At 67.9% G+C, this 41,513-nt stretch carries 45 protein-coding genes (1 of these 45 cut by a window edge); 24 read left to right on the top strand and 21 right to left on the bottom strand.

The genetic code is table 11. The features are described from left to right. The 9 genes from tsaE to A5760_RS19415 form a co-directional block, all read left to right on the top strand. A protein-coding gene (gene tsaE / locus A5760_RS19375; protein WP_155764385.1) for a tRNA (adenosine(37)-N6)-threonylcarbamoyltransferase complex ATPase subunit type 1 TsaE crosses the window boundary here: on the top strand, positions 1-436 show its 3' portion. It extends 65 nt beyond the left edge of the window; the window shows 436 of its 501 coding nt (coding positions 66-501); the start codon falls outside the window, past its left edge; the stop codon is at positions 434-436. Further along, positions 433-1,065, top strand: a complete 633-nt coding sequence (tsaB, locus tag A5760_RS19380; RefSeq protein ID WP_155764380.1) for a tRNA (adenosine(37)-N6)-threonylcarbamoyltransferase complex dimerization subunit type 1 TsaB — start codon at positions 433-435, stop codon at positions 1,063-1,065. The genes tsaE and tsaB overlap by 4 nt, the downstream gene beginning before the upstream one ends. Then, positions 1,062-1,529, top strand: coding sequence for a ribosomal protein S18-alanine N-acetyltransferase (gene rimI / locus A5760_RS19385; RefSeq protein ID WP_064883716.1), 468 nt, complete (start codon positions 1,062-1,064; stop codon positions 1,527-1,529). Before tsaB ends, rimI begins: the two co-directional genes overlap by 4 nt. After that, positions 1,526-2,551 (top strand): tRNA (adenosine(37)-N6)-threonylcarbamoyltransferase complex transferase subunit TsaD, encoded by a 1,026-nt coding sequence (gene tsaD / locus A5760_RS19390; protein WP_064883718.1) that lies wholly within the window; start codon positions 1,526-1,528, stop codon positions 2,549-2,551. Before rimI ends, tsaD begins: the two co-directional genes overlap by 4 nt. 249 nt (positions 2,552-2,800) lie before the next feature. Continuing rightward, positions 2,801-3,103: a co-chaperone GroES gene (groES, locus tag A5760_RS19395; protein WP_007773431.1), complete on the top strand. Its 303-nt coding sequence runs from the start codon at positions 2,801-2,803 to the stop codon at positions 3,101-3,103. An 80-nt stretch (positions 3,104-3,183) separates the two neighbouring features. Then, positions 3,184-4,803: a chaperonin GroEL gene (gene groL / locus A5760_RS19400; RefSeq protein WP_064883720.1), complete on the top strand. Its 1,620-nt coding sequence runs from the start codon at positions 3,184-3,186 to the stop codon at positions 4,801-4,803. A 224-nt stretch (positions 4,804-5,027) separates the two neighbouring features. After that, entirely contained in the window at positions 5,028-5,819 is a 792-nt protein-coding gene (locus A5760_RS19405; RefSeq protein ID WP_064883722.1) for an SDR family NAD(P)-dependent oxidoreductase, read from the top strand. Positions 5,820-5,923: 104 nt separating this feature from the next. Next, positions 5,924-7,441: an adenylate/guanylate cyclase domain-containing protein gene (locus A5760_RS19410; protein WP_064883724.1), complete on the top strand. Its 1,518-nt coding sequence runs from the start codon at positions 5,924-5,926 to the stop codon at positions 7,439-7,441. Between the two features lie 107 nt (positions 7,442-7,548). Beyond that, a complete protein-coding gene (locus A5760_RS19415) occupies positions 7,549-8,757 on the top strand; it encodes an FAD-dependent oxidoreductase (protein WP_082279539.1) in 1,209 nt (402 codons plus the stop codon). 7 nt (positions 8,758-8,764) lie between these two features. Here the strand turns inward: A5760_RS19415 and A5760_RS19420 are convergent, their stop codons facing one another. Further along, complete coding sequence (locus A5760_RS19420) at positions 8,765-9,166, bottom strand: hypothetical protein (protein WP_064883728.1); 402 nt, start codon at positions 9,164-9,166, stop codon at positions 8,765-8,767. Positions 9,167-9,256: 90 nt separating this feature from the next. On the opposite strand from A5760_RS19420, the gene A5760_RS19425 reads away from it, so the two are divergent. Continuing rightward, positions 9,257-9,667, top strand: coding sequence for a Rid family hydrolase (locus A5760_RS19425; protein ID WP_064883806.1), 411 nt, complete (start codon positions 9,257-9,259; stop codon positions 9,665-9,667). A 7-nt stretch (positions 9,668-9,674) separates the two neighbouring features. Here A5760_RS19425 and A5760_RS19430 read toward each other — a convergent pair whose 3' ends face one another. Together A5760_RS19430 and A5760_RS19435 are read right to left on the bottom strand one after the other, a co-directional pair. Continuing rightward, positions 9,675-10,205, bottom strand: a complete 531-nt coding sequence (locus A5760_RS19430; RefSeq protein ID WP_064883730.1) for a DUF302 domain-containing protein — start codon at positions 10,203-10,205, stop codon at positions 9,675-9,677. Between the two features lie 53 nt (positions 10,206-10,258). Continuing rightward, on the bottom strand, positions 10,259-10,687 hold the full coding sequence (locus tag A5760_RS19435) for a tautomerase family protein (RefSeq protein ID WP_064883732.1): 429 nt from the start codon (positions 10,685-10,687) through the stop codon (positions 10,259-10,261). 159 nt (positions 10,688-10,846) lie between these two features. Here A5760_RS19435 and A5760_RS19440 point away from each other — a divergent pair, with 159 nt between their 5' ends. Continuing rightward, positions 10,847-11,389 (top strand): TetR/AcrR family transcriptional regulator, encoded by a 543-nt coding sequence (locus A5760_RS19440; protein ID WP_231122680.1) that lies wholly within the window; start codon positions 10,847-10,849, stop codon positions 11,387-11,389. A gap of 64 nt (positions 11,390-11,453) precedes the next feature. On the opposite strand, the gene A5760_RS19445 is transcribed toward A5760_RS19440, so the two are convergent. From A5760_RS19445 to A5760_RS19465, 5 genes are all read right to left on the bottom strand, one after another. Then, the gene (locus A5760_RS19445) at positions 11,454-12,212 is read right to left on the bottom strand and encodes a superoxide dismutase family protein (protein ID WP_064883734.1); all 759 of its coding nucleotides are present in this window, start codon (positions 12,210-12,212) and stop codon (positions 11,454-11,456) included. A 41-nt stretch (positions 12,213-12,253) separates the two neighbouring features. Further along, on the bottom strand, positions 12,254-12,439 hold the full coding sequence (locus A5760_RS19450) for a hypothetical protein (RefSeq protein ID WP_064883736.1): 186 nt from the start codon (positions 12,437-12,439) through the stop codon (positions 12,254-12,256). 100 nt (positions 12,440-12,539) lie between these two features. Beyond that, positions 12,540-13,025: a hemerythrin domain-containing protein gene (locus A5760_RS19455; RefSeq protein ID WP_064883738.1), complete on the bottom strand. Its 486-nt coding sequence runs from the start codon at positions 13,023-13,025 to the stop codon at positions 12,540-12,542. Next, complete coding sequence (locus tag A5760_RS19460) at positions 13,022-13,813, bottom strand: Rieske 2Fe-2S domain-containing protein (RefSeq protein ID WP_082279541.1); 792 nt, start codon at positions 13,811-13,813, stop codon at positions 13,022-13,024. Before A5760_RS19460 ends, A5760_RS19455 begins: the two co-directional genes overlap by 4 nt. 278 nt (positions 13,814-14,091) lie before the next feature. Next, positions 14,092-14,400: a WhiB family transcriptional regulator gene (locus A5760_RS19465; protein ID WP_064883744.1), complete on the bottom strand. Its 309-nt coding sequence runs from the start codon at positions 14,398-14,400 to the stop codon at positions 14,092-14,094. A gap of 360 nt (positions 14,401-14,760) precedes the next feature. On the opposite strand from A5760_RS19465, the gene A5760_RS19470 reads away from it, so the two are divergent. From A5760_RS19470 to A5760_RS19480, 3 genes are all read left to right on the top strand, one after another. Continuing rightward, positions 14,761-15,585 (top strand): hypothetical protein, encoded by an 825-nt coding sequence (locus tag A5760_RS19470; protein ID WP_064883746.1) that lies wholly within the window; start codon positions 14,761-14,763, stop codon positions 15,583-15,585. Positions 15,586-15,675: 90 nt separating this feature from the next. After that, positions 15,676-16,254 carry a sigma-70 family RNA polymerase sigma factor gene (locus A5760_RS19475; protein ID WP_040630965.1) on the top strand — a complete coding sequence of 193 codons (579 nt, stop codon included), beginning with the start codon at positions 15,676-15,678 and terminating at the stop codon, positions 16,252-16,254. Beyond that, on the top strand, positions 16,241-17,014 hold the full coding sequence (locus tag A5760_RS19480; RefSeq protein ID WP_196772137.1) for an anti-sigma-D factor RsdA: 774 nt from the start codon (positions 16,241-16,243) through the stop codon (positions 17,012-17,014). The genes A5760_RS19475 and A5760_RS19480 overlap by 14 nt, the downstream gene beginning before the upstream one ends. 6 nt (positions 17,015-17,020) lie before the next feature. On the opposite strand, the gene A5760_RS19485 is transcribed toward A5760_RS19480, so the two are convergent. Beyond that, the gene (locus A5760_RS19485; RefSeq protein ID WP_007773416.1) at positions 17,021-17,434 is read right to left on the bottom strand and encodes a DUF5319 domain-containing protein; all 414 of its coding nucleotides are present in this window, start codon (positions 17,432-17,434) and stop codon (positions 17,021-17,023) included. A 160-nt stretch (positions 17,435-17,594) separates the two neighbouring features. Here A5760_RS19485 and guaB point away from each other — a divergent pair, with 160 nt between their 5' ends. From guaB to A5760_RS19500, 3 genes are read left to right on the top strand one after another with little or no spacing between them, the layout of a single operon-like run. Then, complete coding sequence (gene guaB, locus A5760_RS19490; RefSeq protein ID WP_064883750.1) at positions 17,595-19,190, top strand: IMP dehydrogenase; 1,596 nt, start codon at positions 17,595-17,597, stop codon at positions 19,188-19,190. 7 nt (positions 19,191-19,197) lie between these two features. After that, positions 19,198-20,325, top strand: a complete 1,128-nt coding sequence (locus A5760_RS19495; protein WP_064883752.1) for a GuaB3 family IMP dehydrogenase-related protein — start codon at positions 19,198-19,200, stop codon at positions 20,323-20,325. A 48-nt stretch (positions 20,326-20,373) separates the two neighbouring features. Next, positions 20,374-22,110, top strand: a complete 1,737-nt coding sequence (locus A5760_RS19500) for a GMC family oxidoreductase N-terminal domain-containing protein (RefSeq protein WP_064883754.1) — start codon at positions 20,374-20,376, stop codon at positions 22,108-22,110. On the opposite strand, the gene A5760_RS19505 is transcribed toward A5760_RS19500, so the two are convergent. After that, on the bottom strand, positions 22,107-23,009 hold the full coding sequence (locus A5760_RS19505; protein ID WP_064883756.1) for a TauD/TfdA dioxygenase family protein: 903 nt from the start codon (positions 23,007-23,009) through the stop codon (positions 22,107-22,109). The two genes, A5760_RS19500 and A5760_RS19505, sit on opposite strands and share 4 nt — an antisense overlap. 61 nt (positions 23,010-23,070) lie before the next feature. Between A5760_RS19505 and A5760_RS19510 the strand changes: the two genes are divergently transcribed. Then, a complete protein-coding gene (locus tag A5760_RS19510) occupies positions 23,071-23,646 on the top strand; it encodes a TetR/AcrR family transcriptional regulator (RefSeq protein WP_064883758.1) in 576 nt (191 codons plus the stop codon). Here A5760_RS19510 and A5760_RS19515 read toward each other — a convergent pair. Genes A5760_RS19515 through A5760_RS19545 form a run of 7 tightly spaced genes read right to left on the bottom strand, consistent with a single transcriptional unit; the run spans position 23,640 to position 31,972 of the window. Continuing rightward, positions 23,640-26,021: a glycoside hydrolase family 65 protein gene (locus A5760_RS19515; protein ID WP_064883760.1), complete on the bottom strand. Its 2,382-nt coding sequence runs from the start codon at positions 26,019-26,021 to the stop codon at positions 23,640-23,642. The genes A5760_RS19510 and A5760_RS19515 overlap by 7 nt on opposite strands. After that, positions 26,018-26,806, bottom strand: coding sequence for a beta-phosphoglucomutase family hydrolase (locus tag A5760_RS19520; RefSeq protein ID WP_064883762.1), 789 nt, complete (start codon positions 26,804-26,806; stop codon positions 26,018-26,020). The genes A5760_RS19515 and A5760_RS19520 overlap by 4 nt, the downstream gene beginning before the upstream one ends. 23 nt (positions 26,807-26,829) lie before the next feature. Beyond that, a complete protein-coding gene (locus tag A5760_RS19525; protein ID WP_064883764.1) occupies positions 26,830-27,711 on the bottom strand; it encodes an alpha/beta fold hydrolase in 882 nt (293 codons plus the stop codon). A 4-nt stretch (positions 27,712-27,715) separates the two neighbouring features. Further along, positions 27,716-28,522 carry a class I SAM-dependent methyltransferase gene (locus tag A5760_RS19530; protein WP_064883766.1) on the bottom strand — a complete coding sequence of 269 codons (807 nt, stop codon included), beginning with the start codon at positions 28,520-28,522 and terminating at the stop codon, positions 27,716-27,718. After that, complete coding sequence (locus A5760_RS19535) at positions 28,519-29,361, bottom strand: class I SAM-dependent methyltransferase (RefSeq protein ID WP_064883768.1); 843 nt, start codon at positions 29,359-29,361, stop codon at positions 28,519-28,521. The genes A5760_RS19530 and A5760_RS19535 overlap by 4 nt, the downstream gene beginning before the upstream one ends. Beyond that, on the bottom strand, positions 29,361-30,446 hold the full coding sequence (locus A5760_RS19540) for an NmrA family NAD(P)-binding protein (protein WP_064883771.1): 1,086 nt from the start codon (positions 30,444-30,446) through the stop codon (positions 29,361-29,363). The genes A5760_RS19535 and A5760_RS19540 overlap by 1 nt, the downstream gene beginning before the upstream one ends. Beyond that, positions 30,443-31,972, bottom strand: a complete 1,530-nt coding sequence (locus tag A5760_RS19545) for an MFS transporter (protein ID WP_064883773.1) — start codon at positions 31,970-31,972, stop codon at positions 30,443-30,445. Before A5760_RS19545 ends, A5760_RS19540 begins: the two co-directional genes overlap by 4 nt. 77 nt (positions 31,973-32,049) lie before the next feature. Here A5760_RS19545 and A5760_RS19550 point away from each other — a divergent pair, with 77 nt between their 5' ends. Together A5760_RS19550 and guaA are read left to right on the top strand one after the other, a co-directional pair. Beyond that, a complete protein-coding gene (locus tag A5760_RS19550) occupies positions 32,050-32,694 on the top strand; it encodes a winged helix-turn-helix transcriptional regulator (RefSeq protein ID WP_064883775.1) in 645 nt (214 codons plus the stop codon). Positions 32,695-32,739: 45 nt separating this feature from the next. Further along, complete coding sequence (gene guaA, locus A5760_RS19555; protein WP_196772138.1) at positions 32,740-34,332, top strand: glutamine-hydrolyzing GMP synthase; 1,593 nt, start codon at positions 32,740-32,742, stop codon at positions 34,330-34,332. A 15-nt stretch (positions 34,333-34,347) separates the two neighbouring features. On the opposite strand, the gene A5760_RS19560 is transcribed toward guaA, so the two are convergent. Further along, entirely contained in the window at positions 34,348-34,713 is a 366-nt protein-coding gene (locus A5760_RS19560; protein WP_064883779.1) for an alcohol dehydrogenase catalytic domain-containing protein, read from the bottom strand. Positions 34,714-34,927: 214 nt separating this feature from the next. Here A5760_RS19560 and A5760_RS19565 point away from each other — a divergent pair, with 214 nt between their 5' ends. Together A5760_RS19565 and A5760_RS19570 are read left to right on the top strand one after the other, a co-directional pair. Continuing rightward, positions 34,928-35,398, top strand: coding sequence for a pyridoxamine 5'-phosphate oxidase family protein (locus A5760_RS19565; RefSeq protein WP_064883781.1), 471 nt, complete (start codon positions 34,928-34,930; stop codon positions 35,396-35,398). A gap of 39 nt (positions 35,399-35,437) precedes the next feature. Further along, complete coding sequence (locus A5760_RS19570) at positions 35,438-36,595, top strand: FAD-dependent oxidoreductase (protein ID WP_064883783.1); 1,158 nt, start codon at positions 35,438-35,440, stop codon at positions 36,593-36,595. Here the strand turns inward: A5760_RS19570 and A5760_RS19575 are convergent. Further along, the gene (locus A5760_RS19575; protein WP_231122681.1) at positions 36,592-37,719 is read right to left on the bottom strand and encodes a questin oxidase family protein; all 1,128 of its coding nucleotides are present in this window, start codon (positions 37,717-37,719) and stop codon (positions 36,592-36,594) included. The genes A5760_RS19570 and A5760_RS19575 overlap by 4 nt on opposite strands. A 253-nt stretch (positions 37,720-37,972) precedes the next feature. On the opposite strand from A5760_RS19575, the gene A5760_RS19580 reads away from it, so the two are divergent. Then, positions 37,973-38,641: a hypothetical protein gene (locus tag A5760_RS19580; RefSeq protein WP_064883785.1), complete on the top strand. Its 669-nt coding sequence runs from the start codon at positions 37,973-37,975 to the stop codon at positions 38,639-38,641. Positions 38,642-38,686: 45 nt separating this feature from the next. Continuing rightward, the gene (locus tag A5760_RS19585; RefSeq protein WP_064883787.1) at positions 38,687-40,228 is read left to right on the top strand and encodes a DNA polymerase Y family protein; all 1,542 of its coding nucleotides are present in this window, start codon (positions 38,687-38,689) and stop codon (positions 40,226-40,228) included. Here the strand turns inward: A5760_RS19585 and A5760_RS19590 are convergent. Both A5760_RS19590 and A5760_RS27425 read right to left on the bottom strand, forming a co-directional pair. Continuing rightward, positions 40,219-41,397 carry an alpha-hydroxy-acid oxidizing protein gene (locus tag A5760_RS19590; RefSeq protein ID WP_064883789.1) on the bottom strand — a complete coding sequence of 393 codons (1,179 nt, stop codon included), beginning with the start codon at positions 41,395-41,397 and terminating at the stop codon, positions 40,219-40,221. The genes A5760_RS19585 and A5760_RS19590 overlap by 10 nt on opposite strands. A gap of 40 nt (positions 41,398-41,437) precedes the next feature. Continuing rightward, positions 41,438-41,513: hypothetical protein (locus A5760_RS27425; protein ID WP_231122602.1), on the bottom strand; the 76-nt coding region annotated here is incomplete at its 5' end.

The raw sequence follows: 41,513 nt of genomic DNA on the forward strand, positions 1-41,513 counted from the left end.
GTCGCGGCTGGGGCAACACCTGCGGGCGGGCGACGTGGTGGTGCTCTCCGGCCCGCTCGGTGCCGGAAAGACCGTGCTGGCCAAGGGAATTGCTGCGGCAATGGATGTCGACGGGCCGGTCACCTCACCGTCCTACGTGTTGGCGCGGGTGCATCCGCCGCGACGCCCCGGCGCCCCGACGATGATTCACGTGGACATGTACCGGCTGCTCGACCACACGGACAACCAGGGCGCCGACCTACTCGGTGAACTCGATTCACTGGACTTGGACAGCGATCTCGACGACGCTGTGGTCGTGGTGGAATGGGGCGAGGGCCTGGTCGAGCGGCTCGCCGAGCGTCATCTGGACATCCGGCTGGAGCGCGTCACCGGATCCGACGTCCGGATCGCGACGTGGCAATGGGCCGACAACGCCGACACCGAGGGCCATTCATGAGCCGCATGAGCATCGTCCTTGCCCTGGACACCTCCACCCCGGCGGTGACGGCCGGCCTGGTGCGCCGTGACGACCTGTGCGTGCTGGCCGAGCGGGTCACCGTCGACCGGCGGGCCCACGCCGAACGGCTCACCCCGAATGTCGTTGCGGCCCTTGCCGACGCTGAGCTGACGATGGCCGACCTGGAGGCCGTCGTGGTGGGCTGCGGCCCGGGTCCGTTCACCGGTCTGCGGGCCGGGATGGCCACCGCCGCCGCCTACGGGCATGCGCTGGGCATCCCGGTGCGCGGCGTGTGCAGCCTGGACGCCATCGGCGTGCGAACCACCGGGGACGCCCTGGTGGTCACCGACGCCCGCCGCCGCGAGGTCTACTGGGCCCGCTACCGCGACGGTGTGCGCACGCACGGCCCGGCGGTCAGCGCCCCGGCCGACGTTGACCCGGGTACCGCCGCGGCCGTCGCCGGCTCACCCGAACACGCCGGCCTGTTCGGCCTGCCGGTGTGCGAGCCCAGCTGCCCGACGCCGGCCGGATTGGTTGCGGCGGTGGCCGATTGGTCCGCCGACCCCGAACCGCTGGTGGCCTTGTATCTGCGTCGGCCCGATGCCAAACCGTTGGCGGCACGCCCATGACCGCCCACAGCGAGGCCGTCTCCGTCGGCGGCCTGAACCGGGCCGACGCGCAGCGCTGCGCCGAGCTGGAGGCGCAGCTCTTCGACGGCGACGACCCCTGGCCCGCGGCGGCTTTCCACCGCGAATTGGCCAGCGCGCACAACCATTACGTGGGCGCACGGGTCGGCGAGACGCTGGTCGGCTACGCAGGTATCTCGCGGCTGGGCCGCAGACCGCCCTACGAGTACGAGGTGCACACCATCGGCGTGGATCCCGCATACCAGGGCCGGGGCATCGGCCGTCGGCTGCTCGACGAGCTGCTGACCTTCGCCGACGGCGGTGCGGTGTACCTGGAGGTCCGCACCGACAACGAGGCGGCCATCGGGCTGTATACCAGCGTCGGCTTCGAGCAGGTCGGCCTGCGCCGCCGCTATTACCGGGTCAGCGGTGCCGACGCGTACACGATGCGGCGGGAGGCCCTGTGAGAACCATCCTCGCGATCGAAACCTCCTGCGACGAAACGGGAGTCGGCATCGCACGACTGGACGCCGACGGCACCGTGACGCTGCTGGCCGACGAGGTGGCGTCCAGCGTCGACGAACACGTGCGGTTCGGCGGCGTGGTACCCGAGATCGCCTCCCGCGCCCACCTGGAGGCGTTAGGCCCCGCCATGCGCCGCGCGCTGTCGACCGCCGGCCTGGACAGGCCCGACGTCGTCGCGGCCACCATCGGGCCCGGGCTGGCCGGCGCCCTGCTGGTGGGAATCGCTGCGGCCAAAGCCTATTCGGCCGCCTGGGACGTGCCCTTCTACGCGGTGAACCACCTGGGCGGGCACCTTGCCGCCGACGTCTACGAGCACGGGCCGCTGCCCGAGTGCGTGGCGCTGCTGGTCTCCGGCGGCCACACCCACCTGTTGCACGTGCGCTCGCTCGGCGAGCCAATTATCGAGCTGGGCAGCACCGTCGACGACGCCGCCGGCGAGGCCTACGACAAGGTGGCGCGGCTGCTGGGCCTGGGCTACCCGGGCGGCAGGGTGCTCGATGAGCTGGCCCGCACCGGAGACCCCGACGCCATCGCCTTCCCGCGCGGCATGACCGGGCCGCGAGACGACCCGTACGCGTTCAGCTTCTCCGGGCTCAAGACGGCCGTCGCGCGCTATCTGGAAAGCCACCCGGACGCGGTGAACGCCGACATCGCGGCCGGGTTCCAGGAGGCCGTCGCCGACGTATTGACTCACAAGGCGGTGCGCGCCGCCACCGCGCTCGGCGTGCAGACCCTGCTGATCGCCGGGGGAGTGGCCGCGAATTCGCGGTTGCGCGAGCTGGCGGAGCAGCGCTGCGCGACGGCCGGGCTGACGCTGCGGATCCCCAGGCCGCGGCTGTGCACCGACAACGGGGCGATGATCGCGTCCTTCGCCGCGCACCTGGTGGCCGCCGGGGCGCCGCCCTCGCCGCTGGACGCGCCCAGCGACCCGGGCCTGCCGGTGGTAAAGGCCCAGGTGAGCTGACGTTCGCTGAGCGCGGACACGCCAACCCGGAAGAAGCAGCAGGGTGCCCTTGAGTGCTAGCACTCGCATGTATAGAGTGCTAGGTGGCAATCGGCCAAGCCCTGTGTCGGCACCCGCGACGACGGCGCTCGGGCACGGACGGATGCCGAACACCTGATAACTCGGAAGGTTCGGGGTCAACCCGTACCGGCCGTCAACACCGGTCCGGGGATGTCCCGGACCCGACCCAAACACTGGAGGGCTCCAATCGTGGCGAAGGTGAAGATCAAGCCACTCGAGGACAAGATTCTCGTGCAGGCCAACGAGGCCGAGACCACGACCGCGTCTGGTCTGGTCATTCCTGACACCGCCAAGGAGAAGCCGCAGGAAGGCACCGTCGTCGCAGTCGGCCCCGGCCGATGGGACGAAGACGGCGCGAAGCGCATCCCGCTGGACGTCTCGGAAGGCGACACCGTCATCTACAGCAAGTACGGCGGCACCGAGATCAAGTACGGCGGCGAGGAGTACCTGATCCTGTCGGCACGCGACGTGCTGGCTGTGGTCTCCAAGTAATAACCGTGTTCCGCCCCGGCGATCCCCGCGCTTTGCGCGGGTGATTTCCGGGGCGGCATGCGTTTGGCTGAAGGAGCCTGATGAGCAAGATCATTGAGTACGACGAGACAGCACGCCGCGCCATCGAGGCGGGCGTGAACGCGCTCGCCGATGCGGTACGGGTGACGCTCGGGCCGCGCGGCCGGCATGTGGTGCTGGCCAAGGCATTCGGTGGCCCGACGGTCACCAACGACGGTGTGACCGTCGCACGTGAGATCGACCTGGAAGACCCGTTCGAGAACCTGGGCGCCCAGCTGGTGAAGTCGGTGGCGACCAAGACCAACGACGTCGCCGGCGACGGCACCACGACGGCGACGGTGCTGGCGCAGGCACTGGTCAAGGGCGGCCTGCGCCTGGTCGCGGCCGGCGCCAACCCCATCGAACTCGGTGCGGGGATCAGCAAGGCCGCCGACGCGGTGTCCGAGGCGCTGCTGAAGGCGGCCACCCCGGTCGCCGGCACGGACGCGATCGCCCAGGTGGCGACGGTGTCGTCGCGCGATGAGCTCCTGGGCAAGCTGGTCGGCGAGGCGATGACGAAAGTCGGCACCGACGGCGTGGTCAGCGTCGAAGAATCCTCCACGCTGAGCACCGAGCTCGAGTTCACCGAGGGTGTCGGTTTCGACAAGGGCTTCCTGTCGGCGTATTTCGTCACCGACTTCGACGCCCAGCAGGCCGTGCTTGACGACCCGGTGATCCTGTTGCACCAGGACAAGATCAGCTCGCTGCCCGACCTGCTGCCCATGCTGGAGAAGGTCGCCGAATCGGGCAAGCCGCTGCTGATCATCGCCGAGGACATCGAGGGCGAGCCACTGGCGACCCTGGTCGTCAACTCCATCCGCAAGACGCTCAAGGCCGTTGCGGTCAAGGCGCCGTTCTTCGGCGACCGACGTAAGGCGTTCCTCGAGGACCTGGCGGTGGTGACCGGCGGCCAGGTGATCAACCCCGACGCGGGCCTGCTGCTGCGCGAGGTCGGCACGGACGTGCTGGGCTCGGCCCGACGCGTGGTGGTCAGCAAGGACGACACCGTCATCGTCGACGGCGGCGGCCCCAAGGACGCGGTGGCCAACCGCATCAAGCAGCTGCGCGCCGAGATCGAGGCGAGCGACTCCGACTGGGACCGGGAGAAGCTGCAGGAGCGGCTGGCCAAGCTGGCCGGCGGCGTGGCCGTGATCCAGGTGGGTGCGGCCACCGAGACCGCGCTCAAGGAGCGCAAGGAAAGCGTCGAGGATGCCGTCGCGGCCGCGAAAGCGGCTGTTGAGGAAGGCATCGTCGCGGGCGGCGGTTCGGCGCTGCTGCAGACCCGCAAGGCGCTGGACAAGCTTGGCAAGTCGCTCAGCGGCGATCAGGCGCTGGGCGTCAGCGTCTTCTCCGAGGCGTTGGCGGCGCCGCTGTACTGGATCGCCACCAATGCCGGGCTCGACGGCGCGGTCGCGGTGCACAAGGTGATTGAGCTGCCCTACGGGCACGGGCTGAACGCGGACAAGCTGACCTATGGCGACTTGATCGCCGACGGCGTCATCGACCCGGCCAAGGTCACCCGCTCGGCGGTGCTCAACGCGGCATCGGTGGCCAGGATGGTCCTGACCACCGAGACGGCGATTGTCGAGAAACCGGCCGAGGAGGCCGACGACCACGGCCACGGTCATCACCACCATCACTGAGTGAACAATGACGAGCGCCCCCGGCTCACAAGGCCGGGGGCGCTTGTTTGTTTGCTGAGCAGCGCTGTCCGACTGTGGGGCTTCGGGACGAAGTCCGAAGGATTTCCGTGCATAACCCCGAGAGTCGGCGGCCTGGCGATGGTACGCCTCCGTCCGCGCTGTCCGGCATCTGCGTGCTCAGAATTTTCGCATCGCCTGGCCACTGAAGTGCCTAAGCTCAGCGCATGGACATGGACGGGAAGCGAGTGCTGATCACGGGCGCGTCGCGAGGCATCGGCGAGGCGTTTGCGCACGCCTTCGCGGAGGCGGGGGCCACCGTCGCGCTGGTCGCACGCAGCAAGGACGCGATTCAGGCACTCGCGGCTGAGCTTGGCGGCACCGCCCATCCCGCCGACCTCTCAGATCCGGCGCAGGTCGACGGCCTCTTCAGTCACATCGAGGATGAAGCTGGTCCGATCGACATTCTGGTGAACAATGCTGGCATCGGACCTCCGGCTGCGTTCACCGACGAGGCCGACCACCTGCGTCAAATCACCCAAGTCAACTACCTTGCCCCGGCCGAATTGTGCCGTCAGGCCATACCTCGGATGCTCGGGAACGGCGGTGGCCACATCGTCAACATGTCTTCGATTGCAGGCGTCGGTGTGTTCCCGGGCCTGGTCAGCTACTGCGTGTCCAAGGCGGCGCTGTCCCACTTCACCGCGGGACTGCGGGCCGAGCTCCGGGGATTGCCGATCGGTACCACCCTTGTGGAACTCGGCCCGATACCCACCGAGATGCGCACCGGATTCTATGATTACGAGCCGACAGCGCAGTCGTTCCGGCGCTTCTACCAAACGCGTCTCATGGTGGACGTCCCGCGCGCGAAGGTTGCCAATAAGGTTGTCAAGGCCGTCTATAAACGCCGTAGGCACGTGCGGATTCCTAAGCGAACAGCCCTCTTCCTGATGTTGTCTGAAGGGCCTCGGCGAGTCACCGAACTGATGCTCATCGGCGTCCCGCATCGCGTCGATTAGCGCTACGCCGGTGCACCCGCCCCGGACACGGGCAGGGCACCACCGCACTAGGTAGTGCCGAAGAAACACCCCCGGCGCATCGCCGGGGGTGTTTCGTTACTGGCATGGATCGCATTTGGCAGTGGGCGTGGGATCGGTTCGCGTCGAGGTACTCGTGGGCGGGCTGGGTGCTCACGCTCCCCCTGGCACTCCCGGTTTATCTCGCCTGGTCGTTGGGCATTGTCGCCTTCGAGAGGTCCGATCGCTACGCAGAGGCCGCCGCAGTGACAGTGGTCGCCGTGCTCGCATACCTGTATGTACTGATAGTTCCCGGCGGAAGTGATCCCCGCCTCATTGAGCGGTGGGTCGCCGGCGACGGCGTCGATCGAGAGAGCGCACTGCGCGCCACCTACAGCTATGGCCGGAAACTGATTGCGAGGGGGGTGGTCGTCACCTTTGTTTGGATCGCGGCCCTGTTCGTTGGCATCGGGATGATTGCCGGGGCGAGCGGGTCACGGCTCATCCAGTACGCGATTCTGGGCGCCGTCGCCGGAACGGCCGGCCAGCTGATCACTGTGCACAGCTACGTCGAATCAATCTTGCGGCCCGCCAGGGCTGCGATCGCCTCGGATACGGGGATCGGCGATTCCCTGCCTCGCTCTCGCCCGGCGTTCGCCACGTGGACCAGCGTGGCCATGCTCGCAGTGGGGTGGGCGTTTGCCGTCGCGGGCGCGATTCTGGGAGCTGTGTTAGACGTGACCAGGCACGGCCCTGCCCTCGCCATGGCGATCGGTGGTGTACTGGTGCTCGGCATCGGGCCGTCGCTCTGGGCCGCGTACTCGCCACTCCTGCAACCCATTCGCGATCTCGCCGCAGGAACTGAGCGCGTTGCGGCCGGTGATTTCAGCCAACGGCTACCGGTGGTGCAAGACGACGACCTCGGCGCGCTGGCGGCGTCGTTCAACCGCATGCAGGCGGGACTGACTGAGCGGCAACGACTTCAGGCCGCGTTCGGAACCTACGTCGACCCGGCCTTGGCGGCGCGGCTGCTCGCGCAGGGCGACGACGTCTTCACCGGCGAGCGCCGTGAGGTGACCGTGATGTTCGTCGACATCCGCGACTTCACCCCGTTCGCGGAGGCCAACAGCGCCGAGGACACCGTCGCCCGACTCAACGCCGTTTTCCAAATCGTCGTGCCCGCCGTTGTGGACGCCGGTGGGCACGTCAACAAGTTCCTCGGTGACGGCGCACTGGCGGTGTTCGGGGCCCCCAACGACCTCGCGGATCATGCCGACGCGGCGGTGAATACCGCTGTGCTGATTCACCGCCGCGTGGCCGAACGATTCGGCGGTGAGCTACGCATCGGCATCGGGATCAACACCGGCAAGGTGATCGCCGGAACCATCGGCGGCGGAGGCAAACTCGAATTCACGCTCATCGGTGACGCCGTCAACGTCGCTGCCCGCGTCGAGCAGCTCACCAAGACCACCGGGGACGCGATCCTTGTGACCCACCTGACCGTCGAAGCGCTGCGTTCCCAACCAATCGGATTGACGGACAGAGGATTTCACGCCCTGAAGGGCAAGTCGGCCGAGGTACAGGTCTTCGGCATCGGCCCCGCGCTCCCGCATCGCCTAACCTGAAGCCACGTCGCGACGGCACGCACGAACGCGTCGGCGACGACGTCGCAAAGGTGTCGATTAGGTAGTCTGCACTCGTATGCCGTACTCCACGAGGAGTGTCATAAACGATGACGCAAGTGATGGGAACCCAGGTGTGTGTCGTCGGCGGTGGTCCCGCCGGCGTGGTTCACGCCCTGCTGCTGGCGCGGGCCGGAATCCGGGTTGTCGTCCTGGAGAAGCACAATGACTTTCTGCGCGACTTCCGCGGCGACACCGTGCACCCGACCACCCTGCGAATCATGGACGAGCTGGGGTTCATCGACGAGTTCCTGCGGCTACCGCACACCAAGATCGACCGCGTCGCCTTCGACACCGACGGCTCGATTCGCACCTTCGGCAACTTCAAAGTGCTCAAGCGGCTCGGTTTCAGACAGCCATATATCGCCATGATGCCGCAGTGGGATTTCCTCGACTTCATCGCCGAAAAGGCTTCTGCCTACCCGGAATTCACCCTGGTCCGCAACGCGGAGGTCACCGGCCTGGTGTTCGACGGCGACCGGGTGATCGGGGTGCGTACGCCGGATCTGGAGGTGCGCGCCGAGCTGGTGATAGCCGCGGACGGACGCAAGTCCGCGGTGCGCGCGGCGGCAGGACTGCCGATCGCGCAGGCGCACTCCCCGATGGACGTGCTGTGGTTCCGGCTGAAATGGCGCCCCGGCGACCCACAGGAATTGTTCGCGGTGCTGCGTAAGGGTCTGATGATGGCGATGATCTACCGGGGCGATTACTGGCAGATCGCCTATCTGATGCCGAAGGGATCGAACCCCAGGGACGGATCCCTGGAGGAGTTCAAGGAGCGGATCGTCACCGCGCAACCGCGCCTGCGTGAGCACGTCAACGACCTGAATTCGTGGGACGACACCAGTGAGCTCGATGTGCGGGTGGACCGGCTCGAGACGTGGTGGCGTACCGGGTTGCTGTGCATCGGTGATGCCGCGCATGCCATGTCGCCTGCGGGGGGCGTCGGCATCAACCTCGCCGTCGCCGATGCGGTGGCCGCGGCCAACATCTTGTGCGCCCCGCTTCGCGATGGTCGGCTGACCGACAGAGATCTCGCTAAGGTACAGGGGCGCCGCGAACTGCCCACCCGGATCGTCCAGGCTTTCCAGGTGCTGATGCAAGACAATGCGATCGCGCCCAACTTGAGTGGTGACCTGTCACCGATCCGGGTGCCGAAGATCGTGGGTTTTGGTCCGCTGCAAGCGATTCCGCCGATTTTGGTCGGGCGCGGTTTCCGTCCCGAGCATGTCCGCACGCCCGACGTACATGCGCTGTAGCGCGTCGTCAAAGCCCGGCGATGACGATCCCGACGCCCACCACGATGCACGGCGTCAGGGACACCAGCAGGAAGCTGACGATCCGCTCCTTTCCCACCGAGGCCGCGTGGTCGCCGGTCGCGATCGGCGCGAGTCTGCGGCCGGCACCCCATGCCGCCGCGAGCAGCGTCGCCAACCAGTTCGCGTAGGCGGCGTAGACGATCAGCGCGACGGCCGCGATGCCCCAGGCGTCGGGCAGGTGGAGGTGCGGCCAGAGCAGGCCCAGCAACACGAGGAACATGCCGTTGAGGACCCCTTCGAGGTGACTCGATAGCGCCATGCGCGGGTTTTTCAATACGGGAAGGGGTAACCCGGTGAGCAGCCCGAGCAAGAACAAGACAAGCCCGAGCGTGAACAGCAGCGTCTGCATGTCAGCACACTAGGGGCGTCCGGCGGCGCGCGCGGTGGATTGCCTGCCAAGCGAGTACCTGTGACGCGGTCGGCGACGAAGATGGCACGCATGGGTAAGCCGATATTTTCTGTCACTCCCGGCTATGGCGACCATCAGCTCCGGGAGTTCCACTACGCACAGGTTGTTCGGCACGGGGACCGGGTGGAGACGGCCGGTCAAGGAGGGTGGGACGAGGACTGGCGCTATCCCGAGTCAGTGCGCGACGAGATCATTCAGGCCTTCGACAACGTCGAACGGACGTTGGCGACGGCCGGAGCCTCCTGGCGCGACGTGGTGCACGTGCACTCGTACCACCTGCCCGACGCAGCTGGCCAGATCGGGCCCGAGCAGCTGGACACCATGGTCGAACAGTTCCGCTGGCGCATGGGCGACCACGCACCCTTGTGGACGTGCATCGGCGTCGCCGCATTGGCGGGTCCGAAGATGCGCGTCGAGATTCAGGTCACCGCCATCGTATGAGCCGTGACTAGTGCGGTGCGGTGAGCCCGGCCGGCACGGAGGCGCCGAGGTGCTCCAGTAACGCGGCCAGCTTGTGATCCAATTCGATTCCTACCGTGGTGATTTGGGGTGTGCTGAAGCTGCTGAACCGGGTGCTGGGTTGGTCGACGGTAAACCACGTGGCATCGTCGGCGTCCTCCACAATGGCGGTGCGTAACGGCGCATAGAGCAGAATGGCGGGGTTGTAGCGGTACATCTTCTGCGCGATGGTGTGATTGCCCATCAGGTACTCGACGCAACGGCCGCGGTCCCCGGCCAGCCGCATCAGCGACGTGAAGTCGTGCGACCAGTAGAGAATGAAGTCGTGTGGTGCGTTCGCCGCGGTGGCCTCTAGAACGGTCTGCCAGTCGACATCGCGTTCGATGAGGGAGTCGAATCGTTCGCTCTGGAACACGGGCACCGCTTGCTCATAGCGATCCCTGAACCCGTCGAACGTGTCATCGATCCGGACCGTCAACCGGTCGACCTGGTGCGAGACCGTCTCAAGTGTTTGAGTCATGGTATCTCCTCGTTGCAGTTGGTTTATCGAAATGCCTTGGAAGGCAGCGCTTGTCAGGACGCGATTCCCAATTCGGCCAGCCTGGTCCGGTTCTCCTCGAACCACTCCTGCTCGTGGCCGGGCCCCGGAATGAACAACCCGGCATCCATGACATTCGTGTAATCGATCTCGCTCACCGAGATCCACAGGTCGGCTTCCGGCTGGCCTGAATTACGCGTCCAGATCTGTGCGAGCTCACGCACCATTGCCTGACGCGTTTCGAGGTCACGTCCGTGACGGGTGATGCCCAGAATCAACGACTGCGTTGCCGGTTTGCCGGCCGCGAAGCACTCGCCCTCGGGCAACTCGTGGAACAGGACTTTGACCCATGCCGCCGGCGCCCCGGTGGCGTCGCAGTACATGGTGGTCATTTCCTCGGCGATCTTGGCCTTCGCCGCCCGGGTCAACAGACCCCTCGCGCTGTAGCACTGGTAGACGGGCATGTTGTTCCTTCCGTAATCCGGAGCCGGGGCTCCGGCGACGTCCATACTATGTCGGGCGTCATACTTATGACTAATGCCCACGCTACTGCGAACTTCGATCAAGTGCAAGAACTATGTATGATGGACGACATGCCAAGGAAGACCGATAGCAAGGAACGAATGACTGCCGCCGCGCGCCGCTTGTTCCGCGAACACGGCTATCTCGGCACTGCCCTGTCCGATGTCGTCACCGAGAGCGCCGCCCCGCGCGGTTCGATCTACTTTCATTTCCCCGGTGGAAAGGAAGAGCTCGCCACGGAGGTCGCAATCCTGCACGCGGCCGACCGCATCGCGGACATCAACCGCGCGGCGGCCACCACCCGCACCCCGACGGAACTGATCGCGGCCTTCATCGGCCGCGAACGCGACGAACTGGTCTCAAGCAACTACCGCGAGGGGTGCGCGGTCGCGCCCATCGTCATCGAGTCGACGCCCGCCTCCGATCAACTCAGCGATGTGACGCGGCGCGCCTTCCAGGATCTGATCACCACGCTGGCCGCCCGGCTCACCGAAAAAGGCCTGAGCCACGACAGGGCCGTTCAGCTGGCAACGAGCGTGTGGACCAACGTGGAGGGGGCGCTCATCCTCGGCCGCGCCCTGCGTAGCCCCGAGCCGTTCGACACGGCCATCGCCCAACTGACCGCAGTCGCCGATGCCGACTAGGCGACGCGAAACACCCCCGGTCCCTTGCGGATCGGGGGTGTTCCCTTTCATGGTGGCTTGCGCGTCAGCGCCCCGGCGGATAGTAGGGCGGGGTCGTCACGGTCGTGGTCGGTGCGGACGTCGTGGTCGGGGTGCTGGTGACCGTCACGGTGCTGGTGCTCGTGCTCGTCGACGCCGGCGGCACCACGGTGGTGGTGGTGCTGGTCGTGACGCTGGTGGTTGACGAGGTCGTCGACGAGGACGCCGCGATCACACCGCACGCCAACCGTTTGCCGGAATCAGCCGTGGGGGCGGTGCTGCCCAGATTGTCCGCGGTCTGGTGGAGGATCAGCGCGGTGCCCGAGCTGTTCCTCAGGTCCGCGGAGGTGAACGCGTTACTGGTGGTGACCAGTTTCGCCGAGCCGTCGGAGCGCACCTGCAAGGCGGTGAGGTCGCCGCTGGCGGGATAACTCGTGTGATCGGGCGCCTGGTAGACGCTTCCGGCGGAGTCGAAGTCTCCGGTCGAGCCTCCGTTCGGGGCAGACGAATTGGGCTCGCACTTGCCCACCGCGTGGATCTGCAGCCCGTGGAACCCGGGGCTCAGCACCTGATTCGGGCCGGCCTCCACGGTCACCGTCGCGTAGCCGTTGGCGAATTCGAAGGTGGCGTTGGCCACCGGGCTGCCGTCGGCGGTCTTGAGCTGGGTGGTCAGCCGCTCCGCACCGGGCGTCGAGCTGGTCAGCGGCGAGGTGTTGGGCTGGCTGCCTTGCTGGTTCGAGCATGCGACGAGCGGAGCGATGGTCGCGGTCAGCGCCGCGACCGCGAAGCATGCGGCCTTGTTCATTTGCGGTGCCTACCCACATTGACCCGCACCGAAACGGCGACCTACTTCGCGGGCTTGCGCACCTCGCTCGCCAGGTCGCGGTAGTCCCAGACCAGGTCCACCACCTCGTGCGCGGCACGCCCCGCCGCGCCGACGATCAGGCCCACGATGCGGCCGAAATGCGTCGCCGTCGTGTTCACCGCCTCAAAGACGTTGTTAATAGCGCGATCTGACACTTTGTCGGCCATCCGAGTTCCCCTCCGATTGTGTGCCCACGTTCGCTGAACACCTAGCTACAGTAATCCTCGAACGAACGCGGACAGAACCGAAAGCCGGGTACATTCACCACTACGCCCTGAGGGAGGTCAGCATGGCCTTGCGACTGCGGACGCGGAACTTGTTGATGGGGGATTGACGTAACCGGGCAATGCGCCCTGCCATCCGGTTTCCCAGCGCATCGAGCATCGCGTCGCTGAGATCTATTGGGGCCGGGCATAAGTCGCGTTCCTCCTCGCTGGCGTGGGCGTCCAGCACGGTCACGAACGAGTGCCATTCGTCGGCGTAGTCCGGCGCCGCCGGCGGCGTGCGAAGGAGCACCGCCAGCTGATCCCACACCTGCCGGTGTTCAGCATGCGCGATGGCGACCAGGCTGCTGGCCGCCGCGACCGCCGGATAGAACAGATCGTCCTCGATGCGCATGTGGATGTCGAGTTCGATCAGCAGTTCATCGAGCGCGTCTTGCCGCTCGTAGGTATTCGCGGGTATGTCGGTGATCTTCCTGCACAGACCGCGCAAGACGTCATGGTGCTCGAAAAGGACCTCGTAGGCATTCATTTCATCATTCCGTGTACTTCGATGCGCCCGTCGCGAATCCGCACGGGGTAATGCGGCAGCGCCGCGGTCGCCGGTCCGCGCAGCACCTCGCCCGATTGGCACGCGAACCTGGAACCATGCCAGGGGCAGACGATGCGACCGCGGTCGATCCACCCGTCACTCATCGGCGCGCCGAGGTGCGGGCAATGCTCACCGACCGCGACGACCTGGCCGTCGTTGCGATAAAGAACCATGCCGACACCGTCGACCGCGACCCGCTGTGGTTGGCCATCGAGCGCGGCGGCCGGCAGCACCGGCGTCCAGCGGTCGCCACCCAGCCGCGCGCCGGAGCGGTCCACACCTATGCCCGATCCGAACACCAACGCCCCGCCGAGGTAGCCGCTACCCAGGGTCAGGCCATAGCCCAGCGCGCTGCTCGCCATCGCGCGCCGATCACGGCCGCGGCGCCGATCCCACCACGACGCCGCATACAGCCCGGTTGCGATGGCGTTGACCGCGCCATGGACGAGGCCGATCCGACGCGATTGCTCATGTGTGTGCTGCCAGTCGGTCACCCCGGTGGCGGCGGCGCCGACGCTTCCCGCGAGCGCGACACCCAACGCGAACCTGGACCCCTCACGCAGCCGGGCGGCGCCCCCTGAAAGCACGCTGGCCGCATCCATCACGAGCGTCGTCGCCACCGCGCCGGTCGGCACCGACGTCAGAGCCGGGTGCAGCGGATGACCGAGCCAGGTGCCATGCAACGCGTTGCTGACTCGATCGCGGTGCCGCCCCATCGCCGCGAACAGGAAGGTCAGCGCGTGCTCGAGCCGATAACTCGGCCGGTCCAGCCACGCCTGTCGTCCCAGGGCCGTGCGCACGGCTAAGCCGGTACTGCGGATCCGATCTTCGAAATGCTGCCATCGATTCACCACGGCGTCCCTCCGGTATGCCAGAGCCGGCGTGACGCAACGGGCTCGACGCCGCGTCGACTAGGACAGCGGCCAACCGGCCGGGTCCATGACTAGGACACGGATTGGCACCGCGGAGTGTTCAACCGCGACGAGTGGCCAGGGCGTTGGTGGGTCTAGGCCGAGCGGCGGATGGTGCGACCGCGCCCGATGTCGCCCTTGAGCAACAGGTCGCGCTCGGACTCCGACAGACCGCCCCAAACCCCGTAGGGCTCACCGACTTCGAGGGCGTGCGAGCGGCACTCCTGGATCACCGGGCACTGCCGGCACATTTCCTTCGCGCGCTGCTCGCGTTGCATGCGGGCCCGGCCACGCTCACCGTCGGGGTGGAAGAACATCGATGAGTCAACGCCGCGGCACAAGCCCTGCAGTTGCCAATTCCAGATGTCGGCGTTGGGTCCGGGTAGCTGTTCCGGCTGTGGCATTGGTTCTGTCCCTCTCTGCACCGCTCGCTCGAGGTCAGGTTCGTGAAAGCGGTTGGGTGCAACTTAAATTAAGTGGAGTGGGGGTCACCGATGACTACCCGTCATGCGTAGACGTTAGGGGGGACGGTGAATTTCCGTCAATAGCCACTTAGCCCGGCAAAATATGTGCCGGTTGGAGCAGAATTAACTTTACGTTCACCTCGAATGAAATTGCGAAACCCATGCCGTGCTACCAGGCCGTTGGCCGAAACGAGATTTCCCAGCTCAGCGCGCGGTAGAGGGATAAGGCGAATTTATCCATGGGCTATAGTGCTTAACGGTTCGGTAACATGAAGACCACAAACTGTTTACTACATCATTGTGATTGAAACTCGTCACACTTCCTTGATTGGACGGCGGTTGGCCGACGCCGCCTTTGGCGATCGGCCCGGCAGCTGGCCGCTGCCGTCGGCGACTACGCCGACCCAACTGTGGCTGCGCGCCGTGGCGGCCGGGGGACAGGGTCGCTACGGCGCCGCCTTCCGCGACCTCGCGGTGCTGCGGCGTAGCGCGCCCGCCGGGCGGCTCGTGTCGTTGGGCTACAGCACGCATGGGTCGTTCCTGCGCCAACTCGGTTGGCACACCGTGGCCCGGGGCTGGGACGGGCGCGCCCTGGCGCTGGCCGACGGCGACCCCGAGGCGGGCGCCGACGCGCTCATCGGGCTGGCCGCCGACGCGTTGGGCGTCGGGCGCTTCGCGGCCGCGGCGGCGCTGCTGGCGCGCGCCGACCCGCTGCTGGCGTCGCCCAAATCCGCGCTGCCCGACCGGCTGCCGGTGCGCCGCCGCTGGGTGGCCGCCGAGCTCGCGATGGCCCGCGGCGACGGCGACGCCGCCGTCCGGCACGCCGGCGAAGGCGTCGACCTGGCTGCGGCCATGACCGCCCCGTCGCCGCGGCACCGGGTCAAAAGCGAAGTCGTGCTGGCCGCCGCGCTGTGCTGCGCGGGCAACCTCGAGCGCGCCCGTACGGTCGCCGACGCCGCGCTGGCGACCACCGGCCAATTAGGGCTGCTACCACTTCGTTGGGCGCTGGCCTGCTTGCTGATCGATATCGAAAGTGTCACGTTTCCAGCACATCAGCTGCACGAAATCCGAGATGTCTGCGCAGGCCAGGTGCGGCGCGCCGGTGGAACGTGGCGTTCCGCTTGAAACGGCCCTTCGCCCGTTATTGTCATTTCGTTAGTTAGCCCAGTTGGCCCGCGATGTGTCCGCTTCGTAACGTTGGAGATATCACCGTCGATGACAATTCCAGCAGGGGAACGTCTCGACGCTGTGGTTGCCCAGGCCGTCACCGGAGACCACAACGCATTGAGGGAGGTGCTGGAGACCATCCGTCCGATCGTCGTGAGATATTGCCGAGCGCGTGTCGGCACCGTCGATCGGGGTGGCCTGTCAGCGGACGACGTGGCACAGGAGGTGTGCTTGGCGACTATCACGGCATTGCCGCGTTATCGCGATCGCGGGCGTCCCTTCCTGGCGTTCCTGTACGGCATCGCGGCCCATAAGGTCGCCGACGCCCACCGGGCCGCCGGGCGCGACCTCGCCTATCCCACCGAAACGATTCCCGACCGTTGGTCGAACGACGCGGGACCCGAACAGCTTGCGATTGAAGCCGATTCGGTGAGCAGGATGAGCGAACTGCTCGAGATCCTGCCCGCCAAGCAGCGCGAGATCCTGATCCTGCGCGTCGTCGTCGGGCTGTCCGCCGAGGAGACCGCGGCCGCGGTCGGCAGTACCACCGGGGCGGTCCGAGTCGCCCAGCACCGCGCGCTGTCGCGGCTGAAGTCCGAAATGATTGCGGCAGGTGACTGTGCCTGAATCCCTGGACGAATTCGCCCGCACCGACCTGCTGCTCGATGCGCTCGCCCAGCGCCGGCCGGTGGACGTCGAGGACCCCGACGCCGATGTGCTGACCGGCCTGCTGGAGGACTGGCGCGACAACTTGAGATGGCCGCCTGCCAGCGCGCTGGTGACGCCCGAAGAGGCCGTCAACGCGTTGCGCACCGGATTGGCCGAGCGCCGGCGCGGCAGCCATCGTGGCCTGGCCGTCGTCGGCTCGGTCGCCGCGGCGCTGATGGCGCTCAGTGGATTCGGCGCCATGGTGGTCGAGGCCCGGCCCGGCGGCAGCCTGTACGGGTTGCACGCGATGTTCTTCGACCAGCCCCAGGTGCACGGAAGCCAGGAGATGCTGGCCGCCAAGGCCGACCTGGCCAAGGTCCAGGAATCGATCGACCGGGGTCAGTGGGACCAGGCCAGGAATCAGCTGACCGAGGTGAGCAGCCTGGTGCAGTCGATCGACGACCCGGCCAGCAAACAAGACCTGATGAATCAGCTGAAGCTGTTGAACGCCAAGGTCGATGCGCGCGACCCGAACGCCACGTTGCCGGTCGCTTCGCCACCGGCGGCCCCACCCGGGCCGGCCACCGCGATTCCGGCGGCGCCGCCCGCCGCGTCGGTCGCGCCGTCGAAGGACGCGACACCGGCGCCGCTCAGCCCGCCGCCGAGTCCATCAGTGGGCAAGCATCACCATCACGGCCAGACGCCACCCCCGGTGGCGCCGTTAGCTCCGAATCAGTGAGCCGAATCAGTGCCGGCGGTGGAAACCGTCGGCGTCTGACGTCGCTTCGTTGAGCGAGGCGTCGGCGTAGCCCCGGCAGTAATCCCACGTGACGTAGGCATCCGGCTCGGGGTCGTAGGCGGGCTCGTGCGGACGCACGGTGCCGTCGATGAGCAGCTGCAGCAGGTTGGCGCGCAGCATGTCCCAGTCGTGGTAGTGATCCTGCTGACATTCGTCGCAGCACACCACGAGTCCGCGAATACCCTTGTGCGCCAGCAGCGCTTCGTACACGGCCAGATCGGCAAGGTCGGCCTCGACGGCCATCCGCTCTTGCTGATCCAGGGGCTGGCCCGGCTCGACGGCTTCCAGTGCCGCCGACGGATCACAGGGGTCGTCGGCGAATGGGTCGGGCGGCAAACCCGGTGGGAGGTGGTCGCGCACGTCCACTAGCCTACGCAGCCCGCCCGGGATAACGCCAGCAGGGAGCCGTCCGCCATGCCGCGCCGTTTATGAGCGCGGCGCGCCCGAGCAAGCGAACGACAGCGGGAGGCGAGCCGATAGGATGGGTCTCTCACGCCGCATCGTATGGAGGGCCCCACTGATGACCCGTGGCACGTCCCACCTGGAAGACAGCTCTGACCTCGTCGGCAGTGCGTATGTGCGGGTGGGTGGCCTGGTCGACGACCCGGTGCCCACCGGAGGTGACAACCCGCACAAGATTGCCATGCTCGGGCTGACGTTCGACGACGTGTTGTTGCTGCCCGCGGCCTCCGACGTCGTCCCCGCAACCGCGGACACTTCCAGCCAGCTCACCAAGAAGATCAGGCTCAAAGTACCGCTGGTGAGTTCGGCGATGGACACGGTCACTGAGTCGCGGATGGCAATCGCGATGGCCCGGGCCGGCGGCATGGGCGTGCTGCACCGCAACCTGCCCGTCGCCGAACAGGCCGGCCAGGTCGAGACGGTCAAGCGCTCCGAAGCCGGCATGGTCACCGACCCCGTCACCTGCCGCCCGGACAACACCCTGGCCCAGGTCGACGCGATGTGCGCGCGGTTCCGGATCTCCGGCCTGCCGGTGGTCGACGAATCGGGCTCGCTGGTCGGCATCATCACCAACCGCGATATGCGGTTCGAGGTCGACCAGACCCGCAAGGTCGCCGAGGTGATGACCAAGGGCCCGCTGATCACCGCGCAGGAGGGCGTGTCAGCCGACGCGGCGCTGGGCCTGTTGCGGCGCCACAAGATCGAGAAGCTGCCCATCGTCGACGGCCACGGCCGGCTGACCGGTCTGATCACCGTCAAGGATTTCGTCAAGACCGAACAACACCCGCTGGCCACCAAGGACAGCGACGGCAGGCTGCTGGTCGGCGCCGCCGTCGGCGTCGGCGGTGACGCCTGGGTACGCGCGATGATGCTGGTCGACGCCGGGGTGGACGTGCTGATCGTGGACACCGCGCACGCGCACAACCGGCTGGTGCTCGACATGGTCGGCAAGCTCAAGGCCGAAGTGGGCGAGAAGGTCGAGGTGATCGGCGGCAACGTCGCCACCCGCTCGGCGGCCACGGCCCTGGTCGCCGCCGGCGCCGACGCGGTGAAGGTGGGCGTCGGGCCCGGCTCGATCTGCACCACCCGGGTGGTGGCCGGCGTCGGCGCGCCACAGATCACGGCGATTCTGGAGGCGGTCGCGGCCTGCGGCCCCGCGGGCGTGCCGGTGATCGCCGACGGCGGCCTGCAGTACTCCGGCGACATCGCCAAGGCGCTGGCCGCCGGCGCGTCGACGGCCATGCTGGGCTCGCTGCTGGCGGGCACCGCCGAGGCCCCCGGCGAGCTGATCTTCGTCAACGGCAAGCAGTTCAAGAGCTACCGAGGGATGGGGTCGTTGGGAGCCATGGCCGGCCGGGGTTCGGGCAGCGGAAAGTCGTACTCCAAGGACCGCTACTTCGCCGACGACGCGCTCTCGGAGGACAAGTTGGTGCCGGAGGGCATCGAGGGCCGGGTGCCCTTCCGCGGCCCGCTGTCCTCGGTGATCCACCAGCTGACCGGCGGCCTGCGCGCGGCGATGGGCTACACCGGTTCGCCGAGCATCGAGGCGCTGCAACAGGCGCAGTTCGTCCGGATCACGGCGGCGGGCTTGCGGGAAAGCCACCCGCACGACGTCGCCATGACGGTCGAAGCCCCCAACTACTACGCACGCTGAGGCCCAGATGGTCGAGATCGGGATGGGCCGCGTCGCCCGTCGCAGCTATGAACTGAGCGAAGTCAGCATCGTGGCCTCCCGCCGCACCCGCTCGTCGCAGGACGTGTCGACCGCCTGGCAGCTAGACGCCTACCGGTTCGAGATCCCGGTGCTGGCGCATCCGACCGACGCGCTGGTGTCGCCGGAGTTCGCGATCGAGCTCGGCAAGCTCGGCGGCCTGGGCGTGCTCAACGGCGAGGGGCTGATCGGGCGGCACGCCGACGTCGAGTCCAAGATCGCGCAGCTGGTCGAGGCCGCCAGCAAGGAACCCGAGCCGTCGGCGGCGATCCGGCTGCTGCAGGAGTTCCACGCGGCCCCGCTCAACCCGGACCTGCTGGGCTCCGCGGTGGCCCGGATCCGGGAGGCCGGGGTCACCACCGCGGTGCGGGTCAGCCCGCAGAACGCCCAGGCGCTGACGCCGGTGCTGGTGCAGGCCGGCATCGACCTGCTGGTCATTCAGGGCACCATCGTCTCGGCCGAGCGGGTGGCCAGCGACGGGGAACCGCTGAACCTCAAGACCTTCATCTCCGAGCTAGACGTGCCGGTGGTCGCCGGCGGCGTGCAAGACCACCGCACCGCGCTGCACCTGATGCGCACCGGCGCCGCCGGCGTCATCGTCGGCTACGGCGCGACGAGGGGAGTGACCACCAGCGACGAGGTGCTGGGCATCAGCGTGCCGATGGCCACGGCGATCGCCGACGCCGCCGCCGCGCGGCGCGAGTACCTCGACGAGACCGGCGGCCGCTACGTGCACGTGCTGGCCGACGGCGACATCCACACCTCGGGCGAGCTGGCGAAGGCGATCGCCTGCGGCGCCGACGCGGTGGTGCTGGGCACGCCGCTCGCCGAGTCCGCCGAGGCGCTGGGCGAGGGCTGGTTCTGGCCGGCCGCCGCGGCGCACCCGTCGCTGCCGCGCGGTGCGCTGCTGCAGATCGCCGTCGGCGAGCGCCCGCCGCTGCACCAGGTGCTCAACGGCCCGTCCGACGACCCGTTCGGCAGCCTCAACCTGGTCGGCGGGCTGCGCCGGTCGATGGCCAAGGCCGGCTATTGTGACCTCAAGGAGTTCCAGAAGGTCGGCCTGACCGTCGGTAGCTAACCCGGAGGCCGTTGGCTCGTTACCCGCCGGTAAGGCCATACTGGTGCGATGAAGCCGGATTACGACGTACTGATCATCGGTTCGGGTTTCGGGGGAAGCGTCAGCGCGCTGCGGCTGACCGAAAAGGGCTACAGCGTCGGCGTATTGGAGGCCGGGCGGCGGTACGCCGACGAGGATTTCGCCGAGACGTCCTGGGATCTGCGTAAGTTTTTGTGGGCACCGAAGCTGGGTTGCTACGGGATTCAGCGCATCCACCCGCTGAAGAACGTGTTGATTTTGGCCGGCGCCGGGGTGGGCGGCGGCTCGCTGAACTACGCCAACACGCTGTACGTGCCGCCCGATCCGTTCTTCAACGACCCGCAATGGAAGCACATCACCGACTGGCGCGACGAGCTGATGCCGCACTACGACCAGGCGCGACGGATGCTCGGTGTGGTGGAGAACCCGACCTTCACCGACGCCGACCGCGTGGTCAAACAGGTCGCCGACGAGATGGGCTGCGGCGACACGTTCGTGCCGACCCCGGTCGGGGTGTTCTTCGGTCCCGACGGCACCAAGGCACCGGGCAAGACGGTGCCGGACCCGTACTTCGGCGGCGTCGGACCGGAGCGCACCGGCTGTCTGGAGTGCGGGGCCTGTATGACGGGCTGCCGCTACGGCGCCAAGAACACCCTGCTGAAGAACTACCTCGCCCTCGCGGAATCGTCTGGCGCACGGGTGATTCCGATGACCACGGTGAAGCGCTTCGAGCAGCGTCCCGACGGCGTGTGGGAGGTTCGCACGGTGCGCACCGGCAGCTGGCTGCGCCGCGACCGGCGTACGTACACCGCCAAGCACCTGGTCCTGGCCGCGGGAACCTGGGGAACCCAGCACCTGCTGTTCAAGATGCGCGACCAGGGCCGGCTGCCCCGGCTGTCCAAGCGCCTCGGCGTGCTGACCCGCACCAACTCCGAGTCCATCGTCGGCGCCGGGCGGCTGGAGGTCTCCTCGGATCTGGACCTGACCCACGGCGTGGCGATCACGTCATCGATTCACCCGACGCCGGACACGCACATCGAGCCGGTCCGCTACGGCAAGGGCTCCAACGCGATGGGGCTGCTGCAGACGTTGATGACCGACGGCCACGGCCCGGAAGGCACCGACGTGCCCCGCTGGAAGCAGCTGATCGAGGCCGCGCGCGAGGACCCGCGCGGCACGCTGCGACTGCTCAATCCCCGTCAGTGGAGCGAGCGCACCATGATCGCGCTGGTGATGCAGCACCTGGACAACTCGATCACCACCTTCACCAAACGCGGCAAGCTGGGCATCCGCTGGTACACCAGCAAACAGGGCCACGGCGAGCCCAACCCGACGTGGATTCCGGTCGGCAACGAGGTCACCCGCCGCATCGCCGCAAAGATCGACGGCGTCGCCGGTGGCACCTGGGGCGAGCTGTTCAACATCCCGCTGACCGCGCACTTCCTCGGCGGCGCGGTGATCGGCGACAACGCCGACCACGGGGTGATCGACCCGTACCACCGGGTCTACGGCTACCCGACGCTGTTCGTGGTGGACGGCGCGGCCATCTCGGCGAACCTGGGCGTCAACCCCTCGCTGTCGATTACCGCCCAGGCCGAGCGGGCCGCGTCGCTGTGGCCGAACAGCGGCGAGAACGACCAGCGCCCGATGCAGGGCGAGCCGTATCGCCGGCTGGAACCGATCGCGCCCAAGGCGCCCGTGGTGCCGGCCGAGGCGCCGGGCGCGCTGCGCTGGCTGCCGATCAATCCGGTCAGCTCCGCCAGCTAGCTGGCAAGTACTTGGAGCGGTGCGCCGGCGACCACCCGGCTGCGCTCACCGCGCACGTTGACCGGCACATCGCCCATCAGGGTGATGCGGTGCATCAGCCTGGGCTGGTCGTCGTAGTCGTCGATCGCCCGGTGCTGGGTCGCCCGGTTGTCCCAGATCGCGACATCACCGTGTGCCCAGTTCCAGCAAATAGTGTTCTCCGGCAAGGTGATTCGGCGCTGCAGCAGTTCCAGCAGAGCGCTGGACTCGTGACTGTCCAGGCCGACGAACCCGCGCACGAAGTCACCCGCCAGCAGGGTGCGCTCACCGGTCTCCGGGTGTACCCGCACCACGGGATGCTCGGTGCGAAAGTCCGGCTTTTCGAACGCCTGGCGAAACGACCGCTGCGTGTCGCTCATTGACAGGGCCGCCTCGGCGGTCACGTAGTCGTAGCGGTTGGTGTGTAGGGCCCAGAGATTTTCCACCAGAGGCTTGAGCGGCTCGGGCAGGTGCTGATAGGCCGCTACGGTCGACGCCCACAGCGTCGAGCCGCCGTAGCTCGGCAGCTTGACGGCGCGCAGGATCGATGCTGCCGGATAGTTGGCGGCGAAGGTCACGTCGGTGTGCCAGCGGTTCGCCTTGCCGTATTCGGAGTCGATCGGGGTGATCACCGGGACGTGCCTGGCGGCCAGGGCGCCGGCGGCCGGGTGGCCGATGGGCGTGCCCAGCAGCTTGGCGAACGCGAGCTGCTGCTCGTCGTCGAGGTGGTGCTGGTGACGGAAGAAGATGACCTTGTGGGCCAACAGCGCCCGGCGGATCTTCTCGACCGTGTCTTCGTCGAGGTCGCCGTCGAGGCGAACCCCGTCCACCCGGGCGCCGATCCGGCTGCCCAGTTTGGTGACGGTTATCTGACATGTCATTTTCGTCGTCCTTGGCTCAAACCGCGTGTAGTCAAGTGACTACATTTGGTAGTGTAGTCAGATGACTACAACTTCCGCAACAGACCGCGGGAAAACGCCCAGCGGGCGTGCGGAAGTGGCCGCGGCGATCCTGGAGGCCGCCACCGACCTGTTCGCCGAGCGCGGTCCGGCCGCGACGTCCATCCGCGACATCGCCGCGCGATCCAACGTCAACCACGGACTGGTGTTCCGCCACTTCGGCACCAAGGAGCAATTGGTCGGCGCCGTGCTCGACCACCTGGGCGCCAACCTGAGCGCCCTGCTGGGCACGGATGCGCCCGCGGCCGTGCTGCAGAGTTCGCTGGACCGGCAGATGCGGGTGATGGCCCGTACCGTCCTCGACGGCTATCCGGCCGGCCAGCTACAGAAACGCTTTCCCAACATCGCGACCCTGCTCGACGGGGTGCGGCCGCTGTACGACGACGACGTCAAGGCCCGGCTCGCCGTCGCCAATGCCCTTGCCCTGCAATTCGGTTGGCGGCTGTTCGCGCCAATCCTGCGCTCTGCCACCGGGATCGAAGACCTGACGGACGACGAGATCCGCGAGGCGGCCGGGGCCGAGGTGCAGCGGATTCTGGGGCCCGCCGACCCTCAGTGACCCGCGGACAGGTTGGCCCGGGACAGCGCCCGTCGGTGCAGGGGTTCGCGGCCGGGCGGTTGGTGCGGCGGCGGCAGCAGGGGCTTGCGGGGACGCACCGCGACCGTCGTCGCTGATTCGGTGCTCAGCTCGAGCTCTTCGCCGGAGTGCCGGATCCTCAGCTCGCCGCCGGGACCGTCGCGCAGCGTGTAGGTGACATCGGCGTGGTTGACGTCGACGGTGACCCGAAAGTCCCGCCACCGCAGCCGGAACCGTAGCCGCGAAATGCCATCGGGCAGTTGAGGATCCAGCGACAGGATGCCCTCGTCGTCGCGCAGGCCGCCGAACCCGGACACCAGCGCCGTCCAGGCACCGGCCAACGAGGCCATGTGTAGGCCGTCGCGGGTGTTGTGGTGCAGGTCGCGCAGATCGATCAGGGCGGCCTCATAGGCGTAGTCGTGGGCCAGCTCCAGATGCCCGACCTCGGCGCACATCACCGCCTGCGTGCAGGCCGACAGCGACGAGTCGCGCACCATGCGCGGCTCGTAGTAGTCGACGTTGCGCGCCTTCTGCTCGAGTGTGAACGCGTGGCTCTGCCAATGCATCGCCAGCACCAGGTCGGCCTGTTTGATCACCTGCGCGGGGTACAGGCGCACGTATGGGTCGTGCAGCAGCAACGGGTAGGAGTGATTCTCCCGGAAGTCCCACTCCGCAAGGGTGGTGAACCCCTCACACTGCTGATGGACTTCCAGCCCGTCGTCGTACGGGATGTTGGCGGCCTCGGCCGCATCGCGCCAGGCCGCCGCCTCCTCCGTGGTGACCCCCAGCGCCTTGGCCACATCGGGGTGGCGGTTGCAGGCGTCGGCGGCGACATGCAGGTTGTTGGCGGCCATCAGGTTGGTGAAGGCGTTGTCGCGCACGACCGCCGTGTATTCGTCGGGGCCGGTGACACCGTCGAGGTGCCAGACGCCGTGCCGGTCGTGATGGCCGAGCGAGAGCCAGAGCCGGGCGGTCTCGACCAGCACCTGTAGGCCGCAATCGGCTTCCAGGTCGTGGTCCCCGGTGACGACGCGGTAGCGCTCGAAGGCCATCGCGATGTCGGCGTTGATGTGCCAGGCCGCCGTTCCGGCCGGCCAGTAGGCCGAGCACTCCTGCCCGCGAATGGTCCGCCACGGGAACGCGGCGCCCTCCAGGCCCAGTTCGGCCGCCCGCTCCTTGGCCAGGTCCAGGGTCGAGGCCCGCCACCGCAGCGCATCGGCCACCGTGTGCGGCGCGGTATAGCTGAGCACCGGCAGCACGTACCCCTCGGTGTCCCAAAAGGCGTGGCCGTCATAGCCGGTTCCGGTGAGCCCCTTGGCGGCGATCGCGCGGCGTTCGGCGCGGGCGCTGGCCTGCAGCAGGTGGAAGAGCCCGAACCGCACGGCCTGCTGGGATTCGGGGTCGCCCTCGACCTCGACGTCCGCGCAATCCCAGAAGTTGTCCAGATACTTCCGTTGCGATTCCAGCAGCCCCTGCCAGCCGGTGTAGCGGGCGCTGTGCAGCGCGGCGGCGACCTGGTCGCGCAGCGCCGGACGCGAGCGCATGCTGGACCAGCCGTACGCCAGGTACTTGACGATGCGTAACTTCTGTCCCTCGCGCAGCCCGCAGATCACGGTGGTCCGTGCCAAATCGGCGCGCGCATCGGTGCTGATCTCGACGCGCCCGGGAACCTCGACCTCATGATCCATGCCGGCGGCCATCATCAGCGCGCTGCTGCGCGTGCGGTGCATGAGAACCGCTCCGGTGTCGGTGTTTTCGTGGTCGACCTCTTCGAGCGGGTTCTCCAGGATGGCCGCTACCCGGGGGTCGCCGGAGGTCTGCGGCTGGTCCTCGTTGGTGACCAGTTCGGACTGCACCGTCACCCGGACGAAATCCCCGACCGCTTCCACCACGTACTCGATGGCGGCGACGCCGCGCTGGGCCAGGGACACCAGCCGGGTGGAGACCACCTTGACCTGCTTGCCCGCGGGCGAACACCAGTGCGCCCTGCGGGTCAACGTTCCGGCGCGCAGGTCCAGATTCCGCTCGTGCGAGAGCACTTCGCCGTACCGGACGTCGAACGGCTCGTCCTCGACGAGCAGCCGGATGATCTTGCCGTTGGTGACGTCGACCAGCGTCTGGCCCGCCTCCGGGTATCCGTAGCCGGCTTCGGCGTAGGGCAGCGGCCGTATTTCGTAGAAGGAGTTCAGGTAGGTGCCCGGCAGGCCGTACGGCTCGCCCTCGTCGAGGTTGCCGCGCAGCCCGATGTGCCCGTTGGACAAGGTGAACAAGGATTCCGACTGGGCCAGCAGATTGAGATCAAGCTGGGTCTCGCGCACGTGCCAAGGGTCAACGGGAAACGATTCGTCGGTGATCATGAGCCCAGCAGCTCGGCGAGGTCGGTGACCACCACGTCGGCGCCGTTGCGGCGTAAGTCCTCGGCTTGGCCCACCCGATCGACGCCTACCACGAAACCGAAGTTACCGGCCCGGCCGGCCGCCACCCCGGACAGGGCGTCTTCGAACACGGCCGCTGCGTCGGCGGGGACGTCGAGCAGTTGCGCCCCGCGCAGGTAGGAGTCGGGGGCCGGCTTGCCGGCGATGTGTTCGTCACGCAGGGTGATGCCGTCCACCCGCTTCTGCACGAACCGGTCCAGGCCGGTGACCTCGAGGACGTCGCGGGTGTTGGCGCTCGACGACACCACCGCGATACCCAGACCCGCGGCCGACGCCGCCTGCAGGTAGCGCCGCGACCCGTCGAACACCTTGACGCCGTCCTCCTTCAAGACCTTCTGGAACATGTCGTTCTTGCGGTTGCCCAGGCCGTACACGGTCTCGGCCCCGTCGGGATCGTCGGGGCTGCCGTCGGGCAGGTGGATGTCGCGGCTCTCCAAGAACGAGCGGACGCCGTCCTCGCGCTTCTTGCCGTCGACGTATCTGCGGTAGTCGGCGGCCTCGTCGAAGGGAACGAACTTATCGCCGGTGCGCTTGGCCCGGTCCGACAAATAGGCGTCGAACATGGCCTTCCAGGCTTTGGTGTGCACACTGGCGGTGTCGGTGAGCACGCCGTCGAGGTCGAACAGGCAGGCACGCACATTCTCGGGCAGACCCAGCACGGGTACTCGCTCTCTGGTGTCGGGGTCGGGCGGTATCCACTCCACCATGCTCGCCTCCGCGCCGCCAGCGATCACCGCCCATTGCTGCGCCGGATGACGCGGACCATCTCGGTTGGGCGCTCGAGGGCCGAGAAGTGACCCGCGCCGGGAATCGTGAGGGCGTCGACAGCGAGTTGGCGGGCGACGTGATCGCGGTCGGGCGGACGCGACCAATCGTGCTCGCTGTAAACCAGCGTGACGGGCACCTCGATCCGGGCATAGCGGCTTCGTGCGTCGACGAAGCCGTTGAGGCTGCGCACGATGGCCCGGTTCACCGTGGGGTAACCGCGCCGGCGGCCGCTGCGACGCAACTCTGTGAGGAAGTCCTTGGGTAGCGCGCCCCGGTCGGCGAAGCCGCCGGCCAGCACGCCTTTGAGGATGGGGCGGCTTTCCAGCCGGGCGAAGATCGGCCCGGAGCCGGGCAACCGCATACCCGTTCCGATCAGACGGGCGAACCAGTTGCCGCGTTCCAGCCCGCTCGGATAGTCGTAGGGGTTGAAGGCGATCACCCTGCGCAGGTTGCCGGCAAGTTCGATGGAAGCGTGCAGCGCAATCGCGGCCCCCATCGATTCGCCCACCAACGTGACGTCGCGCAGCCCGAGCGCGTTGATGAATTCGAATACGGCCCCGCGCAGTTCGGGCTCGCCGTAGCGCGCGCCCCCGACGATGTCGGACCATCCCATCCCGGGCAGATCGAGGGCGTAGACGGTGAACTCGTCCCAGAGTGCGGGAACCACCCGCTGGAAATAGTCAAGCTGGGTGCGCACGGTGTGGAGCAGGACGAGCGGTGGTCCGGTGCCCGCCGTGAAATAGCGCAGCCGCGAGCCGTCGAACCGGCGGAAACATTTGACGTCACCGCGGCCGCCGCTCCATGTCATCGTGTAGTGCCGGTCTGGAAATTCGTTGCGCAACATGGTATTAGCCTCGGCTTACGACGGCCTGGATCGCTCGAAGTCGACCATCGGCCAGCGCCCGGGTGAGGTTCTCGGCCTTCCGTTCGAAGTCGGTGACGAACGCGTGCAGTCCGAGTGGATTGGCGGGCTGTGCCAGCAGCGCTTCCATCAACACGGCCGCCTCGTCGGTGAGGTCATTCCAGTGCCGCACCGCGAACCCGGCGGATGTGACCAGAGCGCGCAGCTCGCCGGGGAACACGAGGTGGCTGTTGGCGGGTGTGTCTGCCCAGGGCAGCGGGAAGTTGAGCGTGCGACCGCTGCCAATTGTGAGGTCCCACAGCGCAAGCCGTCCGCCATCTTTCAATACCCGGCGCGCTTCGGAGTACAGCCGGACCTTGTCGGCCACGTTCATCTGCACGTGCTGACTGACCACCACGTCGACGGAGCCGTGGGGGAGCGGTAATGCGGTGACGTCGCCCTGCTGGACGGTGATCGAATCGCCCAGCCCGACAAGTCGATTGAGCCAGCGGTGCGTGTCGCAGTACTCGGCGGTGAGATCGACGGCGGCGACCGCGCAGCCGTAGTGATCGGCGAGGTAGCGAGCGGTGCCGCCGATCCCGCTACCCGCGTCGAGAACCCGGCTTTCGCCGGTGATTCCGGCCAACTCCAGCAACTGGGCGGTGGCGAAGCGGCCCATGGTGTGGAAGTCCTCCAGCGGGGCCAGGTCGGCGGGTTGAAGGTGGTCGAGGTCTTTCCCGGCGGCGACCAGCGCCCGCTCGATGTTTCGCCGCGACAGGCCGGTCGAGTACTGGGTTTGGATCGTGTCGTTCATTTCTGCACCTGAGCCCATGCGGTGATGATGGGAGGCATCGCGATGAGGGCGTTGACCGCCTGCGCCTCCCGACGGAATCGCGGCACGAACTCGTCGATGTCGGCGAGCTCGTCGATGGCGAAGCCCCCTTGTTCGGCGATGGGGGACACCAGCCGCCAGACTTCCGCGAGGTAGGCCAGGACGTCGGTGTCGGCGGCCGTGCCGATCGGCGTGCCGAGGGTCAGCCGTGGCGCGCCCAGGCCGGCGTCGGTGAAGATCGTGTGCAGCGTGGTGCCGAACCGCGGGCTGAGCCCCATGGCCTCGAAGGCGCGAACGATCCCCCCCGTCACCCGCCGGAACAGCGGCGAGTCCGGAACGCCGTGCGCACCGGTGATGTCGTTCTCGGAGAATGCGAGGATGCCGCCGGGGCTCACGAACGAGCTGAGGTGGCGCAGCGTGGCCGCGGGGTCGGGCAGGTGCATCAGGATCAGCCGGCCGATGACGGCGTCCACGGGTTCGTCCAGCGTGATCGCGTCGATAGCGGAGTGCATGAAATGCACGCCGGTCAAGCCCATTTCGTCAGCGCGGGCGCGGGCCAGCTCGATCATTTCGGGCGCGGCGTCCACCCCCAGCACGCTTCCCGACGGGCCGACCAGGCGGGCGGCGACGAACGACACGTCACCGGGACCGCTGCCGATGTCGAGCACCCGCATGCCCGGGCGTAGCCCGGCGAGCCGCAGCGCGTGCTCGGTGTAGTCGTCATACAGCCTGGCCTGTAGGAGCAGCCGCTGCACTTCCGCGTCGGCGTGACCGAGGAGATAGGTGCTACCGCTCGAGGCGGAAGATGGTGTCGTGTTCATCACGCTGTCGCCCTTTCCGGTTGGGCCGCCGCGGTGTGCGCATTTCGCCACACCGGGGACTGGGCAGAGAACCTGGGATTTGCCGGCTGCGGATGCTGTTGGAGGCGGTCGAACTTGTCCAGTCGGTGCATCGGCACGAGTCCGGTGAGCAGGAAGTCCCACGTTGCGCGGATGAAATTGGCGGGGGTCCGGCGTGCTTGCGGGCCCGTGACATAGCGGCGCGCGATCGTCACGAAGTCCTCAGGGTCGACGCCTGCGACGTCACGAACGTGCGTCGTGGGGCCGCCCACCTCCCAAGCGCCCAGCGCGTACTCCGGCAGGTAATGACGCAGGCTGGATTGGAAGAAGAGGTCGGCGCCGAGGCGTTTGGCGTTGACTCGCACGGCGCGCATGAACATCCATGGCGGAATGTCGATGTGGCGCACGCGCCGGCCCAGCGCCTCGCCGACCGCGTCGGCGATCTCGCTGCCGGACAACATCTTTGGTCCGGTCGGACGGTAGGCGCGACCGTCGTGACGATGCGGGTCGAGCAGCGCGCCGACGGCAACCCGCGCGATGTCTTCGTTGGAGGGCGGCGCGTTTCGGCCCGCCCCGGTCGGCGTCGGCAACACTCCCAGCTGGGCGGCCAGGGGGACCAGCTGCAGGTAGTTGTCGGCGAAGTAGCCCGGATCGACGGCCACATGCGCCGTGTCGGGCAGCAGCTCAAACAACTTGTCGGTCAGCCAGGCCTGCCTCGTCATCAGCGATGGATGCTCCGGGCTGGCCAACCATTGGCCAAGCGCCACCACCGCTTCCACGCCGGCGCGCCGTGCGGCCACGGCGAAGGCAACCGCGCTGTCGAGCGCATGCGGGTGGTAGGGCGGGTTGAAGTACAACCGGTCGACGTCGGCCATCGCGCCCGTAACTTGTTGGATGTCAAACATATCGGCGATGACGACTTCGGCGCCCATCTTCCGCAACCGGGCGCTGCGCGCGTCCTCGCGGTGCACCATGGCTCTGGTCGTGACGCCTCTTTCCAGCAGTTGGGCGGCGACCGCCCCGCCGATCTTGCCCGTGGCGCCGGTGACCAATACTCGACTACTCATCGGAGTGTCCTTTCCTGTTGACGCGCCGGTTCCCTGGCCGGGAGAAGCCAGCCGACGACGATCGCCGCGCCCAGCGCGATGCCCGCGCACACCAGCGAGCTGACCTGCATCCCGTCCAGGAACGCGCGATCGACCGTGGCGCGCACATGCCCCGCTTGCTGCGCGGGTAGCTGCTGAATCACTGTGTGCGCCAGTGCCATCGAATGACGCATGGCATCGGCGGGCAATCCGGTCAGCGCGGTTGCACTGAGGTGGCCCGAGTACACCGAGGCGAAGATGCTGCCGGCGATGGCCACTCCGAGCGTGCCGCCGAGTTCGCGAGTGGTGTCGTTGACAGCCGAGCCGACGCCCGCTTTGTCGGCGGACAGCGATCCCATGATCGCCTCGGTGGCCGGCGAAAAGGTCAGGCCGAGGCCGCCGCCGAGTAGCAGCATCTGTGTGGCGATCTGGATATAGGGCGTTGCCGCATCGGCCGTGGACGCCCACGCCAGACCGGCCGCGAACACGGCCAGGCCCGTGGCGACGACGGCGGTGGTGCCGATCCGTTCCACCAGCCGGGGTCCCAGGATGCTGGCCAGCGCGATCGAGGCGGCGACCGGCAGCAGTCGCACGCCGGCTTGAAACGCCGTGTAGTCCTTGATGAATTGGAAGTACTGGGTGATGACGAAGATGAAGCCGAACAGCGTCAGGAACCCCGCCGTCACCGCCAGGCTGCCGCCGGAGAACCGGCGGTTCAAAAAGACCGACACGTCCAGCATGGGGTGGGTACTGAGCCGTTCCCAGCGCGCAAACAGGGCGAGAACGATAGCGGCGAGGGAGAATCCGGCCATGGTCCGGCCGTCGGTCCATCCCCAGGTGGGCGCCTCGATGACCGTGTAGACGAGCGTGGTGATCCCGGTTGCGGACAGGATCAAGCCGGGGACGTCGACGCGGGGCGCCGCGGGGTCGCGCGAGCTCGGAACGAACAACACGGCGCCGATGATGGCCAGCGCCGCGACCGGAATGTTCACCATGAAGATCGAGCCCCACCAGAAGTGTTCGAGGAGCCATCCGCCGCTGATCGGCCCCACGGCCACCCCGACGCCAACCATGGCCGCCCACAGCCCTATTGCCTTGGCGCGCGGCACCGGATCGGTGAAGATGTTGGTGATCAGTCCCAGGGTGGTCGGGAATATCACCGCCGCGCCCACTCCCATGGCCGCGCGCGCCGCGATCAGCGCATCCGCCGAATTCATCTGTGCCGCAACCGCAGATGTGATGGCGAACAGCGCGAGCCCGGAATTCAGCCAGCCTCGCCTGCCGTAGCGATCGGACAGGCTGCCCGCCGAGAGCAGCAGGCCGGACATCACCAGGGTGTAGGCATCGACGATCCATTGCAGTTGCGCGGTGTCGGCGCCGAGTTCACGCGACAGCGTGGGCAGCGCGACGTTGACGATGGTGGCGTCGACGCTGATCACGAAGACGCCGAGGCAGATGACGGCGAGCGCGGCAACGGGGTGATTCCGGAACGCTGGTTCGGTGCGCATGGACAAGACAGTAAATCTAGAAGACAAACAAATCAAGTAAAGAGTTGAAAAAAATGTCTTTGTCCAGGTAGGCTGGCATGGTGGCGTCCCGCAGGAACTACAACCAGAACTGTCCAATCGCCCGCGGGCTCGATGTCCTGGGTGAGCGGTGGACCCTGCTGATCCTGCGAGAGCTGGTCGGAGGAGCCCGCCGCTACGGCGACCTGCGCGACGCGCTGCCCGGGATCGCAACCAATCTGCTCGCCGAGCGGCTCAAAGAACTACAAGAGGCCGGGCTCGTCGACCGGAACGACCTGCCGGCCCCCATCGGGCGTACCGTGTACACCCTCAGCGACCTGGGCTGGCAGCGGGTTCTGCCGATCCTGCACAGCATTGCGTGGTTCGGGCTGGACCGACTGGACCCGGTCGAGGACGGCCCGGTGTCGCCGTTGAACGGGTTCCTCGCGGGAATACTGCTGGGCGGCAACGCCGCTAACGCAGCGGGCGTGGAGACGACGTATCGCGTCGAGATCGACGGCCGCCGTTTCGAGTTCGCGGTAACGCAAGGCCGCCTCGCGGCCGCTCGCGGCGAGCCTTCGGTGACTCTGACCGCCAGCGCGGCCGACCTCGTCACCGCCCGGCTGGGGGCAAGCGAAGTCAAGCGTAAGGCAGCGCTACGCCGCATCGAGTTCGACGGCGACCCGGATGCCGTCGACACAATGCGTCACGTGTTTGCGCTGTAGCCCTGCGGGGCGGAGGAGACGCGGGCAGCCACTAGACTCGCCTGCGTGGCCGACCCCACCGAAACTCTTGAAACCGATGCGTCCGGAACGCCGGCCCGACCGGTGCTCGTCGTGGACTTCGGCGCGCAGTATGCGCAGCTGATCGCCCGTCGCGTCCGCGAGGCGCGGGTGTTCTCCGAGGTGATCCCGCACACCACCACGGTCGAGGAGATCAAGGCCCGCGACCCGCTGGCGCTGGTGCTGTCCGGAGGGCCGTCCAGTGTGTACGCCGACGGCGCGCCCCAGATCGATCCGGCGCTGTTCGATCTCGGGGTGCCGGTGTTCGGCATCTGTTACGGGTTTCAGGCCATGGCGCAGGCGCTGGGCGGGACCGTCGCCCACACCGGCACCAGTGAGTACGGCCGTACCGAACTGAAAGTGATTGGCGGCGAATTGCATTCGGGACTGCCGAGTTCGCAACCGGTATGGATGAGCCACGGCGACGCGGTCACGGCGGCACCGGACGGGTTCGAGGTGGTGGCCAGCAGCTCCGGTGCTGCGGTGGCCGGCTTCGAGAACCGGCAGCGCCGCCTGGCCGGTGTGCAGTACCACCCGGAGGTCATGCACACCCCGCACGGGCAGCAGGTGCTCAGCCGATTCCTGCACGACTTCGCCGGGCTGGGCGCGGACTGGACCGCGGCCAACATCGCCGGCGTGCTGATCGAGCAGGTGCGCGCCCAGATCGGTGACGGCCGGGCGATCTGCGGACTGTCCGGCGGCGTGGATTCCGCGGTGGCCGCCGCACTGGTGCAGCGGGCCATCGGTGACCGGTTGACCTGTGTCTTCGTCGACCACGGGCTGCTTCGCGCCGGGGAGCGCGCACAGGTGCAACGCGACTTCGTGGCCGCCACCGGCGCCCACCTGGTCACCGTCGACGCGGCCGACACCTTCCTGGACGCGCTCGCGGGCGTGAGCAATCCCGAGGGCAAGCGCAAGATCATCGGCCGCCAGTTCATCCGGGCCTTCGAGGGCGCGGTGCGAGACATTGTGGGAGACGGGGATTCTCACGTCGATTTCCTGGTGCAGGGCACGCTGTATCCGGACGTGGTGGAGTCCGGCGGCGGCACGGGCACCGCGAACATCAAGAGCCACCACAACGTCGGCGGCCTGCCCGACGACCTGAAGTTCAAACTCGTCGAGCCCCTGCGACTGCTGTTCAAGGACGAAGTCCGCGCGGTCGGGCGCGAGCTGGGACTACCGGAGGAAATCGTTGCGCGCCAACCCTTTCCGGGCCCCGGCCTGGGGATCCGGATCGTCGGCGAGGTCACCGCGCCGCGGTTGGACACCCTGCGTCGTGCGGACTCGATCGCCCGCGAGGAGCTGACCGCGGCGGGCCTGGACGCCCTGATCTGGCAGTGCCCGGTGGTGCTGCTGGGCGAGGTCCGTTCGGTCGGCGTGCAGGGCGACAACCGCACCTACGGGCACCCGATCGTGCTGCGGCCGGTGACCAGTGAGGATGCCATGACCGCCGACTGGACCCGGGTTCCCTACGAGGTGCTGGAGCGCATCTCGACCCGCATCACCAACGAGGTGGCCGAGGTCAACCGCGTGGTGCTGGACATCACCAGCAAACCGCCCGGCACCATCGAATGGGAGTAGCGGACCACGGTTTTGCTACCGCGATAGCGGGGGATCGAATTGGGCGAACGATCCCTGGCGGCCGTCGTGGCCGAGGCTGTTGCACCAGACGTGCTCGCCGGTCGTGAAACCGGTTCCGGTCGGTGCATGGAACACGGTGCCCACCAGGTCACGGCCGACGATGAAGGGGAACGGGGTCACGGTCTGGTACCGGCCGGCGCGGATGAACGTGTCCACCGGATTGACCACCACCGCTTCAACCGAGACCAGCACATCGGTCGGACCCGACATCGGTACCGGCAGTTCCCCGACGTGAATGGCTTCGGCCGGCCCCAACTCGGTGATGTATGACGCCGCCATGGTGGCCGGCAAGTCGATATCGGGCTCGGTAGACGCTTGCATACCGCCGGAGTGCCCCGCGCCCAGCGCGCGCAAAACGCAACGCGCGAACGCCTGGACACCGGAAAGCCGAGCATTGAGGCACAGGCGATTGTGAAAAGCTTTGCAGCAGAGAACTTTTCAAGAATATCATCGGAATCGTGCGACTATTGCAGCCACGGCTATGCTGGCGAAAGGCGGGAGCCGAGGCTTTCCACTTGCAGTCTGGGGAGGTGAAATGACAGCGATCACCGAGGACATGCGAAGCATCGTCGACAGCGCGAAGCTCGGTTTCGTCGCGACGGTGTGCGAGGACGGCTCACCGAATATCTCACCGAAGGGTTCGATCCTGGTTTACGACGACCAGCACCTCATCTTCATGGACATGGCATCGCCGAACACAATGGCCAACCTGCGGCGTGACCCGCGGGTGGAAGTCAACGTGGTCGACTTCCGCAAGCGCCGTGGCTACCGGTTCAAGGGAACCGCGACGTTCAGCCGGGCGGGGGACGCGGCCTACGAGTGGGCCCGGCAGTGGGTATTGGACACCCACGGGCCGGAATATCCGTGCAACGAGGCCGTGGTGATCCGGGTTGACCGTGCACTCCCGGTGAACTCGCCGGCGTATACGTTCGGGCACGCCGATGAGGACACTTTGGTGCGTTCCTGGTCCGAGGCGTACCGGTTGGGTGGCCGGGCCCCTTCCTGACGATCGGTAAGTCGCCACATGACAGAGGAGGGATTTTGAATGACGACGACCGATGTACTCGTGGTCGGCGCCGGGCCGACGGGCCTGACCGCGGCCGCGTCGCTGGCCGGCCACGGGGTGGCCACCACGGTGGTTGACTCGCTGGCCGCCGGAGCCAATACATCTCGGGCGGTGGCGGTGGCAGCCCGCACGCTCGAGGTCCTGGAAGGGGTGGACGTCGGCAAGCGGCTGGCCGAGCAGGGCATTCACGCACCACGCTTCTCGATCCGAGACCGCAGGCGCACCCTGATGTCGATCGACTTCAGCGGCCTGCCGACGAACTATCCGTACACGCTGACCATTTCGCAAGCCGATACCGAACGGGTGCTGCTCGACCGGGCGACCGACCTCGGGGCGGAGGTGTTGCGGCCAAAGACCCTGACCGGCATCGAGCAGAGCGCCGACGCGGTGGTCGCCAACTTCGACGACGGTGAGCCGATAACGGCACGTTTCGTGATCGGCGCGGACGGCATGCACAGCGCCGCTCGAGAGAACTCCCACATCGGGTTTCACGGCGGCGAATACCAGGAGTCGTTCGCGCTCGCCGATATCAGGTTGGACGGCGACGCCCCCACCGAGGAGATCGTGCTGTTCTTCGCCGGCGCCGGGCTGCTCGTCGTGGTGCCGCTGCCCGGCGGGATCCACCGGATCGTCGCCCCGGTCGAGGAGCCGCCCGAGGAGCCAACGGCCGAATTCGCCCAGGAGCTGCTGGACACTCGCGGTGTCGGGCCGGGCCAGCTCGTCGTCTCGGATGTGTTGTGGGGCTCGCACTTTCGGATCCATCACCGCGTCGCGGATACGTATCGGGCCGGCCGGGTGCTGCTGGCGGGTGATTCGGCCCACGTGCACAGCCCCGCCGGCGGTCAGGGCATGAACCTGGGCATCCAAGACGCCGCTGGACTGGCCGAAGTGCTGGCCCGCGTGCTCGCGGGCGGGCCCGACACGCTGTTGGATTCCTACAGCAAGTCCCGCCGGCCGATCGCTAAACAGGTGGTCGCCTTCACCGATCGGCTCACCCGTCTGGCAACTACGCCCCGCGCGGCGCGTCCGGCCCGCAACGCGGCGATGCGGCTCGCGGCCACCATTCCCGCGGTTCGCAACGCTATCGCTTGGCGCCTCAGCGGATTGGTCTACCGCGATCGCGAAAGCGTTGGCTAAGAAGCCTTTTTCGGCGGCTGCACGGTCCCCGCGCCGCCACCGAGGGCGCGGGGCGGGATTCGCCGCTGCGCGGCCTGCACCGCGGCGGCGAACCGCGGGTCGGGTTGGATGGCGTTTTCCCGGTAGCAGGCTTCGGTGAATTTGATGACGTGCTCGTCACCGTGCACGATGGCGCGTTCGAAGAGCTCCTGCCACGACGGCAGCGCGGAATCGGAGGCGTCGGCAAGGCTTTGCGCCTCGGTGCCGGTGTCGTTGGTGAACATGAGCAGCAGGGCCACGTGGACGTGCCACATCGCGGCGATCGACATCGCATGCAGATCGCGGGGAAGGTGAGCCAGAGCGATCCGCATGGCGGCGGGTGCCGTCACACCGTGAATGAGCGGTACGGCCGGGCCGTCCGGATGCGACATGTTCACCCCGGCGAAGGTGGTGGTCATCTCGCTGAGCCGCCGACCCGCATCGAGCGGACGCAACCCGGTGAGCGCCGCGGCGAAGCCGGGGGTGTCTTGCAGGCTTGCGAGACGCTGACCGCCGGGTGGCGCCGCTTCGCGCCCGATGCGCGCCAGCGCCGCCACCGCACCGGCAACGGTCTGCTCGCCGGTCAGCTCGACCCGGCCGGGCAGTGGTCGATACCGGGCCGCCCAGTATGCCATTCCCCGCGACAGTTCCTGCAGCGCAAGGTTTTCCGGACTATCGGTCGCCGCCATGCAGCGCACCGCGTGTGCGGTGCGGATGAGCCCATGAGTCAATGCGGCCATCAGCCCGGGCAGCAGGCGTGGCCACCATGTGCTCAGCACATCACGCCACGGCCGGTCCGCGAGCTCGCGGGCGAACAATTCCTCCCAATCGCCCACGCGCTCGAATCGGCCAAGCGCCGCATGCCATGACCCCTCGTCGGAGGCGTCCAGGCGAAACCGTGGTTCGGGTGGATCATGATGGGCGACGGCGCGCTTGTAGTCCTCCACCCACGAGGGGACCTGGTCGCCAAAACCCAGTGTGGCCAAGGCTTCTGCGGCCATGGGCCCGTGGCTGGCGAACTCCATCTCGCCGCGCTCGTACCCGAGTCCCGCGAGGCGTTCGTAGGCCTCGCCCATTGCGTTTGCGTAGACGTTGTTGTTGGGCACCTTGCCTCCTCGGAGCTGAGTGTGTGCCCTTCATTCGAGAGTAGGTGCCTTGGGGCACGGCTCAAAGAACAAAATGCGGAGCTCAGCTCGGCGCCGGAAGTGCCGCAAAAAAAGCACCATCAGCCACAGCAGCATCGATCGCATAACGCTGCCTCTTGCGTTGCTTGACGGTTGTCGGAGGGCAGGTGTTTACTCCAGAATGAATCGAACAAACTTTCGAACATATCTGAGTAAGCGCTGGTAGGAGGCATGTATGACGGCGGCTGTCGTCTCCGACCAGGATCGCTTCGAACTGCTCGAATCCCTGCGCCGCAAGATGGCGGCGGTGCCCGGTAAGACATCAGGAAAGGCCGCGCCCGCCGGGGACCTGCTGCCGGACTCGGAGGCCCAGCTGGCACTCCCGCCGTGGCTGGCCGACCTGCTGCCCGCCCCGGTGCCGCGGGGAACGGTCGCGGTGCTCTCGGGTGCCCGGTCGCTGCTGTTGAGCATGGTGGCCGCGGTCACGGCGGCCGGTGGCAACGCCGCAATCGTCGGCCAGCCGGACATCGGGCTGCTGGCCGCCGCGGAGATGGGGGCGGACCTGAGCCGGCTCGCGGTGATACCGGATCCCGGCACCGATCCGGTGGAGGTGGCCGCCGTGCTCGTCGACGGCATGGACCTGGTGGTCCTGGGGCTGGGCGGGTGCCGGGTGCCGCCCAGCCGGGCGAGGGCGGTGGTGGCCCGCGCCCGGAACAAGGGCTGCACCCTGCTGGTCACCGGCGGCGATTGGCAGGGGGCGCCGACGCGCCTTGCCGCCCGGGTCTGTGGCTATGACATCACCGCGGACGGCCGCCCCGGATTCGGCCGGATCGGCGGGGTGCGGCTGCAGGTCAGCGGGACGTGCGCGGGACGACGCGTGATGACTCCGGCGCGAGCCGGGTGAATTCCGTTGTCCCCGTCCGATTCCCGGGTTTTGGCAATCTGGTGCATGGATTGGCCCGCGGTCGCGGCGGCGACGGCCGCGGGCCTGTCCGCGACCGCTCCGATCGCGGTCACGCTGGCCAACCGGGTGATCGCCTGCTCGTCGGCGGCCCGCGCGGCGGGTGTGCGGCGGGGACTGCGACGCCGGGAGGCGGCGGCCCGGTGTCCGCAACTGCACGTCGCCACCGCCGACGCGGACCGCGACGCCCGCTTCTTCGAGGCGGTGATCGCCGCGGTGGACGACCTGGTGCCCCGCGCCGAGGTGCTACGGCCCGGGCTCCTGGTGTTGCCGGTGCGCGGGGCGGCCCGTTATTTCGGGTCCGAGGCCACCGCCGCGGAACGGCTGATCGATGCGGTGGCCGTGAGTTCAGTGGCCGGCGCCGAGTGTCAGGCCGGGGTCGCCGACCAGCTGTCCACCGCGGTCTTCGCGGCGCGGGCGGGCCGTGTCATCGAGCCCGGGGGTGACGCGAAGTTTTTGTCGGTGCTGTCCATCCGGCAACTTGCCACCGAGCCGAGCCTGTCCGGCGCCGGCCGTGAAGAGCTGACGGACCTGTTGTGGCGGATGGGGATTCGCACCATCGGGCAGTTCGCCGCGCTGTCGCGCAGCGACGTGGCTTCCCGGTTCGGCGCCGACGGGGTGACCGCGCACCGGTTGGCCCGCGGCGAACCCGAGCGGCCGCCGTCCGGCCGGGAGCCGCCGGCCGAACTCGAGGCCGTGCTGGACTGCGATCCGCCGATCGACCGGGTCGATGCCGCGGCGTTCGCCGGGCGCTCACTGGCCGCCAGGCTGCATCAGACCCTGATGGCCGCCGGCGTGGGATGCACCCGGCTGGCCATCCACGCCGTCACCGCCAACGGCGAAGAACTGCACCGGGTGTGGCGGTGCGCCGAGCCGTTGACCGAGGACGCCACCGCCGACCGGGTGCGCTGGCAACTGGACGGATGGTTGAGCAGCCGCACCGCGCACAATCCCCGTCCCACGGCCGCGGTGACGCAGTTGCGGCTGGGCGCGGTGGAGGTGGTGTCCGCCGAGGCGCTGCAGTTGCCGCTCTGGGGCGGCCTGGGCGAGGAGGACAGGCTGCGGGCCCGCCGGGCGCTGGTGCGGGTGCAGGGCCTGCTCGGCCCGGAGGCGGTGCGCGTGCCGGTGCTGTCCGGCGGGCGCGGCCCGGCCGAGCGCATCACGCTGATCCCACTCGGCGACGAGCCGGTACCGCGGGCCGATCCCGATCCGCCGTGGCCCGGCCGGCTGCCCGAGCCGTCACCGGCGGTGCTTCTGGACGACCCGGTGGAACTGCTTGACGCCCAAGGAAACCCGATACGGGTGACCATTCGGGGGCTGTTCTCCGCCGACCCCGCGCGCATGATCGCCCACGGCCGCGACGAGCGGTTGTGCTGGTGGTCCGGGCCCTGGCCGGTCGACGAGCGATGGTGGGATCCCGAATTGAGTAAGGGCCGCACCGCCCGTGCCCAGGTGTTGCTGGAGAGCGAGCGTGCGCTGCTGCTGTGCTATCGCCAGCGACGCTGGTATGTGGAGGGGAGTTACGAATAGTCTTGCGCTACAGCGTATTCGACGCGCTGCAGCGCGTCGGGGGTCAGGTCCTTGAGCGAGGGGTATCCGTCCACGGCCATGATCAGGTCCGCTTCGGCCAGCAGCGAGCGCAGCACGTGCACGATGCCGTCCACGCCACCGACGGCCAGCCCGTAGGCGTAGGGGCGGCCGATCCCCACGGCGGTCGCGCCCAGCGCGAGCGCTTTGATGACGTCGGCGCCGCCGCGCACTCCCGAGTCGAACAGCACCGGCATCCCGCCGGCGGCCTCGATCACCGCGGGCAGGCAATCCAGGCAGGGCAGCCCGCCGTTGGCTTGCCTTCCGCCGTGGTTGGAGCAGTAAATGCCGTCCACCCCAATGTCTTTGGCGCGGCGAACGTCGTCGGGATGGCAGATGCCCTTGACCATCAGCGGCAGGCTGGTCTCGGACCGCAGCCATTCCAGGTCCGACCACCGGAACGGCCCGCCGAAGATCGGCAGCTTGCGCACCGCCGCCTCGGTGGCGTCTTCGCCGCGGCTCAGGTTGGCGCGAAAAACCGGATCGCTGGTGTAGTTGGCCAGGCAGCCACTGGGCACCTGCGGGTAGTTCCCGCCCTTCAGGTCGCGGGGGCGCCAGCCGGTGACCCACGTGTCGAGGGTGACGGCGATGCCCTTGAAGCCGGCCGCCTCGGCGCGGTGCACCAGGCTGGCGGCCATCTTGCGGTCCGGCGGCGTGTACAGCTGGAAGAACGCCGGGGTATCACCGAGCTCGGCGGCGAGGTCTTCCATCGGGTCGGCCGACAGTGTCCCGACGAAAAATGGCACACCCGTGCGGACCGAGGCCCGCGCGCACAGCATGTCCCCGTGCCCGTCCGGGTCGCACACGCCGATGACGCCGATGGGCGCCATGAAGATCGGGGATCCGAACCTGATGCCGAACAGCTCGACCGACATGTCCCGCTGCTCGGGGGCGATCCCCATCCGCGGGTACAAGCCCCAGCGCTTGAACGCCTCGCAGTTGGCGCGCTGAGTGTGTTCGTCGCCGGCGCCGCCGGCCACGTAGCCCAGCACCTTCGGCGTCATCGCCGCCGAGGCCTTCTTCTCCAGCTCCTCGAACCTGATCGGGTACTGCGGCTGATTGCCGTGCAGCGACTGGTCATACAGCTCGTTTTGATACTCGGCGAAGGCCATAGTCGGGGCTTTACCCCGCGCTCCGCCCACCAAACGAGTTTCAGTACCGCCCGAAGGCGATGGCCACGTTGTGTCCGCCGAAGCCGAACGAGTTGTTGATCGCGTACTCGTAGTTG

The sequence above is a fragment of the Mycobacterium colombiense genome, from assembly GCF_001665835.1.
Taxonomy (GTDB): Bacteria; Actinomycetota; Actinomycetes; order Mycobacteriales; family Mycobacteriaceae; genus Mycobacterium; species Mycobacterium colombiense_A.

Excerpts from the sequence above, each read along its gene's own strand:
- A5760_RS19525 (WP_064883764.1), bottom strand. The coding sequence starts at position 27,711 with ATGTTGCGCAACGAATTTCCAGACCGGCACTACACGATGACATGGAGC.
- A5760_RS19495 (WP_064883752.1), top strand. The coding sequence starts at position 19,198 with ATGGTCGAGATCGGGATGGGCCGCGTCGCCCGTCGCAGCTATGAACTG.
- A5760_RS19500 (WP_064883754.1), top strand. The coding sequence starts at position 20,374 with ATGAAGCCGGATTACGACGTACTGATCATCGGTTCGGGTTTCGGGGGA.
- A5760_RS19445 (WP_064883734.1), bottom strand. The coding sequence starts at position 12,212 with ATGAACAAGGCCGCATGCTTCGCGGTCGCGGCGCTGACCGCGACCATC.
- A5760_RS19455 (WP_064883738.1), bottom strand. The coding sequence starts at position 13,025 with ATGAATGCCTACGAGGTCCTTTTCGAGCACCATGACGTCTTGCGCGGT.
- A5760_RS19540 (WP_064883771.1), bottom strand. The coding sequence starts at position 30,446 with ATGAGTAGTCGAGTATTGGTCACCGGCGCCACGGGCAAGATCGGCGGG.
- A5760_RS19520 (WP_064883762.1), bottom strand. The coding sequence starts at position 26,806 with ATGGTGGAGTGGATACCGCCCGACCCCGACACCAGAGAGCGAGTACCC.
- A5760_RS19475 (WP_040630965.1), top strand. The coding sequence starts at position 15,676 with ATGACAATTCCAGCAGGGGAACGTCTCGACGCTGTGGTTGCCCAGGCC.
- A5760_RS19440 (WP_231122680.1), top strand. The coding sequence starts at position 10,847 with ATGACTGCCGCCGCGCGCCGCTTGTTCCGCGAACACGGCTATCTCGGC.
- A5760_RS19435 (WP_064883732.1), bottom strand. The coding sequence starts at position 10,687 with ATGCCCGTCTACCAGTGCTACAGCGCGAGGGGTCTGTTGACCCGGGCG.
- A5760_RS19415 (WP_082279539.1), top strand. The coding sequence starts at position 7,549 with ATGACGCAAGTGATGGGAACCCAGGTGTGTGTCGTCGGCGGTGGTCCC.
- groL (WP_064883720.1), top strand. The coding sequence starts at position 3,184 with ATGAGCAAGATCATTGAGTACGACGAGACAGCACGCCGCGCCATCGAG.
- A5760_RS19585 (WP_064883787.1), top strand. The coding sequence starts at position 38,687 with ATGGATTGGCCCGCGGTCGCGGCGGCGACGGCCGCGGGCCTGTCCGCG.
- A5760_RS19430 (WP_064883730.1), bottom strand. The coding sequence starts at position 10,205 with ATGACTCAAACACTTGAGACGGTCTCGCACCAGGTCGACCGGTTGACG.
- A5760_RS19560 (WP_064883779.1), bottom strand. The coding sequence starts at position 34,713 with ATGCAAGCGTCTACCGAGCCCGATATCGACTTGCCGGCCACCATGGCG.
- A5760_RS19420 (WP_064883728.1), bottom strand. The coding sequence starts at position 9,166 with ATGCAGACGCTGCTGTTCACGCTCGGGCTTGTCTTGTTCTTGCTCGGG.
- A5760_RS19515 (WP_064883760.1), bottom strand. The coding sequence starts at position 26,021 with ATGATCACCGACGAATCGTTTCCCGTTGACCCTTGGCACGTGCGCGAG.
- A5760_RS19530 (WP_064883766.1), bottom strand. The coding sequence starts at position 28,522 with ATGAACGACACGATCCAAACCCAGTACTCGACCGGCCTGTCGCGGCGA.
- A5760_RS19590 (WP_064883789.1), bottom strand. The coding sequence starts at position 41,397 with ATGGCCTTCGCCGAGTATCAAAACGAGCTGTATGACCAGTCGCTGCAC.
- A5760_RS19550 (WP_064883775.1), top strand. The coding sequence starts at position 32,050 with ATGGTGGCGTCCCGCAGGAACTACAACCAGAACTGTCCAATCGCCCGC.
- A5760_RS19425 (WP_064883806.1), top strand. The coding sequence starts at position 9,257 with ATGGGTAAGCCGATATTTTCTGTCACTCCCGGCTATGGCGACCATCAG.
- rimI (WP_064883716.1), top strand. The coding sequence starts at position 1,062 with ATGACCGCCCACAGCGAGGCCGTCTCCGTCGGCGGCCTGAACCGGGCC.
- A5760_RS19570 (WP_064883783.1), top strand. The coding sequence starts at position 35,438 with ATGACGACGACCGATGTACTCGTGGTCGGCGCCGGGCCGACGGGCCTG.
- A5760_RS19410 (WP_064883724.1), top strand. The coding sequence starts at position 5,924 with ATGGATCGCATTTGGCAGTGGGCGTGGGATCGGTTCGCGTCGAGGTAC.
- tsaB (WP_155764380.1), top strand. The coding sequence starts at position 433 with ATGAGCCGCATGAGCATCGTCCTTGCCCTGGACACCTCCACCCCGGCG.
- A5760_RS19565 (WP_064883781.1), top strand. The coding sequence starts at position 34,928 with ATGACAGCGATCACCGAGGACATGCGAAGCATCGTCGACAGCGCGAAG.
- A5760_RS19580 (WP_064883785.1), top strand. The coding sequence starts at position 37,973 with ATGACGGCGGCTGTCGTCTCCGACCAGGATCGCTTCGAACTGCTCGAA.
- A5760_RS19505 (WP_064883756.1), bottom strand. The coding sequence starts at position 23,009 with ATGACATGTCAGATAACCGTCACCAAACTGGGCAGCCGGATCGGCGCC.
- A5760_RS19535 (WP_064883768.1), bottom strand. The coding sequence starts at position 29,361 with ATGAACACGACACCATCTTCCGCCTCGAGCGGTAGCACCTATCTCCTC.
- guaB (WP_064883750.1), top strand. The coding sequence starts at position 17,595 with ATGACCCGTGGCACGTCCCACCTGGAAGACAGCTCTGACCTCGTCGGC.
- A5760_RS19465 (WP_064883744.1), bottom strand. The coding sequence starts at position 14,400 with ATGCCACAGCCGGAACAGCTACCCGGACCCAACGCCGACATCTGGAAT.
- A5760_RS19405 (WP_064883722.1), top strand. The coding sequence starts at position 5,028 with ATGGACATGGACGGGAAGCGAGTGCTGATCACGGGCGCGTCGCGAGGC.
- A5760_RS19450 (WP_064883736.1), bottom strand. The coding sequence starts at position 12,439 with ATGGCCGACAAAGTGTCAGATCGCGCTATTAACAACGTCTTTGAGGCG.
- A5760_RS19545 (WP_064883773.1), bottom strand. The coding sequence starts at position 31,972 with ATGCGCACCGAACCAGCGTTCCGGAATCACCCCGTTGCCGCGCTCGCC.
- A5760_RS19510 (WP_064883758.1), top strand. The coding sequence starts at position 23,071 with ATGACTACAACTTCCGCAACAGACCGCGGGAAAACGCCCAGCGGGCGT.